Raw genomic sequence first — 57,671 nt, 5'->3', positions numbered from 1 at the left:
GATTGATTTGATGATTGAAATAGATTACCTATTATTTTCTTATACAAAGATAAGTCTAAAAGAAGGTATTATGTTACGCATAGTACTAATATTTAACAAAAAATTAACAAATAAAAAAATAGTAGGAATGCATAGTATTTTTTGTATTTTTACAAAATAAATCAATGAATTATGGAGTTTACACCTGCAAAACTAAATCTATTTACCTTTTTTAAACTGCCTTCCGCTTTTTGGAGTGGGGTAAGAGTAAAATCAATTTCACCAGAAGTTTGTGAGGTTACAGTAAAACATCGTTGGTTCAACCAGAATCCGTTTAATTCCATGTATTTTGCTGTGCAAGCTATGGCAGCCGAGTTTACAACGGGAGCTTTGGTAATGTATCAGATAAAAGAAAGCAAGAAAAACATCTCAATGTTAGTAGCTCAAAATAAAAGTGTATTCACAAAAAAAGCTACAGGAAGAATTACATTTACTTGTGAACAAGGAAATGCTATTAAAGAAACCATTCAAAAAGCAGTGGATACTAATGAAGGACAAACTATTTGGTTAACTTCAATTGGAAAAAACGAAAAAGGAGAACAAGTTTCTGAAATGCAATTTGAATGGACAATTAAAGTTAGATAAGTTTAAAGTTTCAAATCCAACTTGTAACTCATAACTTCAAACTAATCCTAAACATAAGTTAATTTACTTTCATTCTTTATTTATTGATAGTAAATTTGAGAAAAAGGAAAAAGAAAATGACAGTTTTAATTACAGGAGCTACAGGGTTGGTTGGGCAAGAATTGGTGAATTTGATGCTGCAAAACGGTCACAATGTTCATTATTTGTCAACATCAAAAAGTAAATTAGTTACCAATACTAATTACAAAGGTTTTTATTGGAATCCTAAAAACGCTGAAATTGATACAAATGCCTTAACAGACGTTGAAGTTATCATTCATTTAGCTGGAGCTAATGTGGCAAAAAAATGGACCACAGCTTATAAGGAAGAAATTATTGAAAGCCGTGTACTTTCAACTCAATTGTTATTTAAAACACTTCAAAAGAATTCCCATCAAGTAAAACAAATCATTTCGGCTTCAGCTGTTGGAATTTATCCAGATAGTTTAACCGATATATACCATGAAACCGATTTAGATATTGATGTTTCCTTCCTTGGTAATGTTGTAAAACAATGGGAAAACGAAGTCAGTCAGTTTGAAAAATTAGAAATAATCGTTTCTAAAATTAGAATCGGTATTGTACTTGCTAAAAACGGTGGTGCTTTGCAAGAAATGGCAAAACCGATTAAATATGGTGTAGGAGCAGCGTTTGGTTCAGGAGAACAATACCAATCTTGGATTCATGTTCAAGATTTAGTAGCCATTTTCCAATTTGTTATGGAAAATAGATTACCTGGTATTTATAATGGAGTAGCTCCTTATCCGGTTACCAATTCTGAATTAACAAAAGCTATTGCAAAAACACTTGGGAAACCTTTGTTTTTACCTAATATTCCAAAATTTGTAATGAAACTTATTCTTGGCGAAATGCATCAAATCTTATTTTCGAGTCAACATGTAAGTTGTCGTAAGCTTTTAGATGAAAATTTCCAATTCAAGTTTGCCTCTTTAGATAAAGCTTTGAATGATTTATTGAAATAAAAAAACCGCCAATTGGCGGTTTTCGTTTTTATTGTTTTGTTGCTTTTAATTTTACAACCAATTCAATTTCATCGTTTACAAACTTATCTTTTAAATCATCAAAGATTGATTTTGAAGCGTAGTTAACATTCCATTGAGTTCTGTTAATTTGGAAAGAATCAGAAGTTAAAGTCATATTGTTTCCTTCATACGCAACAGTTGCAGGAAATGTTACAGGTTTTGTAACTCCTTTTAAAGTTAAATTTCCGTTTACAGTAGCTTTTCCATTTTCAGAAGTGATAGAAGTAATTTCAAACATTCCTTCTGGAAATTTACCTACGTTAAAGAAATGATCTTCTCCTTCTTTATCGCCGGTTCCTTTTAAGTGTGCTTCTAAATCTTCTTTTCCGTCACCTGCTTTCAAATCGGTAACTACAATTGAATTCATATCGATTACAAATTTCCCACTTTGAATACTATCATTCTTAACGGCAACTTCACCTGATTTTAAATTAATAGTTCCGTTGTGTTTTCCAGCTGGTTTAGAACCAATCCATTCAATTGCTGATGCTTTTGTATCAACCACATAAGTTGTACTTTCGGCAGTTGCAGTTGCTACTTCGCCAGCTTCACCATTTTCTTTTTCTCCTTTACAAGCTACATTCATAGAAATGGTAGCCAAAACAAATAAACTTAAGATGATTTTTTTCATGTTTTAATTTTTTTTTAGTTCTCACAAACTTAATAAATCGAATTTTTAAATTGTCTTAAAAGCTTGCTAAAATTTTAATTCAAATAAATTTGGCTGACAATTTGACATTTTTAAACATTTGGCAATACATTTGCAATCCCATTTACTAAAGTAAAAATGTTTAAAAAAATATTCAAAAATATGAATCAAGAAAGTACTGAAAACATCGAAAAGGAGAACATTAATGAAGAAAATGTTTCAGAAAATCAAGGAATTCCAACACCAGATTTGTCGGTAGAAGAACAATTGCAAGAAGAATTAAGTAACGAAAAAGATAAATTTCTACGTCTTTTTGCTGAATTTGAAAATTATAAAAGAAGAACTGCCAAAGAACGCATCGATTTGTTTAAAACAGCAAATCAAGAAGTTTTACAAGCTATGTTGCCGGTTTTAGACGATTTTGACAGAGCTTGGGCTCAAGTTTCTAAGTCTGATGATGAAGCATTAGTTACAGGTGTGCAATTGATTCATGATAAATTGAGAAGTACTTTAGTTTCTAAAGGTTTGGAAGAAGTAGAAGTTAGAGCAGGAGACGCTTTTAATGCCGATTTTGCTGAAGCTATTACTCAAATTCCAGCACCAAATGACAAATTAAAAGGTAAAATTGTTGACGTAATTGAAAAAGGTTACAAATTAGGAGACAAAATTATTCGTTTCCCAAAGGTTGTAATCGGACAATAATTTTTACCGTAGAGACAAGTCATAACTTGTCTTTTTCTACATATTATAATACAAGATGTAATGAAAAAAGATTTTTACGAAATATTAGGCATTTCAAAAAATGCTACACCAGAAGAAATTAAGAAAGCGTATCGTAAGAAAGCAATCGAGTTTCACCCTGACAAAAATCCAGGCAATAAAGAAGCGGAAGAAAAATTCAAAGAAGCTGCTGAAGCTTATGAAGTTTTAAGCGATGCCAACAAAAAAGCTAAATACGATCAATATGGTCACCAAGCTTTTGATGGTGGTGGATTTGGCGGTGGTCAACACATGAACATGGATGATATTTTCAGTCAATTTGGAGATATTTTTGGTGGCGCTTTTGGCGGTGGCGGATTTTCAGGATTTGGCGGTGGCGGAGGCCAACGTAGAGTAAAAGGAAGCAATCTTCGCATCAAAGTGAAATTAACTTTGGAAGAAATTGCTAATGGAGTTGAAAAGAAAGTCAAAGTAAAACGTAAAGTTCAGGCTAAAGGAGTAACTTATAGAACTTGTCCTACTTGTAATGGTTCTGGACAAATAATGAAAATTGCTAACACTATTTTAGGTAGAATGCAAACTGCAACTACTTGTCATATTTGTAGTGGTTCGGGTCAAATTTTAGACCAAAAACCAGCTGGTGCAGATGCGCAAGGAATGTTGTTAGAAGAAGATACCGTTTCAATCAAAATTCCGGCAGGAGTAGTTGATGGAATGCAATTAAAAGTTGCCGGAAAAGGTAACGAAGCGCCAGGAACGAATAGTATTCCAGGTGATTTAATTGTTGCCATTGAAGAAGTGGAACACGAATTCTTAAAACGCGAAGGCGAAAACTTACATTACGATTTGTACATTAGTTTTGCTGAAGCTGCTTTAGGAGTTTCTAAAGAAATTGATACCGTTTCTGGAAAAGTTCGTATCAAGTTGGAAGAAGGAATTCAATCGGGTAAAATATTGAGATTAAAAGGTAAAGGTGTTCCAAGTATAAATGCTTATGGGAACGGTGACTTGCTAGTTCATGTAAACGTTTGGACACCAAAAACATTAAACAAAGAACAAAAGCAATTTTTTGAGAAAATGCTTACAGATGAAAACTTTATTCCGAAACCAGAGAAATCAGATAAATCTTTTTTCGAAAAAGTTAAAGATATGTTTTCATAATTAAATATTATTTAATACATTTGAAACTCACTTTCTTAGGAGAGTGAGTTTTTCTTTTTCATAGCAATTTTTCCCATCCTTTAGCAATAAAGGGTGGGTTTTTTTTGTAACAATTTCCTCTTTTTGCTACTAATAAATAAACAAAATCAACTCAATTTATGAGCAATATTCTCGAAGTACAAAACGTAGTAAAACAATATGGCGATTATACCGCTCTAAACAATGTTTCGCTACAAGTTCCTAAAGGAAGTATCTACGGACTTTTAGGTCCAAATGGTGCCGGAAAAACATCGCTTATTCGTATCATTAATCAAATTACCATGCCAGATAGCGGTGTGGTGCTTTTAGATGGCGAAAAGTTAAAGCCAGAACATGTACAATATATTGGTTATATGCCCGAAGAACGCGGTTTGTACAAAACCATGAAAGTAGGCGAGCAGTGTTTGTATTTGGCTCAACTAAAAGGAATGCCAGAAGCTGAGGCTAAAAAACAATTGAAGTACTGGTTTGAAAAATTAGAAATTCAAGGTTGGTGGGACAAGAAAATTCAGGAACTTTCGAAAGGAATGGCGCAAAAGATTCAGTTTGTGGTTACTGTATTGCATAATCCGAAATTGTTGATTTTAGACGAACCATTTTCTGGTTTCGACCCAGTTAATGCGAATTTGATCAAAGATGAAATCATCGAATTAAATAAAAAAGGAACTTCAGTAATTTTTTCTACACACCGAATGGAATCTGTAGAAGAGATGTGCGATTACATTGCGTTGATTCACAAATCGAATAAATTAATCGAAGGGAAGTTGGAAGATGTAAAACGCCAACATCGTACGAATACGTTCCAAGTGGGAATCGTTACTAATAATATTGAAGGGTTAATGTTGCAACTAACACATAAATTCACTTTAAATCAAACCAATTTCAAATCGCTAAACGATGATTTAAAATTAGAAGTGCATTTAGGTCAGTACAATTCAAACGAATTACTTTCAATCCTAACGCAATTTGGTCAAGTGACACATTTTGTTGAGAAAATTCCAAGTGTAAACGATATATTCATTCAAACCGTTAGTCAATAATTATGAGCGTATTATCTTTAATTATCAAAAGAGAATTTATTGCAAAAGTGCGCAATAAATCATTTATCGTAATGACTTTTTTAGGTCCGTTATTGATTGTGGGAATGACCTTTTTTATTGCTTATTTATCAAGTGTAAACAAAGGCGAAGTAAAAACAATTGGAGTTCATGATAGAGCTAGTGTGTTTGTAAACGATTTTAAAGATTCAGAAGATATTAAATATGTGAATCTTTCGAGTTTGTCTTACGACAAGGCAAAAGATTCTTCAAGCAATGCATTTGAAGGATTAATTTATGTTCCAGAAGTGAAAAATATTGAAGAATTAGCCACTAAAACCACTTATATTTCGGATGATAGTCCAAAAATGGATTTCTTAATGGCTTTGCAAAGAACTATTGATGCCAAGTTAAATAAAGAAAATTTAGAAAAATTGGGATTCAATTCTGATACAATTGAAAAAGCTAAAATCAAATCAGAAGTTCAATTTGCAAAATTTTCAGGTGAAGATGGATTAAAATTCTTAAACGAAATTAAAATTGCAATTGGTTTCGCTTTCGGATATTTAATCATGATGTTCATCATTATCTACGGAAATATGGTAATGCGAAGTGTAATTGAAGAAAAAACGAATCGTATTATCGAAATTATCATTTCTTCGGTAAAACCCTTCAAATTAATGATGGGTAAAATCATTGGAACATCATTAGCAGGAATTTTGCAATTTTTAATTTGGATTGTACTTGGAGGTGCTATCATGATTGGAGCTTCTTTCTTTATGGGAGGCAATCAAGAAGCCATAGCAACATCTCAAATTACGGCCGAACAAGCAGAAGTAGCAACGAATTTCATGGATCAAATTCATTTGTATATGAATGAAATCCCAGTGGCTTCAATTTTAATTTCATTTGTAGTTTTCTTCATTGGAGGTTACTTTTTATATAGTTCATTTTATGCCGCTATTGGTGCTGCAGTAGATTCTGAAACCGATTCGCAGCAGTTTTTAATGCCTATCATTATGCCTTTAATGTTAGCGGTGTATGTTGGGTTTTTAACAGTTATGAATGATCCTCACGGAACAGTTGCAGTTGTCTTCTCTTTAATTCCATTAACCTCGCCAATTGTGATGCTAATGCGTATTCCTTTTGGAGTGCCATTATGGCAATTAGCACTTTCTGTAGTTTTATTGTACGGAACGTTTATCTTTGTAGTCTGGTTTGCGGCAAAAATCTACCGAGTAGGTATTTTAATGTACGGAAAAAAACCAACTTGGAAAGAATTATATAAATGGTTGAAATATTAAAGCCAACACATAATAATGAGTAAAATCCTTATCATAGAAGACGAAGCAGCAATTCGAAGAGTATTGACTAAAATACTTTCCGAAGAAAATGATTCGTACAAAGTTGAAGAAGCAGAAGATGGTTTACAAGGAGTTGAAAAAGTCAAAAATGAAGATTATGACTTAATTCTTTGCGATATCAAAATGCCAAAAATGGACGGTGTTGAGGTGTTAGAAGCCGTAAAAAAAATAAAACCTGAAATTCCAATGGTCATGATTTCTGGTCATGGCGATTTGGAAACAGCAATAAATACCATGCGTTTAGGAGCTTTTGATTACATTTCAAAACCGCCCGATTTGAATCGTTTATTGAATACGGTTCGAAATGCATTAGATAAAAAACAATTAGTAGTAGAGAACAAAATCTTGAAAAAGAAAGTCTCTAAAAACTACGAAATGATTGGAAATAGTGAAGCCATTAATCATATCAAAACTATGATTGATAAAGTAGCTCCAACGGATGCCCGAGTTTTAATCACCGGTCCAAACGGAACTGGAAAAGAGTTAGTAGCGCATCAATTACATGAAAGAAGCGAGCGTTCATCTGCTCCTATAATCGAAGTAAACTGTGCTGCTATTCCGTCTGAATTGATTGAAAGTGAATTATTTGGTCACGTAAAAGGTGCTTTTACTTCAGCTGTAAAAGACAGAGCTGGAAAATTCGAAGCGGCTGATGGCGGAACCATTTTCTTAGATGAGATTGGCGATATGAGTTTATCAGCTCAGGCTAAAGTTTTACGTGCGTTACAAGAAAATTTAATTCAAAGAGTAGGAGCAGACAAAGACATTAAAGTAAATGTTCGTGTGGTTGCAGCTACCAATAAAGATTTAAAAAAGGAAATCGAAGAAGGAAGATTCAGAGAAGATTTATATCATCGTTTAGCAGTAATTTTAATCAAAGTTCCGGCTTTAAATGATAGAAGAGATGATATTCCAGAGTTAATAGAGCATTTTGCTGCTAAAATCGCTTCAGAACAAGGAAATGCTGTGAAAAGTTTTTCCAAATCAGCCATAAAACTATTACAAGAATACGATTGGACCGGAAATATCCGTGAGTTACGAAATGTAGTAGAACGTTTAATTATTTTAGGTGGAGCCGAAATATCAGAACAAGACGTGCAACTATTTGCGAGTAAATAATACCAAGTGAAAAGTGATTAGTAATTAGTGAATAGTTTGCTAATTATTATTCACTCTTCACTAATTACTAAATAAAAATGCAATTAAAAAAAATAAACACCAACCTTCAGAAAGCGTTAATTGAAAACGACTTTATTGAAGCGAATGAGTTACAACAAGAAACATTTTCAACCATTAAAAGTGGTGTTGATGCGGTTATTCAATCGCCAAACGGTTCTGGAAAAACCACTACTATTTTATTGAATGTAATTCAAAGAATGGAAAAACCAGTGGGTGAAAGTACACGTGCTCTGGTTTTGGTTCAGGACAAAGAAAAAGTTTTGGAAGCAGTTGAGCAATTCAAAAAACTAAACCATTACACAAATTTACGTGTTTTTGGAGTACATGAAAAAGGCGATATGGACTACGATAAAAATCAAATTTCTTTAGGAATGGATGTTTTGATTGGAACGCCTATTCGTATCAACGAAATGTTTTCTTCGGCAGGATTTAACATGAACACCATTAAAATGTTTGTGGTTGATGATGTAGAAGAAATGTTGCGTAAACGCGAAGATTCAATCATTCAAAGACTTTCTATGAGTGCTGAAAAAACACAACGTTTATTTTTCTGTTCTCAAATTACCGAAAGAGTAGAAGTTTTAGCCGATAGAATAATGATTGAACCACTTTTCTTCGAATCAGAAGATTAGGTAAAGTAAAAGATATGGGAATAATGAAAGTATTTTCGGGAAGTGAAATTCTTGCTGAAGCATTGAAACAAAAAATAGAAGCTGTTGGAGTTGAAGTAGTAAAAAAGGATAACTTACAATCGGCTCGTATGGCTGGATTTGGTTCTTCTGATTTAGCTGTAGAATTATTTGTAGATGAACGTTATTACGGAAAGATCAGTCCAGTTTTAGAAGAATTTAGGATGAGTTTGTAAACTTCTTCAATATATTTAAAAAACAAAGCTCCTGAATTTTCAGGAGCTTTTTGGTTTTATTTTACTTGGTCTAAACCTCTTTTTCTTAACAGTGGTTCCACACTTGGTTCGGCACCTCTGAAGCTTTTGTATAATTCCATTGGATCTTCTGTTCCTCCTTTTTCTAAAACGTTTTTTCTAAACGATTTTGCATAATCTGAATTGAATAATCCATTAATTTTAAATACTTCAAAAGCATCGGTATCTAATACGCCTGACCAAATATAACTATAATATCCAGCCGAATAACCTCCAGCAAAAATGTGGTTGAAATATGTACTTCTGTATCTAGGAATAATTGTGCTTGGTAAATTAATTTTGTTCATTGCTTCTATCTCAAACGTTTCAGCATCTGTAGTAATTGCTGTTTTTTGAGTATGATAAGCCATATCTAAAATAGAAGCCGCTAAATATTCGGTAGTTACAAATCCTTGGTCAAAAGTTCCTGCTTTTTGCATTTTTTCAATTAACGCATCTGGAATTATTTCACCTGTTTTATAATGTTTGGCATACATTTTCATTACTTCTGGTTCGGCAGCCCAGTTTTCCATAATTTGCGATGGTAATTCAACGAAATCTCTTGGAACACTTGTTCCTGCTAAACTTTCATAGGTTACGTTTGATAGTAATCCGTGTAAAGCGTGTCCAAACTCGTGAAAGAATGTACTCACTTCATCGAAAGTTAATAAAGCTGGAGCATTTTCTGTTGGTTTTGTGAAATTACATACAATAGAAACTACAGGAGCTACACGTTTTCCGTTTTCCATTTTTTGAGTTCGGTATGAAGTCATCCAAGCGCCACCTCTTTTTGAAGTTCTTGGGTGAAAATCCATGTATAAAATTCCAACGTGACTTCCGTTAGCTTCTGTTACTTCCCAAACGGTAACGTCTTCGTGGTATTTTGGAACATTGTTTAACTGTTTGAATTGTAATCCATATAAATTTTTACAAACGGTAAAAACACCTTCTCTTGTTTTTTCCAAACTGAAATAAGGTTTCATTTCTTGTTCGTCTAAATCAAAACGTTCTTTTCTGATTTTTTCGGTATAATATCTCCAATCATAAGGTTGAACAGGTTCATTAATACCTTCTTTTTGGATCATTTTTTGAATATCAGCAGCTTCTTTATTTGCCATATTTAAAGCTGGAATCCATAAATCATTCAATAATTTGTTAGCTGTTTCTGGATTTTTAGCCATCGATTTTTCTAAAACATAATCAGCATGAGTAGCATATCCTAAAAGACGTGCTTTTTCGCCTCTTAAATTTGCAATTTTGATTGCTAATGATTTGTTGTCTTTGTCGTTTCCATTGTTAGATCTCATTTGGTAAGCATTCCAAATTTCCTGGCGTAATTTTCTATTTGAACTATATTGTAAAAATGGCATCACACTTGAGTTTGATAATGTAAATACCCATTTTCCAGCTTTACCTTTCGCTTTTGCATCAGCAGCTGCGGTTTCAATAAGTTCGTTTGGTAATCCCGATAAATCGTTTTTATCAGAAATTACTAATTCGTACGAATTCGTTTCAGCTAGTATATTTTGTCCGTATTTTAAAGTAGCAACAGCCATTTCAGAGTTGATTTCTCTCAATCGTTTTTTGTTTTCTTCTGAAAGGTTGGCACCGCTTCGTACGAAGTTTTTATACAAATTTTCTAAGATTTTAGCTTGTTCTTTGTTCAATTTGAAATTCTTTTGGTTGTCCCAAACGACTTTTACTCTTTTAAATAAAGCATCATTCAAATATATATTATCATTGTGTGCTGATAATTTTGGAGCCAATTCTTTCGCAATCGCTTGAATTTCTTCATTGGTATTTGCACTATTTAAATTATAGAAAACGGTACTTACTTTAGCTAATAATTTTCCCGAGTTTTCCATAGCCAAAACAGTGTTGTCAAACGTTGGTTTTTCTTTGTTCGAAACAATCGAATTGATTTCAGCTTCTTGTTTTTTGATTCCCTCTAGAATGGCAGGTTTAAAATGTTCATTTTTAATTAAATCAAATGGAGGAACTTGATAAGGCGTTGTATATGTTTCAAAAAACGGATTCATAGTGATTTTATTTTTTTCTTGTGAATGTATGGAAACAGCACCTGTTAATGCTGAAAATAAAAGTAATGTTTTGATTTTCATTTTAGCGAATTTTAAAACGTAAAAATAGTAGATTTCTATTGGTATGACTAAAACTTAACTATATTTTATGAAATGTGTTTACAGCATTCCAAAATCTGAATTTTAAAGTTATCTTTGCACCTTCAAAAATTTCAGTAAAATGCCTTTTAGCTTTTTACTTATAACTTTTTACTTTAAAAAATGATTACAGTAAACGACATCGCCGTAGAATTTGGCGGAACCACTCTTTTTAGCGAAGTAACTTTTGCCATCAATGAAAATGATAAAATTGCCTTAATGGGTAAAAATGGAGCAGGAAAATCTACGCTTTTAAAAATTGTAGCTGGAGAAAACAAACCTACACGTGGTGTAATTTCGGCGCCAAGTGATGCTGTAATTGCATATTTACCACAGCATTTATTGACTTCTGATGATTGTACCGTAATGGAAGAAACATCTAAAGCGTTTGCTGATGTGTTAAATATGAAGAAAGAAATCGACGAAATCAATGAGCAATTAACGATTCGTACCGATTATGAAAGTGATGACTACATGAAATTGATTGAACGTGTTTCTGAACTATCTGAAAAATTCTATTCGATTGAAGAAGTAAATTATGAAGCGGAAGTTGAAAAAGTATTAAAAGGGTTAGGTTTTGAGCGTGAAGATTTTACGAGACAAACTTCCGAATTTTCTGGAGGTTGGAGAATGCGAATTGAATTAGCTAAAATCCTTTTGAAAAAACCCGATTTAATTTTATTAGATGAGCCTACGAATCACATGGATATCGAAAGTATTCAGTGGTTAGAGGATTTCTTGATTAATCAGGCAAAAGCGGTTATGGTAATTTCCCACGATAAAACTTTTGTTGATAATATTACCAATCGTACTATTGAAGTTACAATGGGACGAATTTATGATTACAAAGCTGTATATTCTGAATATTTAGAATTGCGAAAAGATAGAAGAATTCACCAACAAAAAGCTTACGACGAGCAACAAAAATTCATCGCAGAGAACCAAGCGTTTATTGATCGTTTTAGAGGAACTTTCTCAAAAACAGAATCAGTACAATCGCGTGTAAAAATGTTGGAAAAAATTGTTCCAATTGAAGTAGATGAAATTGACACTTCTGCATTAAAATTAAAATTTCCACCTTCGCCACGTTCTGGGCAATATCCAGTTGTTGTAGAAGGTTTATCAAAAACGTATGGTGATCATGTGGTGTTCAAAGATGCAAATATGGTTATCGAGCGTGGTCAAAAAGTAGCTTTGGTTGGGAAAAATGGAGAAGGAAAATCAACCATGATTAAAGCGATTATGGGAGAAATTGATTTTGAAGGTAAGTTAGAAGTAGGGCACAATGCTCAAATTGGGTATTTTGCACAAAATCAAGCATCGTTATTAGATGGAGAAATGACCATTTTTGAAACGATTGACCAAATTGCTGTTGGTGATGTACGTACAAAAATAAAAGATTTATTAGGCGCTTTCATGTTCAAAGGCGACGATATTCAAAAGAAAGTAAAAGTACTTTCTGGAGGTGAAAAAACGCGTTTGGCTATGATTAAATTATTATTAGAACCAGTGAATGTTTTGATTCTGGATGAGCCAACGAATCACTTAGATATGAAAACAAAAGACATCATCAAAGATGCTTTACGTGATTTTGATGGAACCTTAATCTTGGTTTCTCACGATCGTGATTTCTTAGACGGTTTAGCTGAAAAAGTATTCGAATTTGGACACAAACGAGTAAAAGAACATTTTGAAGATATTAAAGGATTCTTAGCTCATAAGAAAATGGATTCTTTGAAAGAAATTGAGAAATAAGATTTTTAAAACAAAAAAAGCTCCTTAAATGGAGCTTTTTTTGTTTTAAAATGAATTTGCTTTAGTTTATCTTTTTATTAATATTCTTAACAATGACTTGGTCAATTCAATAAAAATTTTAAATTTGTATGCTTACCCAAATATTTATTTCATTTTTAGCCTAAAATTTAACAAATCTCTCTTGATTAAAAATGTTTAAAAAAGCTATTGTATTTTTTTGTTTGCTATTCTTCTTCCAACTGTCCTTTGGACAAGGAATTGGTTATAAAGATAAGTATGCAAGAGGTTTATATGATAAAGCTTTAAAAGGACTAAACGATTTGAAATGCAGCGAATCTTTATTGTATTCTCAACAACTTCTAGAATATGCTTTAAAGAGAAATAAGTACGACATGGCTGCGGCTTCTTATAATATTATTGGGTTAAATTTTGAAGAATTTGGTGATCTAAAAAAATCCATTCAATATTATAATTCTGGAGTTTCTTATGCTCAATTAGCCAAAAATGATACTATAGAAAATTACTTGTATAATAACATCGGTAATTTGTATTATTTCAGACTGAAAGATTCTAAAAAAGGACTTTATTACTACCAAAAATCATATGAATTATCAAAGAGGTTAGATGCGCCAAGAGATATAGCTTTTGCAGAAATTAATTTGGCAGATGTATATTTAGAAATAAATGAATTTGATAAAGGGAAATATTATTTGCAGTTAGTAGAAAAAAAAATGACCACTGATGATTACGAATTAGGAATGTCGTATTATTCGTTAATGGGCTATTATTTTGAAATGAAAAATGATTTTCCAAATGCAGAAAAAAATTATTTAAAATGCGTTTCTGATTTTAAATATCAGGATATAGAATATCATAAATCGCATCAAATGGATATTTATGCCATGGTTTATCAATTTTATAAAAAGTACAAGAAAACAGAACAAGCGCTTTATTATTTAGAAAAGCACGATCAATTACAAGACGAACTTTTCAGTAAAGAAAGAAATATTGAAATAAAAATGGCCGGTGGAGATATTGAAGCACTCGAATACAAATATAAGGTGCAACAAATTGAAACGGAGAAGAAGATTCAACAGCAAAAAATGAATGCTGCAAATCGTTTTAACAAAGTAGTATTGTGGTTTCTTGGATTTGTAATCGTGTTTTTGATTTTTATTTTCAAAGGATTTATAAATTACAGAAGCCTTAGTAAAAAATTATCGGATTACAACTATCAATTACAAGTAGCTCGTGAAAAGTCAGAAGAGGCAACCCGATTGAAAACACAGTTTTTATCTAATGTAAGTCACGAGTTACGAACTCCTTTGTATGGTGTAATTGGAATGGCTGAAATTTTGGAAAGTGAACACAAGGAAATTAAGAACAGTCCTTATTTTAATGCTTTAAAATTTTCATCTCACTATCTATTAACTCTAATTAATGACGTTTTAAATGTTTACAAAATTGAAGATAATGATATTGAATTCAATTATGAGAACATCAACGTTAGAGAAGAAATTGGTCATATTAAAGAATCAATGAATGTGATTGCAAAGTCAAACAAGAATGAAATAATTGTTTCGATTTCAGACGAAGTTCCTCAATTTATTAAAACGGATTTAACTAGATTTTCTCAAATTTTAATCAATTTAGTTAGTAATTCATTAAAGTTTACTAAAAAAGGAAAAGTTACACTTAGCTTGTCTTTAGAAAAGGTGAACAATAATTCGTTTTTAAAATTAGAAGTTTTAGATACTGGTATTGGAATTCCAGAAGAATATATTGATAAAATTTTTGAAAAATTTGTTCAGGTTGATGTGAATTTACAAGAGCAATATAAAGGAACTGGACTTGGATTATCCATTGTGAAACGATTGGTAGAATTGTTCAAAGGTAGTATTTCAGTTGAAAGTAAAATCAGAGAAGGAAGTAAGTTTACTGTTTTATTTCCTCATATTCCAGCTGATGAAATTGTGGCTTCTGACCAACTAAAATCACATTCTCATACAAAATTAAAGAACTTGAACATTTTGGTTGTGGAAGACAATAAAATCAACCAAATGGTGACTAAAAAACTTTTAGAGAAAAACGGCCACACCTTTCAAATGGCTGAAAACGGATTGGAAGCACTTTTGTTAGTAGAAGAGAATAATTTTGATGTCATTTTGATGGATATTAATATGCCAGTTATGAACGGAATTGAAGCTTCTATTAAAATCAGAAACCTTGGAATCAAAACGCCTATCATTGCATTAACCGCTTCTGACAAAGAAAATATTCTAAAAGAAATTTTAGAAAAGAAAAATGGTCTTACCGATGTTTTGGTAAAACCATTTGAGTATTCCGATTTAGAAAATGTAATTTCGAGGTATATTTGAGTTATTTTTTTCTCCACTTCTCAAAACCCATAACACTTTGCTTAATTTCTTTTTGCCATTGTTTTCCAAATGTTTTGTTTAAAAATTCAAAAACTAATTCATTTTTCGTTTCATATTCCTTAAAATTAGTAGGAGCAATGCAACCAAAATCATGAAACTGAATATTGTATTTTTTAGCAAAAGCCAAATCTTCTTTGGTGATTACAGCTGCAATTCCGCCTAAAACATAAATCGTTTTAGTGTTTGAATTAATTTCGATTTTAATGGTGTCGTTTTGTCTTTTCTCTTGTGCTTGTAGAGTCAAACACAAGAGAAAAGATAAAGTTATAAATAAATTTTTCATTTTAAATTTTAATTAACCGCTTCCACCAATCGAATAAACTCCGCACGATATCCTTCTGCATCATTAGATTTTCCTTGTAAAGCTAATGCTTTTATAGCAACTGATGATTTGTTGTCTACTAGTTTTGAATCTCTTAATTTCAATCCAAACCAAGCAACAGCCGAACTAAATTTAAAATCTTCGCTGGTGTTTTGTAATGCAATCGGTTTGTTTTCAATTATCTGAACCATTTCGATACTTTTTTCTCCATCTGGTTTTTTATAACGGAATTTTATTGTAGCCAATTCATTCGAATAGTCTTTAGTAGATTTTACAGTTTCTGTATATTTTAAATCCGGTATTTCATTGGTAAATTTACTTTCAACTCCAACAGGAATTATTTCATACAAAGCTGTAACGGTGTGACCACTTCCTAATTCCCCAGCATCAATCGCATCATTTCTAAAATCTTCTGGACGTAATTTGCGGTTTTCATAGCCAATCAATCGGTAGCTTTGAACGTGTTTTGGATTGAATTCAATTTGAATTTTCACATCTTTTGCAATCGCAAACATACTTCCTTTAAACTCTTTTCCTAAAAAACGATTCGCTTCCTGAATGTTGTCGATGTATGCATAGTTTCCATTTCCTTTATCCGCTAAAATTTCCATTTTGCTGTCTTTGTAATTTCCCATTCCGTAACCTAAACAAGTTAAAAATACACCTGATTTACGTTTTTCTTCAATTAAAGTTTCCATGTCTTTGTTTGATGAAGTTCCCACATTAAAATCACCATCCGTAGCTAAAATAACGCGGTTGTTTCCTCCTTTGATGAAATTTTCTGTAGCGATTTTGTAGGCCAATTCAATTCCTGCTCCACCAGCTGTACTTCCGCCAGCATTCAAATTGTCTAATGATTTTATAATGGTTTCTTTATTGTTTCCAGAAGTAGGCGGTAAGACCAATCCCGCAGCTCCTGCATATACCACGATAGCTACTTTGTCATTTTCTCTCAATTGACTTACCAATACTTTCATTGATTCTTTTAATAAAGGTAATTTGTTTTGAGCACTCATCGAACCTGAAACATCAATAAGAAAAACGAAATTTGAGTTCGGTAAATTATCGCTATCAATATGTTTTCCTTGCAACCCGATTTTTACTAATTTGTGTTTTTCGTTCCAAGGGCTATCACTATATTCAGTATGAATCGAAAATGGATGATTCGACTTTGGTTGTTCATAATTGTATTTGAAAAAGTTAACCATTTCTTCTACACGAACAGCGTTTTTCGGTACTGCTTGTCCGTTATTGATAAAACGTCTCACATTAGTATAAGAAGCATTATCTACATCAATTGAAAATGTTGAAAGTGGTTCGTTTTTAGGATTTGTAAACGAGTTTTCAATAAAAGAATCATAATCTTCTTGTGATGTGGTTTCATTTGGAACAACGATTGGCTGCTGACATTTTGCAATAGTATCTTGTACTTTCTTTTTTTCTTCTGTGCTTAGCCCCTTTTTTGTTAATACAATGATAGCGCCATTTACACCTTGTTCGCCATATAATGCAGCTCCTTGAGCGCCTTTTAGAACATTTGTATATTCAATTACTTCTGGAGGTAATGCTTGTAGGGTTCTTGCATCTGAAATAACATTGTCGATTACCACTAAGGCTTCATTATTGTTTGAAACCGAACGATTTCCTCTTAACACAATTCGAGTCGTTGGATTTACACCATTGTTTGTAGTATTTACAGTTAATCCTGAAACTTTTCCAGATAAAGATTGTACTACATTAGGATTTGCAGCTTTTGTAATTTCTTCAGAATTAACTACTTGAATTGAAGAGGTGTATACTTCTTGTTTCTTTTTAATACCAACAGCTCCTACAACTTCTACATCTCTACCTGTTAGAACTTCATCTTCCATGAAAACATTCACAATCAATTTTTTCTTGATGGTGATTTTTTGTGTTTTTTTACCAGTATATGTGAATACTAAGATGTCATTTTCATTGGCTTCAATTTTGTATTTTCCATCAAAATCGGTACTTGTCTTGGATTTACTACCTTGAATTTGAATGTTTACTCCTGCTATCGGACCTAGTTCGTCTGAAACTACTCCAGTAATCGTAACTTTTGTGTTTGTGACTGAATTAAAGCTACTTAGCGTGATGAAGTTAAGGAAAGTTAATAGCATAGCTATCCCTAACGAAAAGTTTTTTACGTTTTTCATGATATTGAATTTAAGTTAATAGAAAGATTCTTTTTTTAAGGACGGTTTTTAGGTTTTCCGCCAATGGTGGTTATAATCACCACTCCTTTTTTGCCTTTTTCACCATAAATTGGAATGGCTTTTTCAGGTTGTAAAATAACGATGGTGTCAATTTTTTGTTTACTCAATGGTGCATAAGGACTCGTAGGATTTTCTCCAAATAATGATTCTTCCGAATATTCTATACCGTTGATAAAATAAACAGGTTCTTTTAATACCGTAATTGATTCAATTTCCTCTGGATTGATATTCGTCAACGATTTTTTACTTGCTTTTCCATCAATCACAACTAAATCATCATTAGCTACTTTTTTATCTTTTTCTTGAGTTGTCTCGGCTGTGCTTACATTCACATCATAACGTTTTCCTTTTGCCAAATAGCCTGAATTATTTATGGATGCTGAATTAGACATACTGTTATTGTAACTCGGAGCCAAACTCGTTTTAGCTACTTCTTGAACTTCTTCCATGGCAATAGTAGGTAGTGCAACTTCTTTTTTTGATTTGTAATTGATGGTATCGTTTATTACAATGTTATTTTGAATTACAATTTGTTGTTGCAAAATTTGTTCGGCTTCTTTTTTAATTTCAGGAGTTGTATTTACTAATCCATTCGCCGATTCAGGTGTTGGAATGTTGTTTTTTGACGAATCAATAGTAGTAACAGTATTTTCTGGAACAATTACAGTTTCTTTTTCTTGCATTAAGAAAAAGGCTAATGTGCCTACTAAAACTATCGATGCTGCTACTGCTAATTTTTTCCACAAATGTTTCTCTTTTTGAAGCGTTTGTGTTTCCATTTTGTCTTCCACGCGTGCCCAAATCTTCTCCATTCCTGGAAAGTCTTTTTGCTCTGCGTTTTCGGCAGCTTGTTGTATTTTTTTATATAATTTTTCTTCTGTTCCCATGACTATTTTGCTTTTTGATAATAAAAAGTTCTTACCAATTCTTTTAATTTACTTTTCGCTGCATTCAACTGCGATTTCGATGTTCCTTCACTAATGCCTAGTTGTTCTGCAATTTCTTTGTGCGAATAGCCTTCAATCACAAACAAATTAAAAATAGTTTGGCATCCATCTGGAATGTATTGGAGTAAATTGAGCAAATCTTCTTCTTCTAAATCGGTAACTTCATCGGCTAAAGGTTGCGAATTGTAACTCACATCTTCCAAATACAAATTAAAGTTGATGTTCTTTTTAATTTGTAAAAGGCAATTGTTTACCGTTATTTTTCGAGCCCAAGCTTCAAAAGCCAAGTCTTCTTTTAGTTGTTCTATTTTTGTGAATATTGTAAAAAAAGCATCGGCCAATACTTCTTCAATTTCCTCTTCCTTTTTTAAATACCGTTTACATAAACGATAAAGCTTAGGAGCCATAATTTCATACACCATGCGTTGTGCTTCGCGATGGTTTTTTCGGCAGCCTTGTATGTGTTTTACATCCATTGGTAAACTTGCTTTTTTATATAGAGCAGAAAAGTTGGTAAAAGGTTGGGAAGGAAGTAAAAAAAGTTTTCATTTTTTTAATTATTTATTTTTCGGAAGCGTCAATTTATAAATCGTAGCTTCTAAAACTTCGGTATCATTGTCTTCACAAAGTAAGAATTCTAATTCGATTTCTGATTCCTTGTAAAGCGTAATGCCTTCAAATTTCTGATGTTCCGATAATAATTGAACGTCAATAATTTCAAATGTTGGTGCATGCATGATGCCTAAAATGGTTCCTAAAACTTCGCCATCTTCATAGGTAGATGTTGTATTTTCGGCGCAAGCCAAGAAATAAATTTTATCGTTAACTAAAATCGCATCAGTAAAAGTTGTTTCAATATCATCTAAAGTTGGAAGTGAAATCGGCACAAATCGAATGCCATCTTCTTGATGATTTGGGATAATAAAAATGCCATTTTGACTTTTCTTTGAATTTCCTCTTTGAAAAAGTAACATGGTTTGATGCGCATAAATGGCACCTTCAATATTCAATTGGTCATCTGAAAATGAACCAACATCTTTTAATTTTTTATATAGAGTTGATAAATCTTGTGATTGCAAAGAATCTGAACCCAAATCTAAACTAAACATTGTATTACGTTTAGCAGTTGAACCAGAACCCAACATAATTAGTTGATTACCATATTGTGTGATGCTTTCTAAATCAGGTTTTTCTGCTTTTTCAATGTTTTCCTTGGCATCTTTTACTAATGGGAATTTTAGTAAAAGTTTTTTTGCAATATCATATTGATATAAAAAATTGCTAGAATCTGAAATAACAAATAATACATTTTGCGAGTACAATAGACCAGATGGCGCTGCAATACCTTTTATAGTGAAGAGATTAGTAAGTTTGAAATTTTCCATATTTTTACCGATAACTTTATGAAACTTTTTAGCGAGAAATAGCTCATAAAAGTACTATTTTTACATTTATTAAAAAGTGATTGAAAATGGAAAATATAAATATTGAAGATTTTAAAGTGAAATCAGCGATTAAATTATCGGATTTTGCTACAAAATTAGACATCGATACCAATAAAGACCAAGAAGAATTAGCGTTAGATAAAATCCAGCAAAAGTTGAGTAAAAAGCAAGATGCCATGTATGCGCACAATCGTCATGCATTTTTAATTTGCTTACAAGGTATGGATACCAGTGGAAAAGACAGTCTAATCCGTGAGGTTTTTAAAGAATTTAATCCGCGTGGAGTTGTGGTCCATAGTTTTAAAACACCAAACTCAACAGAATTAGAACACGATTATTTATGGCGTCATTATTTGGCTTTGCCCGAAAAGGGAAAATTTGCTGTTTTCAATCGTACGCATTATGAAAATGTGTTGGTAACGCGAGTGCATCCCGAATATATTTTGTTTGAAAATTTACCAGGAATTGAAAAAGTAGAAGATATTACACCTCAATTTTGGGAAAATCGAATGGAACAAATGGTGAATTTTGAAAAGCACATTTCGCAAAACGGTACTAAAATATTGAAGTTTTATTTTCACATGAGTAAAGAAGAACAAAGAGAACGTTTATTAAAACGATTAGAAAATCCTGAAGATAATTGGAAATTCAGTTCGGGCGATTTGAAGGAACGTGAGCGTTGGGACGATTATATGAAATATTACGAAGAAGCTATCAATAAAACATCCACCGATTTTGCGCCTTGGTACATTATTCCAGCTGATGATAAAGGTGTGGCGAGATATATTGTTGCCAAAATCATTTGGGAAGAGATGGAAAAACTAACCGATATAACCGAACCCGAATTAGATCCAAAAGTAAAAGCGAATATTGAAATGTATCGCGAACAATTAAAAAAACAATAAATAGTAAATATGAAAGTATATACCAAAACTGGTGATACCGGAACCACAGCATTATTTGGTGGAACACGTGTGCCAAAACATCATATAAGAATCGAGAGTTATGGAACGGTTGACGAATTAAATTCACATATTGGATTAATTCGCGACCAAGACATGAGTGATTTATATAAAAAAGTATTAATTGAAGTGCAAGATAGATTATTTACTGTCGGAGCTATTTTAGCCACGCCACCCGAAAAAGAAACCTTGAAAAACGGTCAGCCACGCTTGCAAAACCTAGGAATTGTGGAATCAGATATCGAATTTTTGGAAAATGAAATTGACACGATGGAAGAAGCTTTGCCGCCCATGACACATTTTGTTTTACCAGGGGGGCATACAACGGTGTCATATTGTCATATAGCACGCTGCGTATGTCGTAGAGCAGAGCGTTTAGCAGTACATTTGAATGACATAGAACCGACAGATGAACGTGTAATTAAGTACCTAAACCGACTTTCTGACTACCTTTTTGTGTTGGCACGAAAGTTGTCTCATGATTTGAACGCTGATGAAGTACAATGGATTCCTAGAAAATAGTGTTCAGTAATCAGTTTTAAGTGTTTAATATACTTGAAAACAGGGATGTAAAGTCATGTTTTGAGCACTAAAAAAGAAACGTTCTTAAATTTTAATAAAAAAAGTAAAAAAAAACTTGCCTTATTGGGTAATAAATTTATTTTTGCATAAACTTAAATCGATAAAAAGATGTATTGGACATTAGAATTAGCGTCATACTTAAGTGATGCGCCTTGGCCAGCAACCAAAGATGAACTTATCGACTATGCTATCAGAACTGGAGCTCCATTAGAAGTAGTGGAAAATTTACAGTCTATAGAAGACGAAGGAGAAATCTATGAATCAATGGAAGAGATTTGGCCTGATTATCCTACTGACGAAGATTATCTTTGGAATGAGGATGAATATTAAAAATAAATAAACACAACAGAAACAAGTCTCTTTACTGAGGCTTTTTTTTTGGTTATATTTGCAAACCTATTTAGAAAATAAAAAATTATGAGTATCATAAATTCAATATTGAAGGCTTTTGTGGGAGACAAATCGGAGAAAGATGTAAAAGCGATTCAACCACTTATTAATAAAGTAAAATCTTTTGAGAGTGCTTTACAAGCATTGTCTCATGATGAATTGCGTGCTAAAACTGCCGAATTCAAAGCTAAAATTAAAAATGCTCGAGCTGAAAAAGATGCAAAAATCGCTTCTTTAAAACAAGACGCAGAGCAAACTCAAGACATTGATGCTCGTGAAGATATTTATGCTGAAATCGATAAGATTGAAAAAGAAGCTTATGAAATTTCTGAAAAAGTTTTAAACGAAATTCTTCCTGAAGCTTTTGCAGTAGTAAAAGAAACCGCACGTCGTTTTAAAGAAAATACGTCAATTACGGTTACTGCTACTCCAAAAGACAGAGAGTTATCAGCAACTAAATCGTATATAGCAATTGAAGGTGATAACGCTACTTGGGCCAATTCATGGAATGCAGCTGGTAAAGCTATCACTTGGGATATGATTCACTACGACGTTCAGTTAATTGGTGGAGTTGTGTTGCATCAAGGTAAAATTGCCGAAATGCAAACAGGGGAAGGAAAAACATTAGTAGCAACATTACCATTATACTTGAATGCCTTAACAGGAAACGGAGTGCATTTAGTTACAGTAAATGACTACTTGGCAAAACGTGATAGTACTTGGAAAGCACCTTTATTCGAGTTTCATGGTTTAACAGTTGATTGTATCGACAATCACCAACCAAACTCTCCAGAAAGAAGAAAAGCATACGAAGCAGATATTACTTATGGAACAAATAACGAATTTGGTTTCGATTATTTGAGAGATAATATGGCGCATGCTCCAGAAGATTTAGTACAACGTAAACATAATTACGCAATTGTCGATGAGGTTGACTCGGTTTTAATTGATGATGCTAGAACGCCATTGATTATTTCTGGACCTGTTCCTCAGGGAGATCGTCATGAATTTAATGAGTTAAAACCAAAAGTTGAAAACTTAGTAAACTTACAACGTAAATTGGCTACGGATTGTTTAACCGAAGCAAAACGTTTATTCAAAGAAGGTAACAATAAAGACGCTGGATTTAATTTATTACGTTCTTACAGAGCATTACCAAAAAGTAAAGCTTTAATCAAGTTCTTGTCGGAAGAAGGAGTTAAACAATTGCTTCAAAAAACCGAAAACCAATACATGCAAGATAACAACAGAGAAATGCCAAAAATTGATGAGGCACTTTATTTTGTTATCGAAGAAAAAAACAATCAAGTTGAGTTAACCGATAATGGAATTCAATTCTTATCACAAGATACAGATGCTCAATTCTTTATTTTACCAGATATTGGAACAGGAATTGCTCAAATTGAAAAAGAAAATTTAGAGCCAGAATTAGCAGCAGAACGTAAAGAAGAATTATTCCGTGATTTCTCGGTAAAATCGGAACGTATTCATACATTAACTCAGTTATTAAAAGCCTATACTTTATTCGAAAAAGATACCGAATACGTTATCATGGACAATAAAGTAATGATTGTAGATGAGCAAACTGGACGTATCATGGATGGTCGTCGTTACTCAGATGGTTTACACCAAGCAATCGAAGCAAAAGAGAATGTAAAAATTGAAGCTGCTACTCAAACATTTGCAACAGTTACATTACAGAATTATTTCCGTATGTACAGCAAATTAGGAGGAATGACAGGAACTGCTTCAACTGAAGCAGGTGAGTTCTGGGAAATCTACAAATTAGACGTTGTAGAAATTCCTACCAACCGTCCAATGGCGCGTAAAGATAAAGACGATTTAATTTACAGAACCGTTCGTGAAAAATTCAACGCGGTTATCGAAGACGTAGTGCAATTGTCAAATGCAGGAAGACCTGTGTTAATTGGAACAACATCGGTAGAGATTTCGGAATTATTAAGCCGAATGTTAAAAATTAGAGGTATTCAACACAATGTATTGAATGCTAAAATGCACAAAAGTGAAGCAGAAATTGTAGCTGAAGCAGGAAAACCTGGAGTTGTTACAATTGCAACTAATATGGCTGGTCGTGGTACCGATATTAAATTATCTGACGAAGTGAAAAAAGCAGGTGGTTTAGCAATTATCGGAACAGAACGTCACGATTCGCGTCGTGTTGACCGTCAGTTAAGAGGTCGTGCTGGTCGTCAAGGAGATGTAGGTAGTTCTCAATTCTACGTGTCTTTGGAAGATAACTTAATGCGTTTATTTGGTTCTGAAAGAGTAGCGAAAGTTATGGATAGAATTGGTTTGAAAGAAGGTGAAGTAATTCAACATTCTATGATGACAAAATCTATTGAAAGAGCTCAGAAAAAAGTAGAAGAAAACAACTTTGGAGTTCGTAAACGTTTGTTAGAATATGACGACGTAATGAATGCACAAAGAGAAGTAGTATACAAAAGAAGACGTCACGCTTTACACGGAGAGCGTTTGAAAGTGGATATTGCAAACATGATGTACGATACTTGCGAATTAGTAGTGGAACAAAATAAATTAGCAGAAGATTTCAAGAATTTCGAGTTTGAATTGATTCGTTATTTTTCAATTAGTGCACCAGTTTCACAATCAGAATTTGCAAAATTATCAGTTAGAGAAATCACTGGTAAAGTGTATAAAGCGGTTTTAGCACATTATGAAGAAAAAATCGCAAGAGATGCACGCGAAGCGTATCCAATTATCAAAAATGTATACGAAAATAATAATGGTCAGTACCAAAGAATTATTGTGCCTTTCTCTGACGGAATCAAATCATTAAATGTGGTTACAGATTTAGAAAAAGCATATACTTCAGAAGGACGTTCGTTAGTGGCTGATTTCGAGAAAAACATCACGTTAGCTATTGTGGATGAAGCTTGGAAAAAACACTTACGTAAAATGGACGAATTGAAACAATCTGTTCAGTTAGCGGTTCACGAACAAAAAGATCCATTGTTGATTTACAAATTCGAAGCGTTCAACTTGTTTAAGAAAATGATCGATGATGTAAACAAAGAAGTAATTTCATTCTTATTCAAAGGTGATTTACCTTCTCACAATACATCGGAAATTCAAGAAGCTAAGCAAGTGCAACAAAAAGAAAACTATACTGAATCTAAAGAAGATTTAGATAGCGAAGATACAGCGGCTCAAGCAAGAAGAGCAGGAGAAATGGCAAGTCAAAGACCTCAAGTAACGGAAACGATTACAAGAGAAATGCCAAAAATCAATCGTAATGACACCGTTACTATTAAACACGTAATGAGTGGAAAAAGCGAAACTATGAAATACAAAAAGGCAGAAAGTATGTTGGCTTCTGGCGAATGGGTTTTGGTTAACGAATAATTAAAACACATAAATAAATTAATCCTCAATTACTGAAAAGTAGTTGGGGATTTTTTTTTGAAATATAGATTGAAAAAATCTAAACATTTTTCAAATTTGAGTTCCAATTATTTGTCACGAAAAATGTCATTCATAGTTGGAGGCATTATTAATTACCTATATTTACTAAAACTAATCATAGAAATTATGGCAAAAAGTCAGGATGCTAAGAAAACAGCAAAGAAAGAACCGTTGAAAACGGCAAAAGAAAAGAAGGAAGATAAACGAAACAAAAAGAATTCTCCAAAAAGAGATTAATATAAATCCTCAATTGCTAAAAGTAGTTGGGGATTTTTTATCTTTGATGAAATTATAAATTATTCAAATGAAATCTAAAATTCTATTCTTCGTATTCTTTCTTTTTCAAACTACTGCTGTTTTATCACAAGACATGGCTTCATTAAAGACAGAAGCATTAAAATCATATAAGGCTAGCGTAAACATGAATTTTGATGCTATTTTCGAAACCACTTATCCAAAAGTATTTGACATTATTCCGCAAGACCAAATGAAAAAGATGTTTGGTCAAATGATGGAAAACGAGCAATTTTCAATAAAGTTAGTGGAAGTAGAGCCTAATTTTTCGTTTGGTGAAATCAAGAAAATAGAAGGGAAATCGTTTTGTATGGTGAATTACAATAACGTAATGACGATGAAATTCAAAGAGCCGATGGATGATGCTGAATCGATGACGGATATATTCAAATCTTCTATGGAAGCAGATAAAGTAACGTATGATAAACTTACTAACACATTCCGAATCGAAATGCGTTCTACTCTTATTGCAGTTGCGGATGATTTGACAAAAAACCAATGGAAATTTTTAAATAAAGACAAAGAGAATAAAATGTTTTCCATGTTGTTTGATGCAAAAATTTTAAAAGCTTTAGGATTATAATATGAACGAAAATAATATCACCTATATCGAATTTTTCAACCAAGTTAGAGCTAGTATTGCTGATGGAACTTTTGCTAAATTAACGCTTGCTAAAACCGTTGGAAAACCTGAATTACAGAACATTTACGTGAAAACCATCGTAGAAGACAATATTTTAAAATTGTCGATGACCTATAAAATTTACACAACTGAAAAGCAAGAATTAGTAAAAATCTGCAAATTAGACGATTTAGAAGCTGAGTTAATTCCTCACATTAACAACCCGTTTTTATCCGCTTTGTTATTTACAACCGAAGCCGATATTACCATGAAATTAAATAAAAAACGCGTAGCCAGTATTATCGAACAACCAGCAACGTTTAAAAATGCAGATGTCAATTTGTTGGATTTTTTGAAAAAGTAATTGAATTAATCATTCCCCATCAGGAAAAATCTTCCCAGGATTCAACACATTATTGGGGTCAAAAATAGCTTTGATTCGTTCCATTAATTCTAAATGCACTTTTGAAAACGCAATATCCATGTAGTTTTTTTGCACCAAACCAATACCGTGTTCGCCAGATAATGTTCCTTTTAAACCAACCGTCAATTCAAAAATTTCACGAATTCCTTTTGGAACTTCTGTTTTCCAATTGTCATCGGTCATGTTGCCTTTGATGATGTTTACGTGCAAATTGCCATCGCCGGCATGTCCATAACAAACAGATTGGAAACCATATTTAGTACCAATTTCTTTGATACCTTTTAATAATTTAGGCAATTCATATCTTGGAACAACTGTGTCTTCTTCTTTGTAAATTGAATTCGCTTTTACTGCTTCTGCTACAGAGCGACGCATTTTCCATAGCGCATTTTTTTGTTCTTCGGTATCGGCAAACAACACTTCGTCGATTTCAAATTGTTCTACAACTGCCAAAATTTGTTCGGCTTCTTGCATTAAAATTTCAGGATAATTGCCATCTACTTCAATCAACAAATGCGCCTGAACGTTATCTTTGACTTCCACATTCAAACCATCTACAAATTTCAGAGTCCAATCAATAGCATCACGTTCCATAAACTCTAAAGCACTTGGCACAATTCCGGCTCTAAAAATAGCTGAAACCGCTTCACACGCTTGCTCCGCTTTATAAAAGGGAACTAAAAGCAATACGTTGTGTTTATTTTGAGGTAATAATTTCAATACAATTTTAGTCACAATGCCCAAAGTCCCTTCACTACCAACCATTAATTGCGTTAGGTTGTAACCTGTCGAATTTTTCAAAGTATTGGCTCCAGTCCAAATCACATCACCAGTGGGTAAAACTACTTCTAAATTTAGTACATAATCTTTCGTAACACCATATTTCAAAGCTCTTGCTCCACCTGAATTTTCCGCAATATTTCCACCAATGAAACAGCTTCCCATACTACTTGGATCTACGGGATAAAACAAGCCTTTTTCGGCAACAGCTTCACGTAAAACTTGAGTAATTACACCAGGCTGAGTTGTAACTTGTAAATTTTGTTCATCAATTTCAATAATCTGATTGAATCGCTCCATTGAAATACCAATTCCACCATAAATAGATAAAGCGCCACCACTCAAACCGGTACGAGCACCAATCGGTGTTGTCGGAATTTTATAGGTATTCGAAACTCTTAAAATTTGCGCAACTTCTTCCGTATTGGCAGGTTTTACCACTACATGAGGAGGAAAAATCAAATCTTCCGTTTCATCGTGACCATAGGTTTTACGAGTAGCTTCATCAGTAAAAATATAAGCCGAACCTACAATGTTTTCAAGCGCAAGTAATATTTCAGGATTCATAGTGTACAATTGAAGTGTAAAGATATTAAAAACTACTTAAAACCCAATACCAAAAGGCTACAGTAACTAAAGACAGCGGAATTCCAATTCCAATCATCATGCTACTTAATTTCGGTTTTAATCCATAATTAGAAGCTAAAATTGCACCTGTTATCATTGGTGCCATGGCAGATTCCATTATAGATACATCTATTTCTAATCCTTTTCCGCCTAATATGATTTTGTAAAGCAAAAAGAAAAAAGCAGGCATTAGAATTAATTTGAAAAATAATCCTAACGTTAAAAATGACCAATGTTTACTTCGAGTATCAATTTTTAATTGTAATCCAACGGCTATTAAAGCGACAGGAGTTACCGTATTTCCAATTCTTAAGAATGAATTTTGTAATGCTTCAGGAAATTCAAAGGAGAAAATTGTACAGAAAAGCGCAATCGTAAAAGCGATAAATGGTGGAGATTTTACAATCTTCAATACGATTTCTGAAGTACTTAAATTTCCTCTTGAAAAACTAGCTGCGACTAAAATACCTAATGTAGTTACGACTACGAATGAACCAGGTTGGTCAACTATGATGGCGGTTTTCAATCCATCTGCACCATACAAAGCTTCGATAATTGGAAATCCTACGAAAGAAGTATTACTCAATCCACCGGTCAAAATTAACATCCAATTAGCTTTTTCGACCATTTAAAATACGTTCCCAATGTATAGAAAAACACAAATGACAATCCAAAACCTAACCACGCAATTCCTAACGGATAAAGTAAAGCGAGTGAAATTGTGATTTTCGGAATATAATATAAAGCCAAAGCCGGAAGCGAAACGTAAATCACGTATTGATTCAAACTCTGATAGGCGTTTTTAGGAAATTGCGGCACTTTTTGAAGCGCAACGCCCAAAATCAAGCATAAAAATAATAGAATGATATTTTCCATTTCCTAAAATCAAGAATACAAAGGTAATTAAACCCTAAGATTTCGATGTTTTATATTCCTACATTTTTTGTATTTTTACACAAAGCAAAATTCCTTTTGAAAACACCAAATAAAAAATCGGCACTTTCAGAAATTCACGGCGTGGAACAACCTGAAACGCTGAGTTCAGTTGTGGCAAGTCAAATTCAACAATTCCGAAGAAAGCAACCTTCGGCAGAAGAATTAATTGCTGGAATTTTAAAAGGTGACAAAACGGCTTTGAGTCGCGCCATAACTTTAGTTGAAAGTACAAATCCTGAACATTTAGCGAAAGCGAACGAAGTCATAAAAGGGTGTTTGCCACATGCGAATAACTCCGTTCGTATTGGAATTACCGGTGTTCCAGGTGTTGGAAAAAGTACTTTTATTGAAGCTTTTGGAAAATATTTGACTTCCATCGGAAAGAAAGTGGCTGTATTAGCGGTTGACCCAAGTTCGTCCATTAGTCATGGAAGTATTTTGGGCGATAAAACTCGTATGGAAGAATTGGTAAAAGACGAGAATGCCTATATTCGACCAAGTGCTTCAGGCGATACATTAGGAGGTGTTGCTAGAAAAACGCGTGAAACTATTATTTTGTGTGAAGCTTGTGGATTTGATACGATTATTATTGAAACGGTTGGAGTAGGGCAAAGCGAAACTGCCGTTCACAGTATGGTCGATTTCTTTTTGTTGTTGAAAATTTCAGGTGCTGGCGATGAATTACAAGGCATCAAACGTGGTATCATGGAAATGGCAGACACTATCGTAATCAATAAAGCCGATGGTGATAATATTGCGAAAGCCAAATTAGCCAAAACCGAATTCAATAGAGCGTTACATTTATTTCCAGCAAAATCTTCAGGTTGGATTCCAAAAGTTACGACTTGTAGTGCTTATGAACAAACAGGAATTGATGCGATTTGGGACATTATTTCCGAGTATTTTGAATTGGTAAAATCCAATCATTATTTCGAAGAAAAACGTCAAAATCAAAACCAATTTTGGATGATGGAAACGATAAACGAACAATTGAAATCACATTTTTATAATCATCCAAATATCATGCAACTATTGGAAGAAAACAAAAAAGCCGTGCAAAACAATGAAATTTCACCTTTTGCAGCGGCTATGAGTTTGTTGGAACAATATTTTAATAAGGAGTGATTAGTAATTAGCTTTTATTCTAAATCTGAACACTTTTTACTGAACACTATTCCTGCTCGTAACGTTCAATTTCTCTATCGTAGAATTCTCCAGCAATGGTAATTAAATGTTCCATTTCCGATTCTAATTCTTTTTCATCTTCTTCTTCGATGTCTTCTAAAAATTCTACTTCGTCGTCTTTTAAATTGATTACGAATCTTGGATATTCTAAATGGATTACGAAAATATCTTCTGGAAAATCGGTATTATCTCCGATAACAAATTTTGGTAAGTTCATGTTTTTATGATTTTAATTTCTTCTTGTTATTGTAATTGAACTTGTTCTTGCGATTGCACTTGAACCAGTTTTTTTGTCAAATAATTAAAGCGAATATACAAAAATATCGCTGCAGCTGTTAATCCAGCTAAAAGTCCAATCCAAACGCCAACGGCTTTTAATTCGGTTTCTAATCCTAAATAAATGGATATTGGAAATCCAATTACCCAATACGCTACAAAAGTAATATACATCGGAATTTTAGCATCTTGCAATCCTCGAAGCGCTCCTAAAACTACAACTTGCAAACCATCGGAAATTTGAAAAACAGCGGCTACTAAAAGTAAGTTAGCCGAAATCGCAATTACTTCTAAGTTTTCGGTTAGGTTTTTTACATCGTTGATATCTACAAAAATATAAGGTAAACTTGTGTGTAAAACCACAAATAATAAAGCAAAAACCACTTCGATTAGTATTGTTAATAAGAAAATGGAAATCGCTACCTTTCTTAAGGTTACATAATCATTTAATCCTTTTTGGTTTCCAATACGAATCATCGCTGTAACACTCAATCCCATGGCGAACATAAAGGTTAACGAAGCTAAACTTAATGCAATTTGATTCGCCGCCTGACTTGTTGTTCCAATCATTCCACACAACCAAATGGCTCCAGTAAACAAAGCGACTTCAAAGAACATTTGCATGGCAGAAGGCATTCCAATTTTAATGATTTTTTGGTTGACTTCTTTCTTAATTTCTTTTAGGCTAAATCCTTTAAAATATGGATGGAATTTTGGTTTTAAATTCATCATGTAATGCATAAAACCTAGCATCACAAAACGAGAAGCAATAGTTCCTACGGCAGCTCCAACGATGCCCCATTTTGGGAAAATCCAAATTCCGTAAATTAAAAAATAGTTGATAACTACATTGGTAATGTTTCCAATAATAGTTGCCCACATCGAATATTTCGTTTCGCTCAAACCATCTGCAAATTGTTTGTACGCTTGGTACATAATTAACGGAATCAACGAAAAACCGACGATATCTAAATATGGTTTTGCCATTTCCACTACTGCTTCGGGTTGTCTCATGTAAGCAATTAATGGTTTCGAAAAGAAAATTAAGGTAAACAAAGCCACACCTAAAATTGTACACAAATACAATCCGTGATGAAAAGCAGAACGACCACCAGCCACATCATTTTTTCCATCTGATTCTGCAACTAAAGGTGTAATGGCTGTTGAAAATCCAATTCCTAATGACATCGCAATGAATACAAAACTGTTTCCTAATGAAACCGCCGCTAATTCGGTTGGACCTAATTTTCCGACCATTATATTATCTACAATTCCCACAACGGTATGACCTAACATTCCTAAAATAATAGGATAGGCTAATTTTAAGTTATATGAAAATTCTTTAGAGTAGTCGGAAAATGTCATTTTGGCAATTTTGAGCAAAGGTAATAATTTGAAAAGGATTTCAAGAAAAAACCTGTCAGGATTCAAAATCGAGACAGGTTTAAATATTGTGAATTGAAATTACTTTTTAATATTTTGATTTATCGTATCACTTTCAATAAGTCCGTCTCGTAAACGAATGATTCTGTGTGCGTAAGCCGCAATATCTTCTTCGTGTGTTACTAGAATTACAGTGTTTCCGTTGGCGTGAATTTCGTTGAATAAATTCATGATTTCCACCGAAGTTTTACTATCTAAGTTTCCAGTTGGCTCATCGGCTAAAATGATAGAAGGCTTGTTAACCAAAGCTCTCGCAACCGCAACACGCTGACGTTGACCACCCGATAACTGATTCGGTTTGTGATCCATACGGTCTTGAAGTCCCACTTGTGTCAATACTTCAGTAGCTCTTTCAACTCGTTCCGATTTAGAATGACCTGCATAAACCATTGGTAAAGCTACATTATCCAAAGCCGTTGTTCTTGGCATTAAGTTGAATGTTTGGAAGACAAATCCAATTTCTTTATTACGAATTTCTGCTAATTCATCGTCTTGCATTTCACTTACATGTTTTCCGTTCAAAACGTAAGTTCCCGAAGTTGGTGTGTCTAAACAACCTAAAATATTCATCAAAGTTGACTTTCCAGAACCCGAAGGTCCCATCAATGCTACATATTCTCCTTTATTGATTTCTAAATCGATGCCTTTTAACACATACACGATTTCGTTTCCTAAAGGGAAATCTCTTTTGATATTGGTTATTTTGATTAACGGATTTGCCATTTTCAATGTCGAATGTTGATTAACGAATAATGATTTCAGAAGTTTTAAGTTCCGATTCTATTATAAGTAGAAAAATAAACGATTTTGTTACAACTAAAAGCGAATTCTTTCAAACAGATGTGAACTAATCGTTTTATTCGGATTGATGATGAAATGTTCTTTTTCTTGCTCGGCTCTAAAAAATACGATTCCCCATTGAAAAGTATCAATCGTCACCGAAACTTTAGGATGCTTTTTTATAATTTCCCAAGCTTCTTCCATGTCAGCTGACCAATGAATATCATCAAAAATCCAAATGGAATCATTAGAAATCGTTGGAAGTAAGGCTTCAAAATACTCTAAAGTGGCTTTTTTGGAATGATTGCCATCGAAATAGATTAGGTGATGGGTGATAGGTGAAAGGTGAAGGTTTTTAAAATAGCTTGAAAATTCTGTATTAATGAATTCTATATTTTGAAAATTTGAATTTTGTCCTTGCAATTGAACTTGCGCTTGCTTTTGTGTATTTGCGCAACCTTCTAAAGTGATAATTTTTGCATTTGAATTTCCTGACGAAAGAGCCGAAGTAGCTAATCCTAATGAAGTACCAATTTCTAAAATGCTTTTTGGTTGAAAATAACGAACAATTCTAAAAAGTAATTCGGCATTTTTTGGAGTAATTCCAGCGGTTTGTGCAATTTTTGAAATTTCTCTAACATTCGATTTAAAAACTCGCGAACCTGCACCAAAATCGGTTACATCAATCGTGTTTTTATTTTCTAAAAGCGATTTTCGATAGGATTCTAATACTTGGTATTCTGGATATTTAGTTGCATCATAAAAACATTTCGTAACCAAATCAAATACAAATGGCGAGTGCACTCCATGTTCATTTTTGGAGTGGAAAAGGAATTTTATGTAGGATTTAATTACAGTCACAGTTTTCAGTCACAGTTTTCAGTCACAGTTTTCAGTCACAGTTTTTCCTGTATACTGAGACTGAGACTGCAAACTAGTTTTTATTCCATTTTAGAACTCAATTCAAACCAACGTTCTTCCTTTTCTTCTAAAGACTGAATGATTTTTTGCAATTCGTTGGCTTTTGCTTCAATCTTATCATCCGAAACTTTTCCGTCGGCGAATTCTTGTTCGATTTGTTTTTTATTGTATTCTAAATCTTTGATTTCTTTTTCAATTTTATTGAATTCCTTCTGTTCATTAAAGCTCAATCCGGTTGAAGCCGTTTGTTTTTCTTTCCAATTTGTTTTTTCAGTGCTTACCGAATTCAAAACTTTTGGTTCAGCCGAATCTTCATAAGCTCTGAAATCTGAATAGTTTCCTGGGAAATCTTCAATCTCGCCTTCGCCTCTAAAAACAAATAAGTGATCGACAATTTTATCCATAAAGTATCTATCGTGACTCACCACTAACAAACAACCAGGATAATCTAAAAGGAAACTTTCTAAAACGTTCAGCGTTACAATATCTAAATCATTCGTTGGCTCATCCAAAATTAAGAAATTCGGATTTTGTATTAAAACCGTACATAAATACAAACGTTTTAATTCGCCACCACTTAATTTTTCTACGAAATCATATTGTTTTTTGGCATCAAATAAGAAGCGTTCCAATAATTGCGAAGCTGAAATAATTTTTCCTTTCGTCAACGGAATATATTCGCCATATTCTTTAATGATATCAATTACTTTTTGTCCCGGTTTCGGATTGATTCCGCTTTGCGTGTAATAGCCAATTTTAATCGTATCACCAATAATTACTTTACCTGAATCAGGTTGAATAGTTTGCGTTAAAATATTTAAAAAAGTCGATTTTCCTGTTCCATTTTTGCCAATAATTCCAATACGTTCGCCACGTTGAAATGAATAGCTGAAATCTTTTAAAATGGTTCTGTCAGGAAAGTCTTTGTTCAATTTTACCATTTCAATAATCTTGCTTCCCATACGCTCCATGTTGATTTCGAGCTCTACTACATTTTCTTTTCTACGACTTTCCGCTTTCTCTTTAATCACGTAAAAATCATCTTGACGAGATTTCGATTTGGTAGTTCTAGCTTTTGGTTGACGGCGCATCCAAGCTAATTCTTTTACGAATAAGTTTTGTGCTTTATCGATACTCGCATTTTCAGAAGCCAAACGTTCTTCTTTTTTCTCTAAATAGTACGAATAATTGCCCTTGTATTGGTATATTTTTCCGTTGTCTAATTCGATAATTTCGTTACAAACACGTTCCAAAAAGAAACGGTCGTGCGTTACCATAAACAATGTGATATTTTCTTTAGCAAAATAGTCTTCTAACCATTCAATCATCTCTAAATCCAAGTGATTCGTTGGCTCGTCTAAAATCAATAAATCAGGTTTGCTAATCAAAATAATCGCTAACGAAAGTCTCTTTTTTTGTCCACCCGACATGTTTTTGACTTTCATTTTCAAGTCTTCCAACTTTAGCTTGTATAGAATTTGCTTGAATTGCGTTTCAAAATCCCAAGCATTGTGGCGGTCCATATCGTCAAAAGCTCTTTGATACGCTTCTTCGTCATTCGGATTTTCTAAAGCTTTTTCGTAACGTTCAATTACTTTCAGAATTTCATTATCCGAAGCAAAAATATTTTCTTCAATGGTTAATTCGTCTTGCAAATTATTGTTTTGCGACAAAAACGCCATGTTGATTTCTTTTCGAATCACTACTTGACCTGTATCAGGTTCATCTAAACCATTAATCATGTTCATAATGGTGGTTTTTCCCGAACCGTTTTTAGCAATAAAAGCTATTTTTTGATCTTTATTAATTCCAAACGAAACGTTGTCAAATAACACACGTTCGCCATAAGATTTGGAGATATTTTCGACTGATAGGTAATTCATAATATAATTTAGAAGTGCAAAAATAAGGTTTTGTTTGTTGGAATTTGGAATTTCTTTATTGATATTTGAATTTTCAAAACTATATGCAACTATCCGTAATCATTCTCAACTATAATGTGCGCTATTTTTTAGAGCAGTGTGTTCTTAGTGTTCAAAAAGCGTTGGATGGAATTGATGGCGAAATCATTGTCATTGATAACGCTTCGTCTGATGATAGTTGTGAGATGATGAAAACTAAATTCCCACACATTAAACTCATTGAAAATAAAGACAACTTAGGTTTTCCAAAAGGAAATAACATCGGAGTTGCTCAAGCCAAAGGGGAATATATTTGTATTTTGAATCCTGATACGGTTGTTGCAGAAGATACTTTTTCTAAAATACTGAACACTAAAAACTGGCAACTGAACACTGGAATTATCGGTTGTATATTAATTGACGGTGCTGGAAATTTTCTACCCGAAAGTAAACGAGGAGTTCCGACACCTTGGGTAGCTTTTACCAAGATTTTTGGATTATATAAAATTTCGAATTATTTCGGAAAATATTATGCGCAACATTTATCTGAAAACGAATCAGGGAAAGTCGATATTTTAGTTGGTGCTTTTATGGTAATGAAACGTGAATTATATCTAAAAGTTGGCGGATTTGATGAAAATTGTTTTATGTATTCGGATGATATCGATTTGAGTTATTTGGTGTTGAAAACAGGTAAATCGAATTATTACTTTTATGAAACTTCGGTGATTCATTACAAAGGTGAAAGTACAGTACGAGATGGAACCTATATGAAGCGTTTCCGTGAAGCGATGCAATTTTTCTATAAAAAGCACTTTAAGAAATCATGGTTTTTTGATGTGATGATGCAAGTAGGAAGTTTTGTTTTTAGTCTTTTGAAGAAGAATCAACAAAAGAATGAACATCGGATTATTGATGAATATGTCGTTTTTTCAAGAGAGAATTTAGAGTTGAACCTATCAAAAAAAGCAACTTATTTGTCTGATTTTAATCAATTTGAGAACAAATCGCATAAAAACATTGAAATAATATTTGATACGACTACTTTTAGTTTTGCTGAAATTATTACTTTTATGCAGTTAAATAAGGGTAAAAACCTGAGTTTTAAGAATTATATTTCTGGTTCTAATTATCTAATAGGAAGCAATAATTCGAACGATAGAGGGCAAATAATTTTGTTGTAAAAAATTATTGAATTGTTTAAAAAACGAATGAAAAATTAGTATTTTTGCAAACCAAATACAAAAACACAACTTTAGTTTAAAGATATGGCAAAGTTTGAATTGAAATTACCTAAAATGGGTGAAAGTGTTGCAGAGGCAACAGTTACTAACTGGTTAAAAAAAGTTGGTGATAAAATTGAAATGGACGAAGCAGTACTTGAAATTGCTACTGATAAAGTAGACAGTGAGGTGCCTTCAGAAGTTGCAGGAACACTTGTTGAAATTTTATTTAATACCGATGATGTAGTTCAAGTGGGACAAACAATCGCTATTATCGAAACGGAAGGTGGTGCCGTTGCAGCAACTCCAGAAGTTAAAGCAGACGCTCCAGTTGCAGTTGCAGAAGTAGCAAAAGCAGTAGAAGTAGCAAAAGAAACTGTTGCTCCAGCTGATTTTTCAGCATCTGATAAGTTCTTTTCGCCTTTAGTTAAAAACATTGCTAAAGAAGAAGGAATTTCATTAGCTGAATTAGAAGCAATTGCTGGTTCTGGTAAAGATGGCCGTGTAAACAAAGAAGATTTATTAAATTATATCAAAAATAGAGGAAGTCAGCCTGCAGTTGTTGCAACTCCAGCGGTGGCTCCAAAAGCAACTCCAGCTCCAGTAGCACAAGCCGTTCCGGTTTCTGTAAATGGTGGTGACGAGATTGTAGAGATGGACAGAATGCGTAAGTTGATTTCGGGTTACATGGTAGCTTCGGTACAAACTTCGGCTCACGTTCAATCATTCATTGAAGTAGATGTTACCAACATCGTAAAATGGAGAGATAAAGTTAAAAATGCTTTCGAAAAGAGAGAAGGTGAGAAGTTAACTTTCACGCCAATTTTCATGGAAGCAGTTGCAAAAGCATTGAAAGATTTTCCAGGAATGAACATTTCAGTTGATGGTGATTTTATCATCAAACGTAAAAATATCAACTTAGGAATGGCAGCAGCTTTACCAAACGGAAACTTAATTGTTCCTGTGATTAAGAATGCTGACCAATTGAACTTAGTTGGAATGGCGAAAGCGGTTAACGATTTAGGAAACCGTGCAAAAGCTGGAAAATTAAAACCAGACGATACACAAGGTGGAACTTACACGGTTACGAATGTAGGAACTTTTGGTTCTGTTTTCGGAACGCCAATTATCAACCAACCACAAGTAGGTATTTTAGCTTTAGGTGCTATTAGAAAAGTACCAGCAGTTATTGAAACTCCAGAAGGTGATTTCATTGGAATCCGCCAAAAAATGTTCTTATCACACTCTTATGATCACAGAGTAGTTGATGGAGCGTTAGGAGGAAGTTTCGTGAAACGCGTTGCGGATTACTTAGAAGCTTTTGATGTAAACAGAGATTTCTAAACTGAAAATAAATTTATAAGTAAACCCGATAGTTTTTAAAAGCTGTCGGGTTTTTCTATCTTTGTCTTATATAAAATCGCTATGGAATTAAAATTAACACGCCCAATCTGCTTTTTTGACCTTGAAACTACAGGAATTGATGTAGCAAGAGACCGAATTGTAGAAATCTCAATATTTAAAGTATATCCCAACGGAAATAAAGAAAGTAAAACTTGGTTGGTAAATCCTACGATTCCAATTCCGCCACAAACTACTGCTGTGCACGGAATTACCGATGAAAAAGTAGCTAATGAACCCACATTTAAAGAGTTAGCAACGCAAGTTCATAACATGATTAAAGATTCTGATTTGGCTGGATTTAATTCCGATAGATTTGATATTCCGCTTTTGGCAGAAGAATTATTGCGTGCTGAAGTTGATTTTGATATGAAAAACCGAGTTTCTGTTGATGTGCAAACGATTTTCCATAAAATGGAAGAACGTACTTTGAGTGCAGCATACAAATTCTATTGCGGACAAACTTTAGAAAACGCGCACAGTGCTGAATCAGATACGATGGCAACGTACGAAATCTTAAAATCGCAATTGGATCGCTATGACAATTTAGAAAATGATATGAAGTCGTTGTCTGAATTTACAACACGTAAAAAATCAGTTGACTTTGCTGGATTCATTGCTTTGAATAATGAAGGGAAAGAAATCTTTACTTTCGGAAAACACAAAGGTGCTTTGGTAGATGATGTTTTTGATAAAGAACCAGGTTATTTCGGGTGGATTCAAAACGCTGATTTTCCGTTATATACTAAAAAAGTGCTAACAGGAATTAAATTAAGAAAGTTAAATACTAAATAGGGTGATAAGTAAAAAGTAATTAGTGAATAGTTGCTAATTACTTTTTACTATTTACTAATCATTAGAATTATGAAAATAATCTGCATAGGTCGTAATTACGCTGACCATATTTCGGAGTTGAATAATGAAAGACCAACAGAACCTGTTATCTTTATGAAACCAGATTCTGCTATTTTGCCAAATAAGAATCCATTTGTGATTCCAGCTTTTAGTAATGATATTCATCATGAAGTTGAAATTTTGGTTAAGATTTGTAAAGTTGGGAAACATATCGACGCTAAATTTGCTAATAAATATTACGAAGAAATTGGTTTAGGAATTGATTTTACCGCTCGAGATGTGCAAAGTAAGCTGAAAGAGAAAGGGTTACCTTGGGAAAAAGCAAAGGCATTTGACCATTCAGCGGTGATTGGGAACTTTATATCGAAAAAAAATTATACTTCGATAGAAAATATTAACTTTGAGTTAAAATCAAATGGAACCACCGTTCAGGAAGGTAATACAAGTTTGATGTTGTGGAAAATAGATGAGTTAATTGCTTATGTTTCACAGTATTTTACGTTGAAAATTGGAGATATCATTTTTACAGGTACTCCAAAAGGTGTTGCAAAAGTTACAGAAGGTGATGTTTTGGAAGGTTTTATTGAAGAAAAATCGATGTTTAAAATTCAAATCAGATAGTTATGGCATTACAGTATAATTTAGCGAAGGTTTATGAAATTTCTGAAAATGATATTGAATTTGCATTGCAAATCGTAACCTTATTTCTAGAAGAGGTTCCGGCTGAAATAAAATCCATCAAAGTAGCAATTGAAGAAAAAGACTATACCAGAACCTATGCTTCTTGTCATAAAATTAAGCCAACTTTAGATTTATTAGGAATGGACTTGGCTTATGAAGAAAATATTCAAATCATGACTTGGGCCAAAGCTGAAGGGAAAAGAAAAGAAATTAAAGAAGTGTTCAAGTCTTTAAAAGGTAGAATAGATTTAGCAGTAAAAGAAATCAAAAAAGATTTCAAATTGTAACATTCTGTTTTTAAAATCCCCCCAATCTATTAAATATTCAAAATGAAAGCTGCTATAGTAACCATTGGCGATGAAATTCTTATTGGCCAAATTGTTGATACGAATTCGTCTTATATTGCCAAAGCTCTTGATAAAATTGGAATTGCAACTCATGAAATGTTGTCGATTTCAGATGATAAACAACATATTTTAGATACTTTTCATTCGCTTCAAAATAAAGTAGAAGTCGTTATTGTAACTGGTGGATTAGGGCCAACAAAAGACGATATTACAAAGAAAACTTTTTGTGATTATTTTGAAGATACTTTAGTTGAAAACGAAGAAGTTTTATTACATGTGAAATCTATAATTGAAGGTTTCTATAAGCGTCCAATTACACAAATTAATAGAGAACAAGCATTAGTGCCAACGAAAGCAAAAGTACTTTTCAATCAGGCAGGAACTGCTCCAGGAATGTGGATGGAAAAAGAAAATACTGTTTTTATTTCGTTGCCAGGTGTTCCATATGAAATGAAGTATCTGGTTGATAACGAGGTGATTCCAAATTTAGTTCAAAAATTTAAGCGGCCTTACATTGTTCATCAAACCATTATGACATATGGCCGTGGTGAAAGTATGATAGCCGAACAAATTGAAGAATGGGAAGATAGTTTACCCGATTTCATCAAATTAGCGTATTTACCAAGTCCTGGAAAAGTTCGATTGAGATTAACAGCTAGAGGGACGAATGAAGAATTGTTGAAGAATGAAATACAGCATCAAGTGGAAAAACTCGATTTGTTAATTCATGATATAATTGTAGGGTATAACGAAGACGAACCTATCGAAGTGGTTTTAGGAAGGCTGTTGACAGAAAAAAAGTTAACAATTTCAACGGCAGAAAGTTGTACGGGTGGAAAAATAGCCTCAACTTTGTCGGCTGTTTCAGGAGCTTCTAACTATTTTAAAGGAAGTGTTGTGAGTTATGCTACACAAACAAAAGTTGATGTTTTAAAGATTAGTCCATTGCTAATTGAGGAACATTCGGTTGTTAGTGCAGAAGTAGCTCAAGATATGGCTTTAGGAATTCAAAAATTAATGCAAACGGATTTCGCTATAGCAACGACTGGAAATGCAGGTCCTACTAAAGGGAATTCGGATGCTGAATTAGGAACGGTTTTTATCGGTATAGCCACGCCAAATGGGGTTTTTGTAGAAGAATTTAATTTTGGTCAACCTCGTGAAAAGGTTATTGATAGAGCGGTTAGTAAAGCATTGGAACTCATTTATAAAGAAATTTTAAAAAAATAGTAAAAGATAGTTGTGTATATGAAATCGATTTTGTTTCTTTGCACCCTGATTTTAGATAACGAAATAAAGATTAGAAATAATGTCAAGAGTTTGTGAACTTACAGGTAAAAGAGCGATGGTAGGAAACAATGTTTCTCACGCTATGAATAAAACAAAGAGAAAATTCTCTGTTAACTTAGTTAAAAAACGTTTTTATATTCCTGAAGAAGATAGATGGGTAACGTTGAAAATTTCAACCGCTGCTTTAAAAACGATTAATAAAAATGGAATTGCTGCTGTATTGAAAAATGCAAAAGCAAACGGATTTGTAAAATCTGTTTAATCCTTAATAAAATAGATCAAAATGGCAAAGAAAGGTAATAGAATCCAAGTTATTTTAGAATGTACAGAGCACAAAACTTCAGGAGTTCCTGGAACATCTCGTTACATTACTACAAAAAATAAAAAAAACACTCCAGATAGATTAGAGATTAAAAAATTTAATCCAATCTTAAAAAGAGTAACTGTTCATAAAGAAATTAAATAAGATAAGTCATGGCAAAGAAAACCGTAGCAACTTTACAAACAGCTTCTAAAAGATTAACTAAAGCTATCAAAATGGTTAAGTCTCCAAAAACTGGTGCTTATACTTTCGTTGAGTCAGTTATGAGTCCAGAAGAAGTTGATGAATTCTTGAAAAAGAAATAATTCATTTTACACTATATAGATAAGCTACTTTCGTTTGAAAGTAGCTTTTTTATTTTTACATTTGTCTTATAAATGGATTTGAAGCCAAATAGGTTATCAGTAAAAACTTAAATCCTGATTTTAGTATGAGTTTTTTTAAAAAAATATTCTCTTCCGATAAGAAAGAACAAGCTATCAGCGAAGAGGCAAAACAAACTTTAGATAAAGGTTTAGAAAAATCTAAAACATCGTTTTTTTCTAAGCTTACTAAAGCTGTGGCTGGAAAATCGAAAGTAGATGCAGAAGTTTTAGATAATTTAGAAGAAATTTTAGTTTCTTCTGATGTAGGAGTAAATACTACATTGAAAATTATTGAACGAATTGAAGAACGTGTTTCAAGAGATAAATATTTAGGAACAGATGAATTAAATGGAATTCTAAGAGAAGAAATTGCAGGTTTATTATCGGAAACTAATTCAGGTGAAGCGACTCAGTTTGAAATACCAGCTAATACAAAACCCTATGTAATTATGGTGGTTGGTGTTAATGGTGTGGGAAAAACTACTACTATAGGTAAATTAGCGTATCAGTTTAAAAAAGCGGGTTATAATGTTGTTCTTGGTGCGGCGGATACCTTTAGGGCAGCTGCAATAGATCAATTGCAAATTTGGGCAGATAGAGTAGGTGTACCAATCGTTAAGCAACAAATGGGAAGTGATCCTGCATCTGTAGCTTTTGATACATTACAGAGTGCAGTAGCTCAAAATGCTGATGTTGTAATTATCGATACTGCAGGTCGTTTACATAATAAAGTTGGTTTAATGAATGAACTTTCTAAAGTGAAAAAAGTAATGCAAAAAGTGGTGGAGAATACACCAAATGATGTACTTTTGGTCTTAGATGGTTCTACTGGTCAAAATGCTTTTGAACAAGCAAAGCAATTTACTGCAGCTACAGAAGTTTCTTGTTTAGCGGTTACAAAATTAGACGGAACTGCTAAGGGTGGAGTAGTAATTGGAATTTCTGATCAATTTCAAATACCAGTAAAATACATCGGAGTAGGAGAAGGAATCGAAGATTTACAAGTGTTTAATAAATATGAATTTGTGGATTCGTTTTTTAAATAAGATTTAGACTGTGAAAGAACTTTTAAAATATAGAACAGTTCAGTTGTTTTTAGCAGCTGTTATAATGGCTTTAGTTGCCATTCCATTTAGTGATTATGATTTTATATTTCTAACATTAAGATTGGCTTCTTTTGCCATATTTATGTACTTGCTGATTAAGTTTACAAGCGGTAAGAAGAAAGCAAAAAAATAAAAAATAAGTGCTGTTAGTTGATAACAGCACTTATTTTTTCCCAAAGTACTTCGTCAAAATCTGAAAGGGCAAAATTACTACCATCTGCTGCGTCTCCCATTCTTATAATGACTAGTTTTTTACTTGGCACAACGTATATTTTTTGATCATCTTTACCTAGAGCACAATACATGTCATTCGGAGCGCTAGGTATTAAAGTTCCATTAAATTGAAATTGAGTTTGGGGTAATCGATAACTGCTTTTCCCATTTAACCACCACATATATCCATAAGCCAAATTTAAATTTTGAGATGTCGATGTTGAATTTCTGAAGTAAGAATTATTAATAATTTGATTGCCATTCCAATTTCCTAAATTCAAAGCTAATAACCCAAATCTTGCCATACTTCTTGTGTTGCTTCTGTAAACTCTATTTTCACCGCTTTGAAACCAAAACCCCGTCATTCCTATTTTGTCTCTCAATTTAGTATTGAAATAGTTTGACCACGTTTGACCAGTTGCTTCTGCAACTACATCTTGTAGTTTTACATATACATTATGATATGCCCATCTAGTTCCTGCATCAGCTACATATTGTAAATTGGATGGCGAAACATTATCACCTAAAGCATCATTTAAACCAGATGTCATGGTTAAAAGATGTTTGTTAGTAATTAGATTTTCTTTAGCTAGTGGAGCACTTGTCCAACCAATTCCAAGATAATCTGAAACTTTATTGTTAATGTTTAAAAAGCCCTCTTGTTCGGCAATTCCAGTAACGGCTGTAGTTAATGTTTTTCCTGCACTTGCCCAATACCATGTTTCAGTTGCGGTGTGTCCATTAAAATAGTTTTCCATTACAATTTTTCCATTATGAAGAATAATGAAGCTTTTTGTGTGCTTTAATTCTAAATAATCTAATAATGGTTGTACTTGAGTTTCATTCCATCCAAGTGATGCTATTGTTTTGGTTTCCCATTCAGAAGAACCAATGGGAGGAAAATACATAGCTTCTTCGTTTGATGAATTTCCATCATCTGAATTACAACTCCATAATGAAGTAATCAGGATAAAAAGTAATGACAATTTTTTCATAGCTATATTATTTTTAGAACTTATTCAAGTTAGACAATAAAAATACAGAATAGTTTAATTCAAATGATTTTTAATTGTAATTTTATAGTCTAATTTGGTAAATATAGTATGAAGAAAATTCTTTTTTTAATTGTTTTAGGCTCAGTTCTTTCGTGTAAACAGAAGATTACGGATGCTGATATTTCGAATTTAAATGGCTATTGGGAAATTGAAAAAGTGGAACTTCCAGATGGTGATAAGAAAGAATATAAAGTAAATGAAACTATCGATTTTTTTAAAATAGATGGCAATAAAGGTTTTAGAAAAAAAGTTATGCCTCAATTAGACGGCACTTATTTAACTAATGATATTCAGGAAGATATTGTTATTGCTGTTAAAGATGGTGATGCTACAATTCAGTATAAAACTACTTATGCTAGTTGGAAAGAAGATGTTATCCAGTTGACAAAAGATAAATTAGTTGTTAAAAACGAACAAGATTTAGAATATCATTATAAAAGACCGGTTAAATTTTCTGTAAAGTAAGTTATGGCAAAACGATTCAATGAAGAAAGTCCGATAGGAGATGTGTTGAAACAATTTATTTCTCAAAATAAGTTGGAAGCTGGTATGGATGTGGTTAATGTTCGGGATGCTTGGAAAAATTTAATGGGAAATGGTGTGAATAATTATACAACGGAAATTCAATTAAAAGGTTCTACTCTTTATGTAGCTTTGTCTTCTGCTGTTTTGCGAGAGGAATTAAGTTATGGAAAAGACAAAATCATAAAAATGATAAATGAAGAATTAAGGAAAGATTTGGTAACAAATTTGGTTCTTAGATAAAAAAAATCCCGATTCATTGAATCGGGATTTTTTTATATGATAATTCTAAAAATTAGAATTGCTCTCTTCCTGAAAAATGGAAAGCACCTTCAATAGCTGCATTTTCATCAGAATCAGATCCGTGAACTGCATTTTCACCAATAGAAGTAGCATATTTTTTACGGATAGTTCCTTCAGCTGCATCAGCAGGATTTGTAGCTCCAATTAAAGTTCTGAAATCCTCAACTGCGTTATCTTTTTCTAAGATAGCAGCTACAATTGGACCTCTTGTCATAAATTCAACTAATTCGCCAAAAAATGGTCTCGCAGCGTGAACAGCATAAAAAGCTTGTGCATCAGCTATAGTTAATTGAGTTAATTTCAAAGAAACAATTTTGAAACCACCTTCTGTAATCATGTTTAAGATACCACCAATATGTCCGTTTTCTACAGCATCTGGTTTAATCATTGTAAAAGTTCTGTTTGTTGCCATTTTTTTAAATTTTTTGCAAAGGTACTATTATTAATAGGTTTTGCAAGGTTGTTTTAAAATTATTTCACAATAGTTCTAGCAACTCTAAAACCATAGAACTCATGAGTTTTATTAGGTTCAGTAGAAATTCTATTTGCAGGTCTAACGTAATTTTGTTGACTATCCCATGAACCTCCTCTTACACTTCTTCTTTCTCCCATTTCAGGTCCTTTTGGGTTGTCACCTTTTTCTAGTTTATAGAAATCTTTATTGTACCAATCCCAACACCATTCCCAAACGTTTCCACTCATGTCATAAATTCCTAATTCGTTTGGTAATTTAGTTCCTACTGTATGTGGAGTTCCTTTGCTGTTACCTTTATGCCAAGCAACATCATCTAAATTGTTACTTCCACTGTATTTGAATGATTTTGAAGCTGTTCCGCCTTTAGCCGCAAATTCCCATTCAGCTTCGGTTGGTAATCTATATCCGTTAGCTTTGAAGTTACAAACAAAATTTGGTCCTTTTTTAGTATAAGCAGGTTGTAATTTTTCTTTTTTACTTAACCAGTTACAGTAAGCAATTGCTTCGTTCCAAGTTATACCATTTACAGGGTAATTATCTTGCCATCCCCAAGTTGGTTTTTCTGGCATTTTCATTTTATTAGCTTTAATGAATTGTTTCCATTCCCAAACCGTTACTTCAAATTTACTAATTTCAAATGTGTTTAAATTTACAGTGTGTTCTTTTTGCTCATCTACATCAGCTAAACCATCAGAATCTTTTGAACCCATTTTAAAAGTTCCTCCCTGAATTTTGATTAAGTCAATGTCAACAAGACTATTTTTGAATGCAAATAATGATAAAAGGGTAATTAATAATGTAGAATAAAACGTAATTTTTTTCATGAGTTTTGTTATTAATTTAGGTGTGCAAATATAATAATAATATAACATTGCAAGGCAAAAATGTTATATTATTGAATTTTTTCCTTGATTTATTGTTAAAAAAATAAATATATTGTTTTTTATCGAATAAAAAAGTATTTCATCGATATTTTTAAATAATAACAATAGAGAAATTTTGTTGTAAAGGGTGTAATTGGTTTTTTAAACGTAAGAAAAAAGCTTCTAAATTAACTATTTCATTATAAAAATCCGCGAAATTTGATTTTCTTTCTTGTAATGTTTGATTAGGAAATAGTTCGTTTTGAATTTTAATAATTCGATGTAGTTTTTCGCTATGAATTCTTTTTTCTGCTTTCAGAAGTTTTTTTTCTAGATTGTCAAGGCCTTTTAATTGTTTAATTTCTTGAGCTTTTACAGCACCTAAAAACGACTTATCTGTTTTAGCAGCTATTTCATATAATTCTTTAAATTGATTTTTTAGAAATTCTTTTTGTTTACTAAAATCAATAGTAAAATCAGAAATTGCTTTTGTTTTTTCATTTACTAATATTTGTTGGCTTTGAAAGATATCTGCCCAATTAAGGTCTAATTTTTCTAATTTTTCAACTTGCTTTTCAGTTACAATTAAAACAGAATTTCTTAATAATAAAATAGGAAATGTAATTTGATTAGCATCAAAGTTAGATTTTAATTCTAGCCAATAAGCTAATTCACCTCCGCCACCGATATAACAAAGATTAGGTAAAATCACTTCTTGATATAAAGGACGTAAAATTACATTTGGACTAAAATTTTCTGGATTTTTATCGAGTTCAGTTAGTATTTCACTTTCGGAAAAAGATAAAAGAGTATTGTTGATTTTGTAATTTCCGTTTTCAAAAACAATGCGTTCTCTTAAGTTATCTTGTATGTAAAATAAATTTATCTCTCTCGGATTTACTTGAACACTATATTCTTTTAAAAGTGGAAGCGATTCATTAACTTTTTTAAATGAAGTTTGATGTGTTAATTCGTTTTTAGCAAAAGGTATAAATAGCTTCTTAAGTTCAGAGTCATCTCCATCAATAATAACCAAACCATCTTTTTTGAATAATTCATTAGCTAAATAACGAGTAGCATCGGCCAGATTTTTATGTTCTAAGTATGATTTTCTAAATAATTCTTTAAGATAATTCGCGTTATCACCTAAACCTAATTCGTTTGAAAAAGTTTCAAATATTTCATCCAATCCAGATGTATTCAATCTTCCAACAGGTCCATTACTTTCTTTTTTCCATTGGATTTTTTTGTTTTTAAAATTAAAGTAATTGATTTCATCAAAATCGTGATCTTCTGTTGCCATCCAATAAATAGGAACAAAATTGTTTTCTGGGTAAGTATTCTTTAATTCTTTAGTTAAATTAATAACCGAAATAATTTTATACAAAAAATACAATGGCCCAGTAAATAAATTTAATTGGTGACCAGTTGTAATAGTGAAAGTATCTGAACTTTTTAAAAGTTCAATGTTATTAGAAGTAGTATCAGAAACCTCAAAATTTTGATATTGGTTTACTAATGCTTTTGCTAAGATTTCACGGTTTTCAATCGGGAAGTTTTTACTTTTTTCTTCTATTTGAAGTTGAAAGTTTTCTAAAGTTGGAAATCTATGGTATAACGGTTTTAATTCAGCCTTTTGGTCTAAATAATCTATGATTAATTTTGAAAAATATCCTGAATTTTGATAGGTTATACAGTCGTTTGGCATTTTGGCAATTATTTTTTTGCTAAAATACTAAATTACATTATTTATTGTATGGTTTTAACAGTAGTTTATTACTAGTTAATAACCGCTTATCATGATTCGGTTGTATATTTTAATAGGTGATTTCTTTTTTTGATTGTCTTGAATTACTTCCATCATACCTTTCATTTCTTGAGTAATAAGCGCTTCTTTGATCCAGCCATTGAAAGGATTTAGTTTGTATTTTGAAGTCATTTTACCATTTAAATCAGCCTTACTTTCGTTTTTGTTTATTTTGGCAGTAATGAAAGATTTTCCACTAATAATAGCGTATTTGTTGGGTTTGTATTTTGTTAAAGTAAAAGTGTTTTTCAAGTTCATTTTGGTGCCATCTAATTCTGTGGTAAAGATGTTTTTCCAAGATTCTTGTAAGGCTATTTCTTCAGATGGGATCATATAAAAACCATTTTCAAAATTATTTTTAAATGTTTTGTCATTAAAACTTTCTTTAAACGTTTTAGCAATTTCTTTTTTTTGCTCTTCCGTTATTTGAGGAATGCCATCGAATAAGTTTTTATATAAATTCTCTGTGTTTTTTATTTCTTTTATTTTTCCTCTTTCGTTCACAATAATGATAAACTCTTTATTTACCATATTAGAAATAATTTTATTTAATGGATTTCCGTTATCTTTTTCTTTAGAATCGATAGTCTGTGTATTAAAATCAGATTCGAAACCAATTTTCATTTCTTTTAACTTACAACTTATTGTAAAAATGGAATCTTTTCTATCAGTTACTTTATAATCAATTTTGTAAAAAGTTGAAACTCTAATATCGGGCCATGAATCAATATCATCTTGGTATATAGAACTTTCGGTTAATACCGTTTGTTTGTATATTTTACCTTGTGTTAAATTGAGTTTTAAATCATATTTTTCTTCACAAGAAATGAATAAAATACTAAATAGAATGATTAAAAATTTTGTACGCATATCTTAAATTATTATCGTTTTAGAGTAAAATGACCTCTATATTCTTTTCCGTTTTCTCTTTTTACAACAAACCAATAGTCAGTTGAAGGCATTTGGTTACCTAGATAAGTTCCATTCCAACCAATAGAGCTAGAATCAAATTGAGTCATTAGTTTTCCGTAACGGTCAAAAATAGTTACTGTTAAATTTGGTTCATTTTCGGAAAACTTAATTCTCCAAAAGTCGTTATACCCATCTCCATTTGGAGTAAAATATTTAGGGTACATTAATAAGTAAACTTCTTCCGAACTTACTCCACAGCCGTTTTTGTCTCGAACATAAACGGTGTATTCTCCATTTTCTAATCCATAAAAGGTGTTGTTATCTTGGAAATCGATTCCATTTAATGAATATTCGTAGCTTCCAACACTATTCGAAGATAGTAAAACCGAAATGGTGTTTTCATTTTGTGTCCAATCAGAGGTAATTATCTCAGAAATAGTTCCAATATTTGAATTAACAACTATAAAATTTTTAGTAGTAGAACAAACTAAAGTGCCATGATTTTCTGAAACCGTAACAGAATAATTTCCAGGTTGAGAAATAATGATGGCAGAACTGGTTTCATTTGTAGACCAATTGTAGTTATCATATCCAAATCCGGCATCTACTGTAATTGAACTTCCTTCGCAAATTGGCATAACATTATTAATGTTGACAAATGGTTTACTGACTAAAATTAAATTAAGTGTTACAATTTGGAAACAAGTATTTGGTGACTCAATCCTAACATAGAAAAGGTTATTTCCCAATGATAAATTGTAATTTGAACTATTTTGTACTTCATCTGAAGTTACTTGGTTTTGAGCTCCGTTTAAAGAATTGTAATATTTAAAAATATTTCCAGTCGAAGATATTAGTAACGAATTGTAATTGGAAAGGTTTATCATTTCGATTCCATTATTCAAATCATCACAAAGGGTTTCAGAATAATTATTAGCATTTAATGTATTGATAAGTTGAATTGAAATAGCAAGCCTAGTAGGACTTTCACAACTATTGATTGTTTGAGAAGCGTAATAAGTAACTCCATTTTGTAATAGAGTAGAAGTTGGTAAAACGGTATTTCCAGATAAGCTATCATACCAAATAATGTTAGTTCCAGTTATAGCAATATTGTTCAAAGTAGCATTTTCAGTACTACAAAAACTTTGATTTGAATTTCCTGTCGGAGCAGGTGTGTTTTGAATAGTTACTAAAACAGGAACCCTTGTGCTTTCACATCCATTTATAGTTTGCGAAGCATAATAAGTTATTCCATTCTGTAGTAGAGTAGTATTAGGTAATATATTTCCATTTGTTGCAGCATCATACCATTGTATATTTTGACCAGTAATAAGAATGTTATTTAATGTTGCGTTTTGTTGAATGCAGAATTGTTGAGGGGATGTTAGTGTTGGTAAAACAACTGATGAAATCGTAACATTCTGTGTTTGAGAACTTGAATTTCCGTTTCCGTCATTATAATTCCAAGTAATGGTGTAATTTCCAGGGATTGAATAAATTAATGGATTTGTTGTAGTCGCAATTATTGTTCCAGCACAATTGTCCAAACCTGTTGGAATAGTTGAAATAACAGTGTTGCAATCCCCAGTAATGATTGGTAAATTTGTAATTGTAGGTATTGGCGCAACAGAATCACCAACCACAACATTTAAAGTAACAGTGTTATCACAACCTCCAGTTCCCGTTATAGCACAAGTGTATTGACCACTGTGAGATGAATTTGCGTTTGGAATTAAAGGGTTTTGATCTGATGAAGTAAACCCATTTGGACCTGTCCAAGAATAATTGTTCCCTCCAGAGGCAGTAAGTTCTAAGTTGTTACCGGGACATACTGGCGAATTTGATGCTATTAATGCTGATGATTGGCAGTCAAGAAATTTTGCTATGAATGTATCTTGGTGACTTCCTGCTATTTCTTGATGACTATTTGGAGTTCCTAAACTTGGTTGAATACCCAAAGATCTACCATAGCTATAAATATTATTATTTGTGTCTAATGTGATCTTTGTGTCATAAATATGATGAGGAACGTTTCCAGAATAATAAGTCCCCCAAATATATTGACTTAAATTATTTAGTTTAATAATAAAAGCGTTTGTAAATCCAAGTAAGTTGGTTTGATAAGCATTGATTGAAGCTATTCCAGTTGTTAAAGTTGTATTTCCGCAAACATAAATTTCATCTAATGAATTAACTTTAAGATTCAATGGTTCACTTAAAAAGTATGTTCCCCAAATTTTTGTTTGATTTAATAAGTCAAATTTTATTATTGCATTTGAATATTGATAACTTGCAGATGCATTTGTTGAGAGTTGAAAATTTTCAAATAATGCTCCAGTTGTAGCAATGTTAGTTTGGCTTGAAGTCCTGCCAATTAAATAAATGAAGTCATTTTTTAAATCAGCTCTATAATCAAAAGATTCTAGCCCAATTCCACCAACATAAGTACCCCATACTCTGTTACCATTTAAATCTATCTTAACAATCATTGCGTCAATACTTCCTGCATTATTCTCTTGATAGCTTCCTGGAGTAGCAATATTAAATGTGCTACCACTATTTCCAGTTAAATAAATGAAATTGTTTGAATAATAACAATTGAAAAATGTTTCAGTGCCTTCGCCTCCATAATAAGTAGACCATTGTCTAATACCATTTTCACTAAATTTCACTATAAATGCATCTAATGCTCCATTACTTTGAGTAGGTTCTTTATTTGGTTGGTGAGAATTTGGAGTTGATATATTTGTGAAACTGGTTGTATACCCACATAAATAAGCATTGTTGTTTGAATCAAAAGTTACATCAAAGCTATTTTCATTTCCTTCGCCACCAAAAAAAGTAGCCCATTCTCTTATACCATTTTCGTTTAATTTTATTAGAAAAGCATCAGCATAACCATTGTTGTTTTCTTGAAAAGCGCCAATTGATGCAACATTTGGTGAAGCAACAGAACTCCCAGCACAATAAACATTAAAATTGGAATCTATTTTTAATCGTCTTGTATTAGCTAAATAATAAGTTCCCCAAATTCTATTTCCGTATGTATTAAACTTTGCAATAAACCCTGCTTGATTTGATATATTTGATAAGTGTGTGCCAATAGTAGCTATATTGTTTAAACTATATGTTGTGCCTGATATGTATATATTGTTGTTTGAATCTGATGTTATATCGTTTGGATATTCGTCTCCACTTCCACCATAATAAGTTCCCCACAACCTAACAGGAGTAGGATCAATTACAATAGTTTTCTCAGAAGAATTCAAATCACCTTCAAAACCATAAACATTCTTTTTTATCTTTTTATAGTTGATTTTAATTTCATTTTTTCTATTTCCTTGTTCAATCCAACTCATCGGAATGGTTTCATCCATTTCTCCAAAACGAAGTTGCATTTGTATCTTGTTTTCAACTAGTTCTGTTTTTCCACCTTCAATTTTTAGTTGAATGTCTGAAATTTTTCCGCCTGGTTTTACAATGAAATTATACTCAACTGCTTTTGTTGAATCGTTTGGAATAAAAAAGACAACATCAATTTGATTGTAAATGTTTTGATAAGTAACTTTTTTGTATTTATGAACATTTGTTATGCCATTTCTTGCATGAGCAACATTGTAGTAATTGTCATAGTCTTTTGATTTTTCTTCAGCAATTAATTTTACATTTTGGTTTGCATTTAAAAAGTCAATATCAATTCTATGAAAATTATATTTTAAAGAATAATCGGGTGTTTTAATTCCATTATCAAAATTTGGATTGGAAGAATTAAAGGCTTTGTCTTTTTTGGATAACGGATTTTTTTCAGTTTCGTAAACGTCATAAGAAAAGCCTTTTTCTTGCAATTGAACATTTAAACCATTAGTGTTTAAAAGATATTTTACACTTGGATTAGGTTTGTTTTTTTGATCAACAATTTGCCCTTTGTTTTCAATAAAACCAATGGAGTTGTTTTTAACCTGACTATATGTCAAACTGAAGAATAAAGAAAAAAAGAGTAACGCTAATGCTCTCATGCAGTAAAATATTTCCACAAAAATAACAATTTAAAAAGACATTGTACCCAAATTATTACAAATTAGCTCGAAACGATTTTTAATTTTACCTTTGCAAAAATCTCACGACTTGAAAGATATCCTCTTAATCACACCGCCTTTTACCCAACTGAATACACCGTATCCAGCAACGGCTTATATCAAAGGTTTTCTAAACACAAAAGATATTTCGGCTTACCAAATGGATTTAGGTATCGAGGTGATTTTAGAACTGTTTTCCAAAAAAGGTTTAGAAAGTTTGTTTCAGATTTCAGGTTTCAAGTTTGAAGAATTTGAGCCGAATTCACAACGAATTTATTTCCTAAAAGATGATTATATCAAAACTACAGATGCTGTAATCGCTTTTCTTCAAGGTAAAAATCCATCTTTAGCACGTCAAATTTGTTCAGGGAATTTTTTACCAGAAGCCTCTCGTTTTGATCAATTAGACGATATGGAATTTGCATTTGGTTCCATGGGAATGCAAGATAAAGCAAAGCATTTAGCTACCTTATATTTAGAAGATTTATCCGATTTCATTGTAGAATGTATTGATGAAAATTTCGGTTTCAGTCGCTATGCAGAACGTTTAGGAAGAAGCGCGAATTCTTTTGATGAGTTATACAATCACTTACAAAACGAGTTAACTTTCATAGACGAAATTACAATCAAAATTCTCAAAGAAAGAATTGAAGAAGTACAACCAAAGCTAGTTTTAATTTCAGTTCCATTTCCTGGTAATTTATACAGTGCTTTTCGTTGTGCTCAGTTTATAAAAGCCAATTATCCCAATATGAAATTGTCGATGGGAGGTGGTTTTCCAAATACGGAACTTCGCGAATTAAAAGATAATCGAGTTTTTGAATTCTTCGATTTTATCACGTTAGATGATGGTGAACTTCCAGTTGAATTACTATATGATTTTGTCACATCGACTCAAGTCGAGAAGCCTTTAAAAAGAACTTTCCTATTAGAAAATAATCAAGTCGTTTATAAAAACAACACGACACGTCACGATTACAAACAAGCAGAAGTGGGAACACCCGATTATTCTGATTTGTTGTTAGATAAATACATTTCAGTCATAGAAATTGCAAATCCAATGCACAGTTTATGGAGCGACGGTCGTTGGAATAAACTCACCATGGCACACGGTTGTTATTGGGGAAAATGTACTTTTTGCGATATTTCGTTAGATTACATTAAGCTTTACGAGCCAATTGCTGCAAAAATTTTGGTCGATCGAATGGAAGAGTTAATCGCCCAAACGGGCGAAAACGGATTCCATTTTGTAGATGAAGCAGCGCCGCCAGCTTTAATGCGAGAAGTAGCATTGGAAATCATTAAGCGAAAATTAGTTGTTACTTGGTGGACCAACATTCGTTTTGAAAAAAGTTTTACAGCTGATTTATGTTTGTTGTTGAAAGAATCAGGTTGTATTGCGGTTTCTGGTGGATTAGAAGTAGCTTCAGACCGACTTTTAGAATTAATCAAAAAAGGAGTAACAGTTGAACAAGTAGCTCAAGTTACCCGAAATTTCACAGAATCAGGAATTATGGTTCACGCTTATTTGATGTACGGTTACCCAACACAAACGATTCAAGAAACAGTTGATAGTTTGGAAATGGTACGTCAGTTATTTGAACTTGGTGTTTTACAAAGCGGTTTTTGGCATCAATTTGCCATGACAGCGCATTCTCCAGTGGGAATGTTTCCCGAAGAATTCGGAGTAATTCCAGAGCAGAATGAAATTACTTTTGCTAATAACGACATCAATTTTAAAGACAAAACCGGAATCAATCATGATAAGTTTAGTTTCGGATTAAAGAAGTCGTTGTTCAATTATATGCATGGAATCTGTTTCGATTACGATTTGCAAGATTGGTTCGATTTCAAAATTCCAAAAACAAAAATTCCTTCCGATTTTATTTATAATTGTCTTGAAAAAGAACAAAATTTCAACACGAAACCCAATGCGAAAATCGTTTGGATAGGAGGAAAGCCTCAAACCGAAATCTTCACCAAATCGAAAAAAGGAACTTCATGGGAAATAATGAAATTAACGTTTCACAATAAAACTCAAAACTATGATATTTCTGTAAATGCAGAAGAAGGAAAGTGGTTGGTTAATACCTTAGAGAAAATTTCGGTTTACTCAGATAACAAAATGACTTTTTCACAGCTAAAATCTGATTTTGAACAACAATTTGACGATTTTGAATTATTTTGGTATTCAAAACCAATTATGACTATGCGACAATTTGGATTGTTAACTTTGTAAATTAGCTATAGTATTTTTACAAATTTTATGAGAATTATCAGTTTAGAAAACGTTTTCTTTTTGTAAGTTTACGTCGACTAAAAATAATCTCATATGAGCACAAATTATAAACTTTTAGTAAACAATTCTGCTTCGTTTGAAGTTACTGAAAACGATCTTCAAAAATTAGATGCCGTAAAGGTAGATGAAGCAAAGTTTCATGTGCTAAAAGACAACAAACCCTACAAGGCTGAAATTGTTTCAGCTGATTTTCTTTCTAAAAAATATACCGTAAAAGTTAACAACAACACTTATGATGTTGCTATTTCTGATGCTTTAGATGAATTAATCAAAAGCATGGGAATTGAACGTGGTAGAACAAAAGTGGTGAACGCTATTAAAGCTCCAATGCCAGGTTTGATTTTAGAAATCAACGTTTCTGTTGGACAAGAAGTAAAAGAAAATGATCCTTTATTGATTTTAGAAGCAATGAAAATGGAAAACTGTTTCCTTTCACCAAGAGATGGAGTTATCAAATCGATTGCCGTTGAAAAAGGAAACGCTGTAGATAAAGGACAATTGTTAATTGAATTCGAATAACATGAAAGAAATTAAAAAAATATTAGTTGCCAATCGTGGTGAAATTGCTATTAGAGTAATGAAAACCGCGAAAAAAATGGGAATCAAAACAGTAGCCGTTTACTCGTCAGCCGATAGAAATGCTTTGCATGTAAAATATGCTGATGAAGCAGTTTTAATTGGTGAGGCTGCATCAAGTCAATCGTATTTACGTGGTGATAAAATCATCGAAGTTTGTAAAGAATTGGGTGTTGATGCTGTTCATCCAGGTTATGGCTTCTTGAGTGAAAATTCACATTTTGCAGAAGAATGTGAAAAGAACAACATCATTTTCATCGGACCAAAATCGAAAGCCATCGAAATGATGGGGAATAAATTAGCGGCTAAAGATGCTGTAAAAGACTACAACATCCCAATGGTTCCAGGAACAGAAGATGCTATTACAGATATCGAAGCAGCAAAGAAAATTGCTACAGAAATTGGTTTTCCTATTCTAATCAAAGCCTCAGCAGGTGGTGGTGGAAAAGGAATGCGTATAGTAGAAAAAGCAGAAGATTTCGTTTCTCAAATGGATAGAGCGATTTCAGAAGCAACAAATGCTTTTGGAGATGGTTCGGTTTTCATTGAAAAATATGTTACCAAACCACGTCACATTGAAATTCAAGTAATGGCGGATAGTCATGGAAATATTGTCTATGTTTTCGAAAGAGAATGTAGTATCCAACGTCGTCACCAAAAAGTAGTAGAAGAAGCGCCATCAGCAATTTTGACTCCAGAAAAACGTAAAGAAATGGGCGAAGCGGCTGTAAAAGTGGCTAAAGCTTGCGATTATTTAGGAGCTGGAACAGTTGAGTTTTTAATGGATGCGGACCATAATTTCTATTTCTTAGAAATGAATACTCGTTTGCAAGTAGAACACCCAGTTTCAGAATTAATTTCAGGATTGGATTTAGTGGAATTGCAAATTCGTGTTGCACGTGGCGAAGCGTTACCAATGAAACAAGAAGATTTGCAAATCAAAGGTCACGCAATGGAACTTCGTGTATATGCAGAAGATCCAATGAATGATTTCTTGCCAAATGTTGGTTTCTTAAGTACTTACAAATTACCAGAAGGAGAAGGAATTCGTGTTGATAACGGAATCGAAGAAGGAATGGATGTGCCAATTTATTACGATCCAATGCTTTCAAAATTGATTACGTACGGAAACACACGTGAAGAATCAATCGAATTAATGATTAAAGCAATTGATAATTATTTGGTTGAAGGAGTTCACACTACGTTACCATTCGGAAAATTTGTAATGGAACATGAAGCATTCCGTTCAGGTGATTTCGATACAGGTTTTGTGAAAGCGTATTATGATGCTGAAAAACTAAAATCAAAATTA

General features: G+C 32.6%; 56 protein-coding genes (1 of these 56 cut by a window edge). 35 read left to right on the top strand and 21 right to left on the bottom strand.

What is annotated here, in order from left to right:
- Nucleotides 1-171 precede the first annotated feature (171 nt).
- Nucleotides 172-624, top strand: coding sequence for a DUF4442 domain-containing protein (locus OJ995_RS05950; RefSeq protein ID WP_264368597.1), 453 nt, complete (start codon nucleotides 172-174; stop codon nucleotides 622-624).
- A 116-nt stretch (nucleotides 625-740) separates the two neighbouring features.
- Entirely contained in the window at nucleotides 741-1,646 is a 906-nt protein-coding gene (locus tag OJ995_RS05945; RefSeq protein WP_264368596.1) for a TIGR01777 family oxidoreductase, read from the top strand.
- A gap of 28 nt (nucleotides 1,647-1,674) precedes the next feature.
- On the opposite strand, the gene OJ995_RS05940 is transcribed toward OJ995_RS05945, so the two are convergent.
- Nucleotides 1,675-2,337, bottom strand: a complete 663-nt coding sequence (locus OJ995_RS05940; RefSeq protein ID WP_264368595.1) for a YceI family protein — start codon at nucleotides 2,335-2,337, stop codon at nucleotides 1,675-1,677.
- 156 nt (nucleotides 2,338-2,493) lie between these two features.
- On the opposite strand from OJ995_RS05940, the gene OJ995_RS05935 reads away from it, so the two are divergent.
- The 7 genes from OJ995_RS05935 (at nucleotide 2,494) to OJ995_RS05905 (ending at nucleotide 8,720) form a co-directional block, all read left to right on the top strand.
- Nucleotides 2,494-3,057 carry a nucleotide exchange factor GrpE gene (locus tag OJ995_RS05935; protein WP_153200891.1) on the top strand — a complete coding sequence of 188 codons (564 nt, stop codon included), beginning with the start codon at nucleotides 2,494-2,496 and terminating at the stop codon, nucleotides 3,055-3,057.
- Between the two features lie 60 nt (nucleotides 3,058-3,117).
- On the top strand, nucleotides 3,118-4,236 hold the full coding sequence (dnaJ, locus tag OJ995_RS05930; RefSeq protein ID WP_153200892.1) for a molecular chaperone DnaJ: 1,119 nt from the start codon (nucleotides 3,118-3,120) through the stop codon (nucleotides 4,234-4,236).
- Between the two features lie 158 nt (nucleotides 4,237-4,394).
- The gene (locus OJ995_RS05925; RefSeq protein ID WP_264368594.1) at nucleotides 4,395-5,315 is read left to right on the top strand and encodes an ABC transporter ATP-binding protein; all 921 of its coding nucleotides are present in this window, start codon (nucleotides 4,395-4,397) and stop codon (nucleotides 5,313-5,315) included.
- A gap of 2 nt (nucleotides 5,316-5,317) precedes the next feature.
- The gene (locus tag OJ995_RS05920; protein ID WP_264368593.1) at nucleotides 5,318-6,616 is read left to right on the top strand and encodes an ABC transporter permease; all 1,299 of its coding nucleotides are present in this window, start codon (nucleotides 5,318-5,320) and stop codon (nucleotides 6,614-6,616) included.
- A 15-nt stretch (nucleotides 6,617-6,631) separates the two neighbouring features.
- Nucleotides 6,632-7,795, top strand: coding sequence for a sigma-54-dependent transcriptional regulator (locus OJ995_RS05915; protein WP_264368592.1), 1,164 nt, complete (start codon nucleotides 6,632-6,634; stop codon nucleotides 7,793-7,795).
- 77 nt (nucleotides 7,796-7,872) lie between these two features.
- Nucleotides 7,873-8,487: a DEAD/DEAH box helicase gene (locus OJ995_RS05910; protein WP_264368591.1), complete on the top strand. Its 615-nt coding sequence runs from the start codon at nucleotides 7,873-7,875 to the stop codon at nucleotides 8,485-8,487.
- Between the two features lie 14 nt (nucleotides 8,488-8,501).
- Nucleotides 8,502-8,720: a putative signal transducing protein gene (locus tag OJ995_RS05905; protein WP_133607893.1), complete on the top strand. Its 219-nt coding sequence runs from the start codon at nucleotides 8,502-8,504 to the stop codon at nucleotides 8,718-8,720.
- 56 nt (nucleotides 8,721-8,776) lie between these two features.
- Here OJ995_RS05905 and OJ995_RS05900 read toward each other — a convergent pair whose 3' ends face one another.
- Nucleotides 8,777-10,897 carry a M3 family metallopeptidase gene (locus OJ995_RS05900; RefSeq protein ID WP_264368590.1) on the bottom strand — a complete coding sequence of 707 codons (2,121 nt, stop codon included), beginning with the start codon at nucleotides 10,895-10,897 and terminating at the stop codon, nucleotides 8,777-8,779.
- A 180-nt stretch (nucleotides 10,898-11,077) separates the two neighbouring features.
- Between OJ995_RS05900 and OJ995_RS05895 the strand changes: the two genes are divergently transcribed.
- Both OJ995_RS05895 and OJ995_RS05890 read left to right on the top strand, forming a co-directional pair.
- Nucleotides 11,078-12,709, top strand: coding sequence for an ABC-F family ATP-binding cassette domain-containing protein (locus tag OJ995_RS05895; RefSeq protein WP_264368589.1), 1,632 nt, complete (start codon nucleotides 11,078-11,080; stop codon nucleotides 12,707-12,709).
- Nucleotides 12,710-12,900: 191 nt separating this feature from the next.
- The gene (locus OJ995_RS05890; protein WP_264368588.1) at nucleotides 12,901-15,087 is read left to right on the top strand and encodes a tetratricopeptide repeat-containing hybrid sensor histidine kinase/response regulator; all 2,187 of its coding nucleotides are present in this window, start codon (nucleotides 12,901-12,903) and stop codon (nucleotides 15,085-15,087) included.
- Between the two features lies 1 nt (nucleotide 15,088).
- Here OJ995_RS05890 and OJ995_RS05885 read toward each other — a convergent pair whose 3' ends face one another.
- From OJ995_RS05885 to OJ995_RS05865, 5 genes are all read right to left on the bottom strand, one after another.
- Nucleotides 15,089-15,430, bottom strand: a complete 342-nt coding sequence (locus tag OJ995_RS05885) for an FEKKY domain-containing protein (protein ID WP_264368587.1) — start codon at nucleotides 15,428-15,430, stop codon at nucleotides 15,089-15,091.
- Between the two features lie 8 nt (nucleotides 15,431-15,438).
- Nucleotides 15,439-17,646, bottom strand: a complete 2,208-nt coding sequence (locus tag OJ995_RS05880) for a YfbK domain-containing protein (RefSeq protein ID WP_264368586.1) — start codon at nucleotides 17,644-17,646, stop codon at nucleotides 15,439-15,441.
- Between the two features lie 35 nt (nucleotides 17,647-17,681).
- Complete coding sequence (locus OJ995_RS05875; RefSeq protein ID WP_264368585.1) at nucleotides 17,682-18,593, bottom strand: hypothetical protein; 912 nt, start codon at nucleotides 18,591-18,593, stop codon at nucleotides 17,682-17,684.
- 2 nt (nucleotides 18,594-18,595) lie between these two features.
- Nucleotides 18,596-19,129 carry an RNA polymerase sigma factor gene (locus OJ995_RS05870; RefSeq protein ID WP_264368584.1) on the bottom strand — a complete coding sequence of 178 codons (534 nt, stop codon included), beginning with the start codon at nucleotides 19,127-19,129 and terminating at the stop codon, nucleotides 18,596-18,598.
- Nucleotides 19,130-19,210: 81 nt separating this feature from the next.
- Nucleotides 19,211-20,038, bottom strand: a complete 828-nt coding sequence (locus OJ995_RS05865; RefSeq protein WP_264368583.1) for a DUF6929 family protein — start codon at nucleotides 20,036-20,038, stop codon at nucleotides 19,211-19,213.
- A gap of 86 nt (nucleotides 20,039-20,124) precedes the next feature.
- Between OJ995_RS05865 and OJ995_RS05860 the strand changes: the two genes are divergently transcribed.
- The 7 genes from OJ995_RS05860 to OJ995_RS05830 all read left to right on the top strand — a co-directional run bounded on the left by OJ995_RS05860 (nucleotide 20,125) and on the right by OJ995_RS05830 (nucleotide 26,756).
- Complete coding sequence (locus OJ995_RS05860) at nucleotides 20,125-21,003, top strand: PPK2 family polyphosphate kinase (RefSeq protein WP_264368582.1); 879 nt, start codon at nucleotides 20,125-20,127, stop codon at nucleotides 21,001-21,003.
- A gap of 9 nt (nucleotides 21,004-21,012) precedes the next feature.
- Entirely contained in the window at nucleotides 21,013-21,582 is a 570-nt protein-coding gene (locus tag OJ995_RS05855; RefSeq protein WP_026724585.1) for a cob(I)yrinic acid a,c-diamide adenosyltransferase, read from the top strand.
- 168 nt (nucleotides 21,583-21,750) lie between these two features.
- Complete coding sequence (locus OJ995_RS05850; protein WP_002986941.1) at nucleotides 21,751-21,972, top strand: DUF2795 domain-containing protein; 222 nt, start codon at nucleotides 21,751-21,753, stop codon at nucleotides 21,970-21,972.
- Nucleotides 21,973-22,059: 87 nt separating this feature from the next.
- Nucleotides 22,060-25,416, top strand: a complete 3,357-nt coding sequence (secA, locus tag OJ995_RS05845; protein WP_264368580.1) for a preprotein translocase subunit SecA — start codon at nucleotides 22,060-22,062, stop codon at nucleotides 25,414-25,416.
- A gap of 123 nt (nucleotides 25,417-25,539) precedes the next feature.
- Nucleotides 25,540-25,713: a hypothetical protein gene (locus tag OJ995_RS05840; RefSeq protein ID WP_264368579.1), complete on the top strand. Its 174-nt coding sequence runs from the start codon at nucleotides 25,540-25,542 to the stop codon at nucleotides 25,711-25,713.
- 67 nt (nucleotides 25,714-25,780) lie between these two features.
- Complete coding sequence (locus OJ995_RS05835) at nucleotides 25,781-26,353, top strand: hypothetical protein (RefSeq protein ID WP_264368578.1); 573 nt, start codon at nucleotides 25,781-25,783, stop codon at nucleotides 26,351-26,353.
- 1 nt (nucleotide 26,354) lies between these two features.
- Entirely contained in the window at nucleotides 26,355-26,756 is a 402-nt protein-coding gene (locus OJ995_RS05830; RefSeq protein WP_264368577.1) for a hypothetical protein, read from the top strand.
- A 9-nt stretch (nucleotides 26,757-26,765) separates the two neighbouring features.
- Here the strand turns inward: OJ995_RS05830 and OJ995_RS05825 are convergent, their stop codons facing one another.
- From OJ995_RS05825 to OJ995_RS13575, 3 genes are read right to left on the bottom strand one after another with little or no spacing between them, the layout of a single operon-like run.
- Nucleotides 26,766-28,163: an FAD-binding oxidoreductase gene (locus tag OJ995_RS05825; protein ID WP_264368576.1), complete on the bottom strand. Its 1,398-nt coding sequence runs from the start codon at nucleotides 28,161-28,163 to the stop codon at nucleotides 26,766-26,768.
- Nucleotides 28,164-28,188: 25 nt separating this feature from the next.
- Nucleotides 28,189-28,830, bottom strand: coding sequence for an AEC family transporter (locus OJ995_RS05820; RefSeq protein ID WP_349292870.1), 642 nt, complete (start codon nucleotides 28,828-28,830; stop codon nucleotides 28,189-28,191).
- Nucleotides 28,824-29,099: an AEC family transporter gene (locus tag OJ995_RS13575; RefSeq protein ID WP_349292869.1), complete on the bottom strand. Its 276-nt coding sequence runs from the start codon at nucleotides 29,097-29,099 to the stop codon at nucleotides 28,824-28,826. Before OJ995_RS13575 ends, OJ995_RS05820 begins: the two co-directional genes overlap by 7 nt.
- A 45-nt stretch (nucleotides 29,100-29,144) precedes the next feature.
- Between OJ995_RS13575 and meaB the strand changes: the two genes are divergently transcribed.
- Nucleotides 29,145-30,284 carry a methylmalonyl Co-A mutase-associated GTPase MeaB gene (meaB, locus tag OJ995_RS05815; protein WP_264368575.1) on the top strand — a complete coding sequence of 380 codons (1,140 nt, stop codon included), beginning with the start codon at nucleotides 29,145-29,147 and terminating at the stop codon, nucleotides 30,282-30,284.
- Nucleotides 30,285-30,330: 46 nt separating this feature from the next.
- On the opposite strand, the gene OJ995_RS05810 is transcribed toward meaB, so the two are convergent.
- From OJ995_RS05810 to OJ995_RS05790, 5 genes are all read right to left on the bottom strand, one after another.
- Nucleotides 30,331-30,561 carry a DUF8828 family protein gene (locus tag OJ995_RS05810; protein ID WP_008253940.1) on the bottom strand — a complete coding sequence of 77 codons (231 nt, stop codon included), beginning with the start codon at nucleotides 30,559-30,561 and terminating at the stop codon, nucleotides 30,331-30,333.
- Nucleotides 30,562-30,587: 26 nt separating this feature from the next.
- Entirely contained in the window at nucleotides 30,588-31,985 is a 1,398-nt protein-coding gene (locus OJ995_RS05805; RefSeq protein WP_264368574.1) for an MATE family efflux transporter, read from the bottom strand.
- Between the two features lie 99 nt (nucleotides 31,986-32,084).
- A complete protein-coding gene (locus tag OJ995_RS05800) occupies nucleotides 32,085-32,786 on the bottom strand; it encodes an ABC transporter ATP-binding protein (RefSeq protein ID WP_264368573.1) in 702 nt (233 codons plus the stop codon).
- 93 nt (nucleotides 32,787-32,879) lie between these two features.
- Complete coding sequence (locus tag OJ995_RS05795) at nucleotides 32,880-33,647, bottom strand: O-methyltransferase (RefSeq protein WP_264368572.1); 768 nt, start codon at nucleotides 33,645-33,647, stop codon at nucleotides 32,880-32,882.
- Nucleotides 33,648-33,784: 137 nt separating this feature from the next.
- Nucleotides 33,785-35,647 carry an ABC-F family ATP-binding cassette domain-containing protein gene (locus tag OJ995_RS05790; RefSeq protein ID WP_264368571.1) on the bottom strand — a complete coding sequence of 621 codons (1,863 nt, stop codon included), beginning with the start codon at nucleotides 35,645-35,647 and terminating at the stop codon, nucleotides 33,785-33,787.
- Nucleotides 35,648-35,730: 83 nt separating this feature from the next.
- Here OJ995_RS05790 and OJ995_RS05785 point away from each other — a divergent pair, with 83 nt between their 5' ends.
- From OJ995_RS05785 to OJ995_RS05735, 11 genes are all read left to right on the top strand, one after another.
- On the top strand, nucleotides 35,731-36,849 hold the full coding sequence (locus tag OJ995_RS05785) for a glycosyltransferase family 2 protein (RefSeq protein WP_264368570.1): 1,119 nt from the start codon (nucleotides 35,731-35,733) through the stop codon (nucleotides 36,847-36,849).
- 84 nt (nucleotides 36,850-36,933) lie between these two features.
- Nucleotides 36,934-38,232: a dihydrolipoamide acetyltransferase family protein gene (locus OJ995_RS05780; protein WP_264368569.1), complete on the top strand. Its 1,299-nt coding sequence runs from the start codon at nucleotides 36,934-36,936 to the stop codon at nucleotides 38,230-38,232.
- An 81-nt stretch (nucleotides 38,233-38,313) separates the two neighbouring features.
- The gene (locus OJ995_RS05775; protein WP_264368568.1) at nucleotides 38,314-39,084 is read left to right on the top strand and encodes a 3'-5' exonuclease; all 771 of its coding nucleotides are present in this window, start codon (nucleotides 38,314-38,316) and stop codon (nucleotides 39,082-39,084) included.
- Nucleotides 39,085-39,153: 69 nt separating this feature from the next.
- On the top strand, nucleotides 39,154-39,765 hold the full coding sequence (locus tag OJ995_RS05770) for a fumarylacetoacetate hydrolase family protein (RefSeq protein ID WP_264368567.1): 612 nt from the start codon (nucleotides 39,154-39,156) through the stop codon (nucleotides 39,763-39,765).
- Nucleotides 39,766-39,767: 2 nt separating this feature from the next.
- Nucleotides 39,768-40,112, top strand: coding sequence for a histidine kinase (locus OJ995_RS05765; RefSeq protein ID WP_264368566.1), 345 nt, complete (start codon nucleotides 39,768-39,770; stop codon nucleotides 40,110-40,112).
- Nucleotides 40,113-40,154: 42 nt separating this feature from the next.
- Nucleotides 40,155-41,402 (top strand): CinA family nicotinamide mononucleotide deamidase-related protein, encoded by a 1,248-nt coding sequence (locus tag OJ995_RS05760; protein WP_264368565.1) that lies wholly within the window; start codon nucleotides 40,155-40,157, stop codon nucleotides 41,400-41,402.
- 79 nt (nucleotides 41,403-41,481) lie between these two features.
- Entirely contained in the window at nucleotides 41,482-41,724 is a 243-nt protein-coding gene (gene rpmB / locus OJ995_RS05755) for a 50S ribosomal protein L28 (protein WP_008253904.1), read from the top strand.
- Nucleotides 41,725-41,745: 21 nt separating this feature from the next.
- Nucleotides 41,746-41,928 carry a 50S ribosomal protein L33 gene (gene rpmG, locus OJ995_RS05750; RefSeq protein WP_008253902.1) on the top strand — a complete coding sequence of 61 codons (183 nt, stop codon included), beginning with the start codon at nucleotides 41,746-41,748 and terminating at the stop codon, nucleotides 41,926-41,928.
- 8 nt (nucleotides 41,929-41,936) lie between these two features.
- Nucleotides 41,937-42,089 (top strand): DUF4295 domain-containing protein, encoded by a 153-nt coding sequence (locus OJ995_RS05745; RefSeq protein ID WP_091308981.1) that lies wholly within the window; start codon nucleotides 41,937-41,939, stop codon nucleotides 42,087-42,089.
- A 125-nt stretch (nucleotides 42,090-42,214) separates the two neighbouring features.
- Nucleotides 42,215-43,195, top strand: coding sequence for a signal recognition particle-docking protein FtsY (gene ftsY, locus OJ995_RS05740; RefSeq protein WP_264368564.1), 981 nt, complete (start codon nucleotides 42,215-42,217; stop codon nucleotides 43,193-43,195).
- A gap of 10 nt (nucleotides 43,196-43,205) precedes the next feature.
- Entirely contained in the window at nucleotides 43,206-43,388 is a 183-nt protein-coding gene (locus OJ995_RS05735) for a hypothetical protein (protein ID WP_264368563.1), read from the top strand.
- A 13-nt stretch (nucleotides 43,389-43,401) separates the two neighbouring features.
- Here OJ995_RS05735 and OJ995_RS05730 read toward each other — a convergent pair whose 3' ends face one another.
- Nucleotides 43,402-44,463, bottom strand: coding sequence for a serine hydrolase domain-containing protein (locus OJ995_RS05730; protein ID WP_264368562.1), 1,062 nt, complete (start codon nucleotides 44,461-44,463; stop codon nucleotides 43,402-43,404).
- Between the two features lie 108 nt (nucleotides 44,464-44,571).
- On the opposite strand from OJ995_RS05730, the gene OJ995_RS05725 reads away from it, so the two are divergent.
- Nucleotides 44,572-44,988 carry a lipocalin family protein gene (locus OJ995_RS05725; protein ID WP_264368561.1) on the top strand — a complete coding sequence of 139 codons (417 nt, stop codon included), beginning with the start codon at nucleotides 44,572-44,574 and terminating at the stop codon, nucleotides 44,986-44,988.
- Between the two features lie 3 nt (nucleotides 44,989-44,991).
- On the top strand, nucleotides 44,992-45,288 hold the full coding sequence (locus OJ995_RS05720) for a DciA family protein (RefSeq protein ID WP_264368560.1): 297 nt from the start codon (nucleotides 44,992-44,994) through the stop codon (nucleotides 45,286-45,288).
- 52 nt (nucleotides 45,289-45,340) lie between these two features.
- Here the strand turns inward: OJ995_RS05720 and OJ995_RS05715 are convergent, their stop codons facing one another.
- From OJ995_RS05715 to OJ995_RS05695, 5 genes are all read right to left on the bottom strand, one after another.
- On the bottom strand, nucleotides 45,341-45,760 hold the full coding sequence (locus OJ995_RS05715; RefSeq protein WP_133607821.1) for a nucleoside-diphosphate kinase: 420 nt from the start codon (nucleotides 45,758-45,760) through the stop codon (nucleotides 45,341-45,343).
- Between the two features lie 59 nt (nucleotides 45,761-45,819).
- Entirely contained in the window at nucleotides 45,820-46,647 is an 828-nt protein-coding gene (locus OJ995_RS05710; protein WP_264368559.1) for a formylglycine-generating enzyme family protein, read from the bottom strand.
- A gap of 151 nt (nucleotides 46,648-46,798) precedes the next feature.
- Nucleotides 46,799-48,394, bottom strand: a complete 1,596-nt coding sequence (bshC, locus tag OJ995_RS05705) for a bacillithiol biosynthesis cysteine-adding enzyme BshC (protein ID WP_264368558.1) — start codon at nucleotides 48,392-48,394, stop codon at nucleotides 46,799-46,801.
- A gap of 75 nt (nucleotides 48,395-48,469) precedes the next feature.
- Nucleotides 48,470-49,363: a DUF6263 family protein gene (locus OJ995_RS05700; protein WP_264368557.1), complete on the bottom strand. Its 894-nt coding sequence runs from the start codon at nucleotides 49,361-49,363 to the stop codon at nucleotides 48,470-48,472.
- 11 nt (nucleotides 49,364-49,374) lie between these two features.
- A complete protein-coding gene (locus OJ995_RS05695) occupies nucleotides 49,375-53,424 on the bottom strand; it encodes a DUF7948 domain-containing protein (protein WP_264368556.1) in 4,050 nt (1,349 codons plus the stop codon).
- Between the two features lie 109 nt (nucleotides 53,425-53,533).
- On the opposite strand from OJ995_RS05695, the gene OJ995_RS05690 reads away from it, so the two are divergent.
- The 3 genes from OJ995_RS05690 to OJ995_RS05680 all read left to right on the top strand — a co-directional run.
- Nucleotides 53,534-55,723: a B12-binding domain-containing radical SAM protein gene (locus tag OJ995_RS05690; protein ID WP_264368555.1), complete on the top strand. Its 2,190-nt coding sequence runs from the start codon at nucleotides 53,534-53,536 to the stop codon at nucleotides 55,721-55,723.
- 93 nt (nucleotides 55,724-55,816) lie between these two features.
- Complete coding sequence (locus tag OJ995_RS05685) at nucleotides 55,817-56,302, top strand: acyl-CoA carboxylase biotin carboxyl carrier protein subunit (RefSeq protein ID WP_264368554.1); 486 nt, start codon at nucleotides 55,817-55,819, stop codon at nucleotides 56,300-56,302.
- Nucleotides 56,303-56,312: 10 nt separating this feature from the next.
- Nucleotides 56,313-57,671 carry the 5' portion of an acetyl-CoA carboxylase biotin carboxylase subunit gene (locus OJ995_RS05680; protein WP_264368763.1) on the top strand. It continues 81 nt past the right edge of the window, so the window shows 1,359 of its 1,440 coding nt (coding positions 1-1,359); it begins with the start codon at nucleotides 56,313-56,315; its stop codon lies beyond the right edge, outside the window.

Origin of the sequence: Flavobacterium lacisediminis, from assembly GCF_025909975.1 — a bacterium.
Taxonomy (GTDB): Bacteria; Bacteroidota; Bacteroidia; order Flavobacteriales; family Flavobacteriaceae; genus Flavobacterium; species Flavobacterium lacisediminis.
Note: the sequence above shows the minus strand (reverse complement) of the source record. Positions and strands in the feature narration are given on the sequence as shown.

What these genes read in the sequence shown, in the direction of transcription:
- OJ995_RS05950 (WP_264368597.1), top strand. Translation starts at nt 172, where the DNA reads ATGGAGTTTACACCTGCAAAACTAAATCTATTTACCTTTTTTAAACTG.
- OJ995_RS05945 (WP_264368596.1), top strand. Translation starts at nt 741, where the DNA reads ATGACAGTTTTAATTACAGGAGCTACAGGGTTGGTTGGGCAAGAATTG.
- OJ995_RS05940 (WP_264368595.1), bottom strand. Translation starts at nt 2,337, where the DNA reads ATGAAAAAAATCATCTTAAGTTTATTTGTTTTGGCTACCATTTCTATG.
- OJ995_RS05935 (WP_153200891.1), top strand. Translation starts at nt 2,494, where the DNA reads ATGTTTAAAAAAATATTCAAAAATATGAATCAAGAAAGTACTGAAAAC.
- dnaJ (WP_153200892.1), top strand. Translation starts at nt 3,118, where the DNA reads ATGAAAAAAGATTTTTACGAAATATTAGGCATTTCAAAAAATGCTACA.
- OJ995_RS05925 (WP_264368594.1), top strand. Translation starts at nt 4,395, where the DNA reads ATGAGCAATATTCTCGAAGTACAAAACGTAGTAAAACAATATGGCGAT.
- OJ995_RS05920 (WP_264368593.1), top strand. Translation starts at nt 5,318, where the DNA reads ATGAGCGTATTATCTTTAATTATCAAAAGAGAATTTATTGCAAAAGTG.
- OJ995_RS05915 (WP_264368592.1), top strand. Translation starts at nt 6,632, where the DNA reads ATGAGTAAAATCCTTATCATAGAAGACGAAGCAGCAATTCGAAGAGTA.
- OJ995_RS05910 (WP_264368591.1), top strand. Translation starts at nt 7,873, where the DNA reads ATGCAATTAAAAAAAATAAACACCAACCTTCAGAAAGCGTTAATTGAA.
- OJ995_RS05905 (WP_133607893.1), top strand. Translation starts at nt 8,502, where the DNA reads ATGGGAATAATGAAAGTATTTTCGGGAAGTGAAATTCTTGCTGAAGCA.
- OJ995_RS05900 (WP_264368590.1), bottom strand. Translation starts at nt 10,897, where the DNA reads ATGAAAATCAAAACATTACTTTTATTTTCAGCATTAACAGGTGCTGTT.
- OJ995_RS05895 (WP_264368589.1), top strand. Translation starts at nt 11,078, where the DNA reads ATGATTACAGTAAACGACATCGCCGTAGAATTTGGCGGAACCACTCTT.
- OJ995_RS05890 (WP_264368588.1), top strand. Translation starts at nt 12,901, where the DNA reads ATGTTTAAAAAAGCTATTGTATTTTTTTGTTTGCTATTCTTCTTCCAA.
- OJ995_RS05885 (WP_264368587.1), bottom strand. Translation starts at nt 15,430, where the DNA reads ATGAAAAATTTATTTATAACTTTATCTTTTCTCTTGTGTTTGACTCTA.
- OJ995_RS05880 (WP_264368586.1), bottom strand. Translation starts at nt 17,646, where the DNA reads ATGAAAAACGTAAAAAACTTTTCGTTAGGGATAGCTATGCTATTAACT.
- OJ995_RS05875 (WP_264368585.1), bottom strand. Translation starts at nt 18,593, where the DNA reads ATGGGAACAGAAGAAAAATTATATAAAAAAATACAACAAGCTGCCGAA.
- OJ995_RS05870 (WP_264368584.1), bottom strand. Translation starts at nt 19,129, where the DNA reads ATGGATGTAAAACACATACAAGGCTGCCGAAAAAACCATCGCGAAGCA.
- OJ995_RS05865 (WP_264368583.1), bottom strand. Translation starts at nt 20,038, where the DNA reads ATGGAAAATTTCAAACTTACTAATCTCTTCACTATAAAAGGTATTGCA.
- OJ995_RS05860 (WP_264368582.1), top strand. Translation starts at nt 20,125, where the DNA reads ATGGAAAATATAAATATTGAAGATTTTAAAGTGAAATCAGCGATTAAA.
- OJ995_RS05855 (WP_026724585.1), top strand. Translation starts at nt 21,013, where the DNA reads ATGAAAGTATATACCAAAACTGGTGATACCGGAACCACAGCATTATTT.
- OJ995_RS05850 (WP_002986941.1), top strand. Translation starts at nt 21,751, where the DNA reads ATGTATTGGACATTAGAATTAGCGTCATACTTAAGTGATGCGCCTTGG.
- secA (WP_264368580.1), top strand. Translation starts at nt 22,060, where the DNA reads ATGAGTATCATAAATTCAATATTGAAGGCTTTTGTGGGAGACAAATCG.
- OJ995_RS05840 (WP_264368579.1), top strand. Translation starts at nt 25,540, where the DNA reads ATGTCATTCATAGTTGGAGGCATTATTAATTACCTATATTTACTAAAA.
- OJ995_RS05835 (WP_264368578.1), top strand. Translation starts at nt 25,781, where the DNA reads ATGAAATCTAAAATTCTATTCTTCGTATTCTTTCTTTTTCAAACTACT.
- OJ995_RS05830 (WP_264368577.1), top strand. Translation starts at nt 26,355, where the DNA reads ATGAACGAAAATAATATCACCTATATCGAATTTTTCAACCAAGTTAGA.
- OJ995_RS05825 (WP_264368576.1), bottom strand. Translation starts at nt 28,163, where the DNA reads ATGAATCCTGAAATATTACTTGCGCTTGAAAACATTGTAGGTTCGGCT.
- OJ995_RS05820 (WP_349292870.1), bottom strand. Translation starts at nt 28,830, where the DNA reads ATGTTAATTTTGACCGGTGGATTGAGTAATACTTCTTTCGTAGGATTT.
- OJ995_RS13575 (WP_349292869.1), bottom strand. Translation starts at nt 29,099, where the DNA reads ATGGAAAATATCATTCTATTATTTTTATGCTTGATTTTGGGCGTTGCG.
- meaB (WP_264368575.1), top strand. Translation starts at nt 29,145, where the DNA reads ATGTTTTATATTCCTACATTTTTTGTATTTTTACACAAAGCAAAATTC.
- OJ995_RS05810 (WP_008253940.1), bottom strand. Translation starts at nt 30,561, where the DNA reads ATGAACTTACCAAAATTTGTTATCGGAGATAATACCGATTTTCCAGAA.
- OJ995_RS05805 (WP_264368574.1), bottom strand. Translation starts at nt 31,985, where the DNA reads ATGACATTTTCCGACTACTCTAAAGAATTTTCATATAACTTAAAATTA.
- OJ995_RS05800 (WP_264368573.1), bottom strand. Translation starts at nt 32,786, where the DNA reads ATGGCAAATCCGTTAATCAAAATAACCAATATCAAAAGAGATTTCCCT.
- OJ995_RS05790 (WP_264368571.1), bottom strand. Translation starts at nt 35,647, where the DNA reads ATGAATTACCTATCAGTCGAAAATATCTCCAAATCTTATGGCGAACGT.
- OJ995_RS05785 (WP_264368570.1), top strand. Translation starts at nt 35,731, where the DNA reads ATGCAACTATCCGTAATCATTCTCAACTATAATGTGCGCTATTTTTTA.
- OJ995_RS05780 (WP_264368569.1), top strand. Translation starts at nt 36,934, where the DNA reads ATGGCAAAGTTTGAATTGAAATTACCTAAAATGGGTGAAAGTGTTGCA.
- OJ995_RS05775 (WP_264368568.1), top strand. Translation starts at nt 38,314, where the DNA reads ATGGAATTAAAATTAACACGCCCAATCTGCTTTTTTGACCTTGAAACT.
- OJ995_RS05770 (WP_264368567.1), top strand. Translation starts at nt 39,154, where the DNA reads ATGAAAATAATCTGCATAGGTCGTAATTACGCTGACCATATTTCGGAG.
- OJ995_RS05765 (WP_264368566.1), top strand. Translation starts at nt 39,768, where the DNA reads ATGGCATTACAGTATAATTTAGCGAAGGTTTATGAAATTTCTGAAAAT.
- OJ995_RS05760 (WP_264368565.1), top strand. Translation starts at nt 40,155, where the DNA reads ATGAAAGCTGCTATAGTAACCATTGGCGATGAAATTCTTATTGGCCAA.
- rpmB (WP_008253904.1), top strand. Translation starts at nt 41,482, where the DNA reads ATGTCAAGAGTTTGTGAACTTACAGGTAAAAGAGCGATGGTAGGAAAC.
- rpmG (WP_008253902.1), top strand. Translation starts at nt 41,746, where the DNA reads ATGGCAAAGAAAGGTAATAGAATCCAAGTTATTTTAGAATGTACAGAG.
- OJ995_RS05745 (WP_091308981.1), top strand. Translation starts at nt 41,937, where the DNA reads ATGGCAAAGAAAACCGTAGCAACTTTACAAACAGCTTCTAAAAGATTA.
- ftsY (WP_264368564.1), top strand. Translation starts at nt 42,215, where the DNA reads ATGAGTTTTTTTAAAAAAATATTCTCTTCCGATAAGAAAGAACAAGCT.
- OJ995_RS05730 (WP_264368562.1), bottom strand. Translation starts at nt 44,463, where the DNA reads ATGAAAAAATTGTCATTACTTTTTATCCTGATTACTTCATTATGGAGT.
- OJ995_RS05725 (WP_264368561.1), top strand. Translation starts at nt 44,572, where the DNA reads ATGAAGAAAATTCTTTTTTTAATTGTTTTAGGCTCAGTTCTTTCGTGT.
- OJ995_RS05720 (WP_264368560.1), top strand. Translation starts at nt 44,992, where the DNA reads ATGGCAAAACGATTCAATGAAGAAAGTCCGATAGGAGATGTGTTGAAA.
- OJ995_RS05715 (WP_133607821.1), bottom strand. Translation starts at nt 45,760, where the DNA reads ATGGCAACAAACAGAACTTTTACAATGATTAAACCAGATGCTGTAGAA.
- OJ995_RS05710 (WP_264368559.1), bottom strand. Translation starts at nt 46,647, where the DNA reads ATGAAAAAAATTACGTTTTATTCTACATTATTAATTACCCTTTTATCA.
- bshC (WP_264368558.1), bottom strand. Translation starts at nt 48,394, where the DNA reads ATGCCAAACGACTGTATAACCTATCAAAATTCAGGATATTTTTCAAAA.
- OJ995_RS05700 (WP_264368557.1), bottom strand. Translation starts at nt 49,363, where the DNA reads ATGCGTACAAAATTTTTAATCATTCTATTTAGTATTTTATTCATTTCT.
- OJ995_RS05695 (WP_264368556.1), bottom strand. Translation starts at nt 53,424, where the DNA reads ATGAGAGCATTAGCGTTACTCTTTTTTTCTTTATTCTTCAGTTTGACA.
- OJ995_RS05685 (WP_264368554.1), top strand. Translation starts at nt 55,817, where the DNA reads ATGAGCACAAATTATAAACTTTTAGTAAACAATTCTGCTTCGTTTGAA.